Annotated in this window: 51 protein-coding genes and 1 other RNA gene (2 of these 52 cut by a window edge); 18 read left to right on the top strand and 34 right to left on the bottom strand. The window is 56.7% G+C overall.

All coding sequences use genetic code 11. The features are described 5' to 3' along the window. Positions 1 to 1014: the 3' portion of a permease gene (locus ACJTMZ_RS15570; RefSeq protein WP_023295492.1), read on the top strand. The gene continues 24 nt to the left of window position 1, outside the view; the window shows 1014 of its 1038 coding nt (coding positions 25-1038); the start codon falls outside the window, past its left edge; the stop codon is at positions 1012 to 1014. A gap of 49 nt (positions 1015 to 1063) precedes the next feature. Here ACJTMZ_RS15570 and dolP read toward each other — a convergent pair whose 3' ends face one another. The 4 genes from dolP to ACJTMZ_RS15550 are packed head-to-tail and all read right to left on the bottom strand — an operon-like array spanning position 1064 to position 4752. Continuing rightward, positions 1064 to 1639, bottom strand: a complete 576-nt coding sequence (gene dolP, locus ACJTMZ_RS15565) for a division/outer membrane stress-associated lipid-binding lipoprotein (RefSeq protein ID WP_006812102.1) — start codon at positions 1637 to 1639, stop codon at positions 1064 to 1066. Positions 1640 to 1648: 9 nt separating this feature from the next. Next, a complete protein-coding gene (diaA, locus tag ACJTMZ_RS15560) occupies positions 1649 to 2239 on the bottom strand; it encodes a DnaA initiator-associating protein DiaA (RefSeq protein WP_003861754.1) in 591 nt (196 codons plus the stop codon). Between the two features lie 21 nt (positions 2240 to 2260). Next, positions 2261 to 2656, bottom strand: coding sequence for a YraN family protein (locus ACJTMZ_RS15555; protein WP_017382447.1), 396 nt, complete (start codon positions 2654 to 2656; stop codon positions 2261 to 2263). Continuing rightward, entirely contained in the window at positions 2614 to 4752 is a 2139-nt protein-coding gene (locus tag ACJTMZ_RS15550) for a penicillin-binding protein activator (RefSeq protein WP_045907595.1), read from the bottom strand. Before ACJTMZ_RS15550 ends, ACJTMZ_RS15555 begins: the two co-directional genes overlap by 43 nt. Before the next feature lie 61 nt (positions 4753 to 4813). Between ACJTMZ_RS15550 and rsmI the strand changes: the two genes are divergently transcribed. Then, a complete protein-coding gene (rsmI, locus tag ACJTMZ_RS15545) occupies positions 4814 to 5677 on the top strand; it encodes a 16S rRNA (cytidine(1402)-2'-O)-methyltransferase (protein WP_000809144.1) in 864 nt (287 codons plus the stop codon). 67 nt (positions 5678 to 5744) lie between these two features. Here rsmI and ACJTMZ_RS15540 read toward each other — a convergent pair whose 3' ends face one another. From ACJTMZ_RS15540 to kbaZ, 11 genes are all read right to left on the bottom strand, one after another. Beyond that, positions 5745 to 7634 (bottom strand): enterotoxin, encoded by a 1890-nt coding sequence (locus ACJTMZ_RS15540; protein WP_163278605.1) that lies wholly within the window; start codon positions 7632 to 7634, stop codon positions 5745 to 5747. Positions 7635 to 7650: 16 nt separating this feature from the next. Next, entirely contained in the window at positions 7651 to 8823 is a 1173-nt protein-coding gene (locus ACJTMZ_RS15535; RefSeq protein WP_032672046.1) for a MalY/PatB family protein, read from the bottom strand. Between the two features lie 12 nt (positions 8824 to 8835). After that, on the bottom strand, positions 8836 to 10407 hold the full coding sequence (gene malX, locus ACJTMZ_RS15530) for a maltose/glucose-specific PTS transporter subunit IIBC (protein ID WP_017382443.1): 1572 nt from the start codon (positions 10405 to 10407) through the stop codon (positions 8836 to 8838). 117 nt (positions 10408 to 10524) lie between these two features. Beyond that, on the bottom strand, positions 10525 to 11397 hold the full coding sequence (gene kbaY, locus ACJTMZ_RS15525; RefSeq protein ID WP_032104419.1) for a tagatose-bisphosphate aldolase subunit KbaY: 873 nt from the start codon (positions 11395 to 11397) through the stop codon (positions 10525 to 10527). Between the two features lie 12 nt (positions 11398 to 11409). Continuing rightward, positions 11410 to 12555: an SIS domain-containing protein gene (locus ACJTMZ_RS15520; RefSeq protein WP_015571960.1), complete on the bottom strand. Its 1146-nt coding sequence runs from the start codon at positions 12553 to 12555 to the stop codon at positions 11410 to 11412. Positions 12556 to 12801: 246 nt separating this feature from the next. Continuing rightward, positions 12802 to 13935 carry an N-acetylglucosamine-6-phosphate deacetylase gene (gene nagA / locus ACJTMZ_RS15515; RefSeq protein ID WP_062938083.1) on the bottom strand — a complete coding sequence of 378 codons (1134 nt, stop codon included), beginning with the start codon at positions 13933 to 13935 and terminating at the stop codon, positions 12802 to 12804. Then, positions 13932 to 14366, bottom strand: coding sequence for a PTS galactosamine/N-acetylgalactosamine transporter subunit IIA (gene agaF / locus ACJTMZ_RS15510; protein ID WP_017382441.1), 435 nt, complete (start codon positions 14364 to 14366; stop codon positions 13932 to 13934). The genes nagA and agaF overlap by 4 nt, the downstream gene beginning before the upstream one ends. A 17-nt stretch (positions 14367 to 14383) precedes the next feature. Then, positions 14384 to 15262, bottom strand: coding sequence for a PTS N-acetylgalactosamine transporter subunit IID (agaE, locus tag ACJTMZ_RS15505; RefSeq protein ID WP_017693933.1), 879 nt, complete (start codon positions 15260 to 15262; stop codon positions 14384 to 14386). After that, complete coding sequence (agaW, locus tag ACJTMZ_RS15500) at positions 15252 to 16031, bottom strand: PTS N-acetylgalactosamine transporter subunit IIC (protein WP_003861730.1); 780 nt, start codon at positions 16029 to 16031, stop codon at positions 15252 to 15254. Before agaW ends, agaE begins: the two co-directional genes overlap by 11 nt. A gap of 10 nt (positions 16032 to 16041) precedes the next feature. Continuing rightward, positions 16042 to 16515: a PTS N-acetylgalactosamine transporter subunit IIB gene (gene agaV / locus ACJTMZ_RS15495; protein WP_003861728.1), complete on the bottom strand. Its 474-nt coding sequence runs from the start codon at positions 16513 to 16515 to the stop codon at positions 16042 to 16044. A gap of 19 nt (positions 16516 to 16534) precedes the next feature. Continuing rightward, positions 16535 to 17842: a tagatose-bisphosphate aldolase subunit KbaZ gene (gene kbaZ, locus ACJTMZ_RS15490; protein ID WP_214596103.1), complete on the bottom strand. Its 1308-nt coding sequence runs from the start codon at positions 17840 to 17842 to the stop codon at positions 16535 to 16537. Between the two features lie 239 nt (positions 17843 to 18081). Between kbaZ and ACJTMZ_RS15485 the strand changes: the two genes are divergently transcribed. Continuing rightward, a complete protein-coding gene (locus ACJTMZ_RS15485; protein ID WP_017693937.1) occupies positions 18082 to 18885 on the top strand; it encodes a DeoR family transcriptional regulator in 804 nt (267 codons plus the stop codon). 161 nt (positions 18886 to 19046) lie between these two features. Here ACJTMZ_RS15485 and garD read toward each other — a convergent pair whose 3' ends face one another. After that, positions 19047 to 20618: a galactarate dehydratase gene (gene garD / locus ACJTMZ_RS15480; RefSeq protein ID WP_017382436.1), complete on the bottom strand. Its 1572-nt coding sequence runs from the start codon at positions 20616 to 20618 to the stop codon at positions 19047 to 19049. A 367-nt stretch (positions 20619 to 20985) separates the two neighbouring features. Between garD and garL the strand changes: the two genes are divergently transcribed. The 11 genes from garL (at position 20986) to ACJTMZ_RS15425 (ending at position 34780) form a co-directional block, all read left to right on the top strand. After that, the gene (garL, locus tag ACJTMZ_RS15475; protein ID WP_003862676.1) at positions 20986 to 21756 is read left to right on the top strand and encodes a 2-dehydro-3-deoxyglucarate aldolase; all 771 of its coding nucleotides are present in this window, start codon (positions 20986 to 20988) and stop codon (positions 21754 to 21756) included. 21 nt (positions 21757 to 21777) lie between these two features. Further along, a complete protein-coding gene (gene garR, locus ACJTMZ_RS15470; protein WP_017382435.1) occupies positions 21778 to 22668 on the top strand; it encodes a 2-hydroxy-3-oxopropionate reductase in 891 nt (296 codons plus the stop codon). A gap of 56 nt (positions 22669 to 22724) precedes the next feature. Continuing rightward, complete coding sequence (garK, locus tag ACJTMZ_RS15465) at positions 22725 to 23870, top strand: glycerate 2-kinase (protein ID WP_015571955.1); 1146 nt, start codon at positions 22725 to 22727, stop codon at positions 23868 to 23870. A 32-nt stretch (positions 23871 to 23902) separates the two neighbouring features. Then, positions 23903 to 24279, top strand: an RNA gene (gene rnpB, locus ACJTMZ_RS15460) — RNase P RNA component class A. 672 nt (positions 24280 to 24951) lie between these two features. After that, on the top strand, positions 24952 to 25872 hold the full coding sequence (gene tdcA / locus ACJTMZ_RS15455) for a transcriptional regulator TdcA (protein ID WP_006812085.1): 921 nt from the start codon (positions 24952 to 24954) through the stop codon (positions 25870 to 25872). Between the two features lie 96 nt (positions 25873 to 25968). After that, entirely contained in the window at positions 25969 to 26958 is a 990-nt protein-coding gene (gene tdcB, locus ACJTMZ_RS15450; protein ID WP_023304478.1) for a bifunctional threonine ammonia-lyase/L-serine ammonia-lyase TdcB, read from the top strand. A gap of 10 nt (positions 26959 to 26968) precedes the next feature. Continuing rightward, entirely contained in the window at positions 26969 to 28300 is a 1332-nt protein-coding gene (gene tdcC / locus ACJTMZ_RS15445) for a threonine/serine transporter TdcC (protein ID WP_006812083.1), read from the top strand. Positions 28301 to 28330: 30 nt separating this feature from the next. Then, entirely contained in the window at positions 28331 to 29539 is a 1209-nt protein-coding gene (tdcD, locus tag ACJTMZ_RS15440; protein WP_045344033.1) for a propionate kinase, read from the top strand. 15 nt (positions 29540 to 29554) lie between these two features. Continuing rightward, on the top strand, positions 29555 to 31849 hold the full coding sequence (pflB, locus tag ACJTMZ_RS15435; RefSeq protein ID WP_047057413.1) for a formate C-acetyltransferase: 2295 nt from the start codon (positions 29555 to 29557) through the stop codon (positions 31847 to 31849). A gap of 274 nt (positions 31850 to 32123) precedes the next feature. After that, on the top strand, positions 32124 to 33455 hold the full coding sequence (locus tag ACJTMZ_RS15430) for an amino acid permease (protein ID WP_017693942.1): 1332 nt from the start codon (positions 32124 to 32126) through the stop codon (positions 33453 to 33455). Positions 33456 to 33475: 20 nt separating this feature from the next. Beyond that, positions 33476 to 34780, top strand: coding sequence for a serine dehydratase subunit alpha family protein (locus ACJTMZ_RS15425; protein WP_192969758.1), 1305 nt, complete (start codon positions 33476 to 33478; stop codon positions 34778 to 34780). A gap of 80 nt (positions 34781 to 34860) precedes the next feature. Here ACJTMZ_RS15425 and ACJTMZ_RS15420 read toward each other — a convergent pair whose 3' ends face one another. Next, the gene (locus tag ACJTMZ_RS15420; protein ID WP_017382430.1) at positions 34861 to 35562 is read right to left on the bottom strand and encodes a pirin family protein; all 702 of its coding nucleotides are present in this window, start codon (positions 35560 to 35562) and stop codon (positions 34861 to 34863) included. A gap of 104 nt (positions 35563 to 35666) precedes the next feature. On the opposite strand from ACJTMZ_RS15420, the gene yhaJ reads away from it, so the two are divergent. Further along, positions 35667 to 36569 carry a DNA-binding transcriptional regulator YhaJ gene (gene yhaJ / locus ACJTMZ_RS15415; RefSeq protein ID WP_003862655.1) on the top strand — a complete coding sequence of 301 codons (903 nt, stop codon included), beginning with the start codon at positions 35667 to 35669 and terminating at the stop codon, positions 36567 to 36569. A 38-nt stretch (positions 36570 to 36607) separates the two neighbouring features. Here the strand turns inward: yhaJ and ACJTMZ_RS15410 are convergent, their stop codons facing one another. From ACJTMZ_RS15410 to ACJTMZ_RS15360, 11 genes are all read right to left on the bottom strand, one after another. Beyond that, positions 36608 to 36973 carry a DUF805 domain-containing protein gene (locus ACJTMZ_RS15410; protein ID WP_015571946.1) on the bottom strand — a complete coding sequence of 122 codons (366 nt, stop codon included), beginning with the start codon at positions 36971 to 36973 and terminating at the stop codon, positions 36608 to 36610. Between the two features lie 106 nt (positions 36974 to 37079). After that, a complete protein-coding gene (locus ACJTMZ_RS15405) occupies positions 37080 to 38066 on the bottom strand; it encodes a glutathione S-transferase family protein (RefSeq protein ID WP_039269693.1) in 987 nt (328 codons plus the stop codon). A 72-nt stretch (positions 38067 to 38138) separates the two neighbouring features. Beyond that, the gene (locus tag ACJTMZ_RS15400) at positions 38139 to 38531 is read right to left on the bottom strand and encodes a DoxX family protein (protein WP_006812075.1); all 393 of its coding nucleotides are present in this window, start codon (positions 38529 to 38531) and stop codon (positions 38139 to 38141) included. A gap of 247 nt (positions 38532 to 38778) precedes the next feature. Next, on the bottom strand, positions 38779 to 39075 hold the full coding sequence (locus tag ACJTMZ_RS15395; RefSeq protein ID WP_003862649.1) for a YqjK-like family protein: 297 nt from the start codon (positions 39073 to 39075) through the stop codon (positions 38779 to 38781). Continuing rightward, positions 39072 to 39470, bottom strand: a complete 399-nt coding sequence (locus ACJTMZ_RS15390) for a phage holin family protein (RefSeq protein WP_003862647.1) — start codon at positions 39468 to 39470, stop codon at positions 39072 to 39074. The genes ACJTMZ_RS15395 and ACJTMZ_RS15390 overlap by 4 nt, the downstream gene beginning before the upstream one ends. A gap of 2 nt (positions 39471 to 39472) precedes the next feature. After that, positions 39473 to 39778 carry a YqjD family protein gene (locus tag ACJTMZ_RS15385; protein WP_003862645.1) on the bottom strand — a complete coding sequence of 102 codons (306 nt, stop codon included), beginning with the start codon at positions 39776 to 39778 and terminating at the stop codon, positions 39473 to 39475. A gap of 29 nt (positions 39779 to 39807) precedes the next feature. Next, on the bottom strand, positions 39808 to 40176 hold the full coding sequence (locus tag ACJTMZ_RS15380; RefSeq protein ID WP_017382428.1) for a DUF1090 domain-containing protein: 369 nt from the start codon (positions 40174 to 40176) through the stop codon (positions 39808 to 39810). A gap of 143 nt (positions 40177 to 40319) precedes the next feature. Continuing rightward, positions 40320 to 40703, bottom strand: a complete 384-nt coding sequence (gene mzrA, locus ACJTMZ_RS15375; RefSeq protein ID WP_003862640.1) for an EnvZ/OmpR regulon moderator MzrA — start codon at positions 40701 to 40703, stop codon at positions 40320 to 40322. A gap of 2 nt (positions 40704 to 40705) precedes the next feature. Continuing rightward, positions 40706 to 41368 carry a DedA family general envelope maintenance protein YqjA gene (yqjA, locus tag ACJTMZ_RS15370; protein ID WP_003862638.1) on the bottom strand — a complete coding sequence of 221 codons (663 nt, stop codon included), beginning with the start codon at positions 41366 to 41368 and terminating at the stop codon, positions 40706 to 40708. 341 nt (positions 41369 to 41709) lie between these two features. Beyond that, positions 41710 to 42486 carry a transcriptional regulator ExuR gene (exuR, locus tag ACJTMZ_RS15365; protein WP_003862635.1) on the bottom strand — a complete coding sequence of 259 codons (777 nt, stop codon included), beginning with the start codon at positions 42484 to 42486 and terminating at the stop codon, positions 41710 to 41712. A 189-nt stretch (positions 42487 to 42675) separates the two neighbouring features. Beyond that, entirely contained in the window at positions 42676 to 43974 is a 1299-nt protein-coding gene (locus ACJTMZ_RS15360) for an MFS transporter (protein WP_015571942.1), read from the bottom strand. Between the two features lie 475 nt (positions 43975 to 44449). On the opposite strand from ACJTMZ_RS15360, the gene uxaC reads away from it, so the two are divergent. Both uxaC and ACJTMZ_RS15350 read left to right on the top strand, forming a co-directional pair. Next, positions 44450 to 45862 (top strand): glucuronate isomerase, encoded by a 1413-nt coding sequence (gene uxaC, locus ACJTMZ_RS15355; RefSeq protein ID WP_252010980.1) that lies wholly within the window; start codon positions 44450 to 44452, stop codon positions 45860 to 45862. 17 nt (positions 45863 to 45879) lie between these two features. Next, positions 45880 to 47367 carry a UxaA family hydrolase gene (locus ACJTMZ_RS15350; RefSeq protein WP_032104138.1) on the top strand — a complete coding sequence of 496 codons (1488 nt, stop codon included), beginning with the start codon at positions 45880 to 45882 and terminating at the stop codon, positions 47365 to 47367. A gap of 86 nt (positions 47368 to 47453) precedes the next feature. On the opposite strand, the gene sstT is transcribed toward ACJTMZ_RS15350, so the two are convergent. From sstT to ACJTMZ_RS15330, 4 genes are all read right to left on the bottom strand, one after another. Further along, positions 47454 to 48695 carry a serine/threonine transporter SstT gene (sstT, locus tag ACJTMZ_RS15345; RefSeq protein ID WP_033487676.1) on the bottom strand — a complete coding sequence of 414 codons (1242 nt, stop codon included), beginning with the start codon at positions 48693 to 48695 and terminating at the stop codon, positions 47454 to 47456. Positions 48696 to 48970: 275 nt separating this feature from the next. Continuing rightward, positions 48971 to 49936, bottom strand: coding sequence for a TerC family protein (locus tag ACJTMZ_RS15340; protein WP_017382424.1), 966 nt, complete (start codon positions 49934 to 49936; stop codon positions 48971 to 48973). Positions 49937 to 50187: 251 nt separating this feature from the next. Then, on the bottom strand, positions 50188 to 51186 hold the full coding sequence (locus ACJTMZ_RS15335) for a Gfo/Idh/MocA family protein (protein ID WP_003862623.1): 999 nt from the start codon (positions 51184 to 51186) through the stop codon (positions 50188 to 50190). Positions 51187 to 51256: 70 nt separating this feature from the next. Next, the gene (locus ACJTMZ_RS15330; RefSeq protein WP_003862622.1) at positions 51257 to 51760 is read right to left on the bottom strand and encodes a YgjP-like metallopeptidase domain-containing protein; all 504 of its coding nucleotides are present in this window, start codon (positions 51758 to 51760) and stop codon (positions 51257 to 51259) included. Positions 51761 to 51843: 83 nt separating this feature from the next. Between ACJTMZ_RS15330 and rlmG the strand changes: the two genes are divergently transcribed. Continuing rightward, entirely contained in the window at positions 51844 to 52980 is a 1137-nt protein-coding gene (gene rlmG, locus ACJTMZ_RS15325; protein WP_032104140.1) for a 23S rRNA (guanine(1835)-N(2))-methyltransferase RlmG, read from the top strand. Positions 52981 to 53083: 103 nt separating this feature from the next. Here the strand turns inward: rlmG and ACJTMZ_RS15320 are convergent, their stop codons facing one another. Both ACJTMZ_RS15320 and lsrK read right to left on the bottom strand, forming a co-directional pair. After that, complete coding sequence (locus tag ACJTMZ_RS15320) at positions 53084 to 55105, bottom strand: FAD-dependent oxidoreductase (protein ID WP_252010979.1); 2022 nt, start codon at positions 55103 to 55105, stop codon at positions 53084 to 53086. 178 nt (positions 55106 to 55283) lie between these two features. Continuing rightward, a protein-coding gene (gene lsrK / locus ACJTMZ_RS15315; RefSeq protein WP_032649620.1) for an autoinducer-2 kinase crosses the window boundary here: on the bottom strand, positions 55284 to 56820 show its 3' portion. Its footprint extends 59 nt past the window's final position; the window shows 1537 of its 1596 coding nt (coding positions 60-1596); its start codon lies beyond the right edge, outside the window — the gene reads right to left on this strand; its stop codon occupies positions 55284 to 55286.

Genomic DNA, 56820 nt, shown 5'->3' with positions numbered 1-56820 from the left:
GCGGCAACACCTGTTCAGTGGTGGAAGCCCGCACTCTTCTTTCTCGTGGTCATCATTGGCCTCTGGTATGTGAAATGGCAGCCGTACTACGGTAAAGCCTTCACCGCCGCCGACACCCACAGCATCGGTAAATCGATTCTGGCGCAGGCCGATTCCAGCCCGCTACGCGCGGCGTGGGATTACGCCATGGTCTATTTTCTTGCCGTCTGGAAAGCGGCGGTATTGGGCGTATTGCTGGGCTCGCTGATTCAGGTACTTATCCCGCGTAACTGGCTGGTGAAAACCCTGGGACAGCCGCGCTTGCAGGGCACGCTACTGGGGACGATTTTCTCCCTGCCGGGCATGATGTGCTCCTGCTGCGCCGCACCGGTGGCGGCGGGTATGCGCCGACAGCGTGTGTCGATGGGCGGCGCGCTTGCCTTCTGGATGGGTAACCCCCTGCTGAACCCGGCAACGCTGGTGTTTATGGGCTTCGTTCTCGGCTGGCATTTCGCGTTTATCCGTCTGGCGGCTGGCCTGCTGACGGTGGTGCTTGTCGCTACGCTGGTGCAGCACCTGGTGAAAGACAACGAGGCCGGGCCTGCCTCCGTTGAGCTGGACGTCAGCGAGCCGCAGGGCAGTTTCTTTGCTCGCTGGGGCAAAGCGCTGTGGCAGCTTTTCTGGAGCACCATTCCGGTCTATATCCTGGCCGTACTGGTGCTGGGGGCGGCGCGCGTCTGGCTGTTCCCGCATGCGGATGGCGCTATCGACAACACGCTGATGTGGGTGATTGCGATGGCGGTGGCCGGGTGCCTGTTCGTGATCCCAACCGCGGCGGAGATCCCGATTATTCAGACCATGATGATGGCTGGTATGGGGACCGCACCGGCGCTGGCGCTGCTCATCACGCTGCCGGCGGTGAGCCTGCCGTCGCTTATCATGCTGCGTAAGTCATTCCCGGCGAAAGCGCTGTGGCTGACTGCGGGGCTGGTGGCGTTGAGCGGAGTGATTGTGGGGAGTATGGCGCTTGTGTGAAAAAAGCCCGGTGGCGCTAGCGCTTACCGGGCCTGTAGTCAGGTGGTAATTACTTAATGTAAGTAAAGGCGGTGGTGACGTGTTTCACGCCGCTCACCCGGCTGGCGATATCCGCCGCCGCTTTCCCTTCACGTTCCGTCACCAGACCCAGCAGGAACACTTCGCCGTTCTCCGTGGTCACTTTCACGTTTGAGGATTTCACCTGGTCGGTACCCAGCAGCTGGGAACGCACTTTGGTGGTGATCCAGGTATCAGATGACGCGGTGCCGAGACCAATCGGCTGGCCCTGGCGGATCTCGTTAAACACTTCCGCCGTGCCTTCCACACCCATCGCAATCTGTTTGGCGCGCGAGGCGAGTTCAGGATTTGGCGCCTGGCCTGCCAGCAGCACTTTGCCCTGATAAGCCGTCACGTTGATGCGTGCTTCCTTCTTGATCTGCTCGTCTTTCGACAGCGCACTGTTTACGCGCAGCTCAAGCGTACCGTCATCCACCTGCGTCCCAACGGTGCGCGGATCGGTCGCTGCTTTGGTGCCGACCGCTGCGGTGCCGACTACAGCGGCAGCGATGCATCCCTGAAGCAGTAATGCAGACATCACGACTGCAAGGGCCGATAAAACCTTCATGAGAACTCCTTAATCATCCTGGTGAGGGAAAAGCGTGTTATCGATCAGATCGCATAAGCAGTTCACCGTGAGCATATGCATCTCCTGGATGCGGGCGCTACGGTGCGAAGGAATGCGGATCTCCACATCCTGCGGCCCCAGCAGGCCGGCCAGCTCTCCGCCGTCGTAACCGGTCAGGGCGACAATCGTCATATCCCGGGTCACTGCCGCTTCAACCGCTTTAACGATATCCCGGCTGTTACCGCGCGTGGAGATCGCCAGCAGCACGTCTCCGGCATGGCCTAAGGCGCGCACCTGCTTGGCGTAGATTTCGTCATGCAGACGATCGTTGGCAATCGCAGTTAAGACCACGTTATCGGTGTTTAGTGCAATGGCAGGTAAACTCGGGCGCTCGGTTTCGAAGCGATTGATCATGCTGGCAGCAAAATGCTGTGCGTTGGCGGCGGACGTGCCATTGCCACAACAGAGGATTTTGTTGCCGTTGAGCAGCGACTGAACCAGCGTCATCGCTGCACGCGAGATCGCGTCCGGAAGGGCTTCCGCCGCGGCAATCTGCGTTTGAATGCTTTCTGTGAAGCACACTTTAATTCGTTCGAGCACGGTATCCCTTTAAAATCTTATTTATGCGTCTTCGCCAAACGCGTTTTTAAGCCAGTCGATCGCATTTCCGGTGAAGGCTACCACATCGAAACGGCAATCCACAGTATCAAAACTCCCATTATGGCGGGCAAGCCACAAGTGGGCAGTCTGTAATAATTTTTGTTGTTTGGCGAGCGTCACGCTGGCGGCAGCACCGCCAAAACGGGACGACTGTCGGAAGCGAACTTCAACAAACACGATGGTCTGACCGTCTTTCATGATCAGGTCAATCTCGCCGCCGCGCCCGCGAACGTTGGCGGCGACAAAGCGCAGTCCTTTGCCTTCAAGCCAGCGACGCGCCTTTAACTCCCACGCGTCGCCGGTCTGTTTACGGCTTAACTGGCCGGGACAATCTGCCCCTGCTGGTATTTGAGCCATGATAACTTCCTGTTAATCACACAATCCTGATCGGCGGTCAGATCGCCGGTATTCCCGTTAAGCTCGAAGCCCGGTACCTGACGCATCTGGGTGAAGTGGTTTGCCAGCGCCCAGGCATCGACGCCCATCGCGTACAGACGCGCCAGGGAATAGTCATTGCGCACCGCGCCCAGCGCCTGCTGCATCAACTGCGGGTTGCTGCCTGCCAGCATGGGGATCTCGCTGTATTGCAGTCCTTCCATTTCCAGACGGAAATCCGGGCCTGCGGTACCCTGTGCGCTGCGTGAGCTGGCGTAGAGCGTTGCACCGCTCTGGCTGCCGTTACGCATGGCGATCATCGGTTTGATAAAGGCGATCTCTTCCGGCGTAGCGACGATGTACGCCGAATCCACTTTACCGCCGCCGCTGATTTGCGCGTCGGTAGGTGGTGCCGGGATCGTCAGACCGCCGATGGTGACGCTCTGCTGCTGCGGCAGGCTGGCGGATACCGGGCTACCGTTGAGGGCAATACCTGCCCCGCCGTTCACGCCCGCTCTCAGTTCGGAAGCTGAGCCAAATTTCTGCTGCAACACCACGCCACCGCCAAGGGTCTGCCACTCTTGCGCAAACGCGTTGGCAACGCGATCGCCCAGCGTGCTGCGTGGGATCAGCAGCAGCGGCGCCTGCTTGCCCTGCTCGTGAATATGGCGGGCCGCATCGCGGGCTTCATCCTCCGGAGAGAGGGCGAAGTAACAGATATTGGCGCGGTTCTGAACCTGCTCAGGCTGGTTAAGCGCCAGCACGTTCAGCGTGGTGTTGCTCTTCATCAGCGCTTCCACGTTGTTTTTCAACAGCGGGCCGACAACGATGCTGGCCCCGTCCTGCTGAACCTGCGCCAGCACCTGGTCAAGCGGCTGGGCGCTGGTGTCGTAGATTTTCAACTCTGCACCAGGATTAGCGCTGGTGGTGGCCACAGCCTGCGGCTGGGTTGCTGGCTGCTGTTCCGGCTGCGCGGTTTGCGGCTGAGGTTGTTCTGCCGTCGCGGGCGCCGGTGTTTCAGCCGGGGCCTGTGTTGCCGCAGGCTCTGGGGTAGCAGGCTGCGTCGTTGGGGCGGTAACCGGATTCTGCATGGTGCCCTGCGCAGGGGTTTGCGCGGTGGTCAGGTCGCTGGTTTCGGCGGCGGACGGGCTGACAACGTCATTCACATTCGCCGCCTGTGCAGCCTGCGCCGGAACCGCGCTGCCGCTGACGGCGGTGGTGCCGTTTTTCGCGGCTTCAAAACCTTGCTGAATGGCGCGACCAAACACCGCAGCCTGACCGTTTAACGGCAGCAGCAGGGCGATTTTGCTGGTGGAGGCGGGCTTAAAGTTTTGCACGTTCACCAGCTGCGTTGGCAGCATTTTCGCTCCCGGGTTTTGCGGGTAACGCTTTTGCCAGTCGGTAATGCCGGCTTTCAGCATGTTCGGATCGCTGCGGTTGTTGAACCACATCTGTTGCAGATCCAGCCAGCCTTGCAGGACATTTTCATCGGCGTTGATTACCAGCGCCTTGGCCTGATCCTGGGTCATGGAGGCGAGCGCCTGCCAGGTTGCGTCAATATTTTTTTGCTTGTCTGCACCCGCGAGCAGAGGCTCCTGGGCAATCAGCGCGCGGAGTAGCGTCAGGGAAGGGCGACCCTGCTCAGCGGTGATACCGGCCTGCCAGAAACGGGCCTGCTGGTTTTTATCCAGCGTGCTGAGATCGATGGTGCCGAGGATCTTCTTCGCGCCGTCGTAATCTTTTTGCGCGACCTTCAGTTCTGCCGACAGCAGCGTCTGCTCATGGCGCTGAGTGTCGTTAAGATCCTGCGGCAGCTGGCTGAACAGCTCGGCGGCCTGCTGGGTTTTCCCTTCTTTCAGCAGTGCACGAATGGCGAGTAATTGCCAGTTGATCCTGGTATCATTTGTACTCTGCGACATTTGTTGCAGATAAAAGCCAGAATCAGCCTGAGCGGATCCCTGCATATGAGCAGTGCTCTGGTCAGGTGCCTGGGTGCCGCAGCCGGTAAAGATCAGGGCTGCCAGCAGGAGGGGCACGCTGTGCGCGGCTTTTTTTCGAAGAAACGTTAACGGTACCATACTGTATCCAGTGATTTTTTTACGCAATGCTCAATATTAAATCGGCAATACGGACGAAACAATGAAACAACACGAAACGGCAGATAATTCTCAAGGCCAGCTTTATATTGTACCTACTCCTATCGGGAATTTGTCTGATATTACCCAACGTGCGCTCACCGTATTGCAAGCTGTTGATTTAATTGCGGCTGAAGACACCCGTCATACCGGTTTACTGTTACAACACTTTGCCATCAACGCCCGTTTGTTTGCCCTGCACGATCACAATGAGCAACAAAAAGCCGAAACGCTGGTGGCGAAGCTTAAAGAAGGGCAGAACATCGCGCTGGTCTCCGATGCGGGAACGCCGCTGATCAACGATCCGGGCTACCATCTGGTACGCACCTGCCGGGAAGCTGGCATCCGCGTTGTGCCGCTGCCGGGGCCGTGCGCGGCGATTGCGGCGTTAAGCGCTGCGGGTCTGCCGTCCGATCGTTTCTGCTACGAAGGTTTCCTGCCAGCTAAATCCAAAGGTCGCCGCGATGTATTAAAGGATCTGGAAGCCGAACCGCGTACGTTGATCTTCTACGAATCCACTCACCGTCTGCTGGAAAGCCTGGAGGATATGGTGACCGTCTGGGGCGAAGGGCGCTACGTGGTGCTGGCGCGCGAGCTGACCAAAACGTGGGAAACCATTCACGGTGCGCCGGTCGGCGAACTGCTGGCGTGGGTGAAAGAAGACGAAAACCGCCGCAAGGGCGAAATGGTGCTGATTGTCGAAGGCCACAAAGCGCAGGAAGACGCTCTGCCTGCCGATGCGCTGCGTACGCTGGCCCTGCTACAGGCTGAACTTCCTCTGAAAAAAGCGGCGGCGCTGGCGGCGGAGATCCACGGCGTGAAGAAAAATGCGCTGTATAAATATGCGCTGGAGCAGCAGGGGGAGTAAGACCCTGCCGCCTGTTTTGCCGGGTGGCGGCTTCGCCTTACCCGGCCTACACCGTGTCAAAGCCTCACTATTTCCCCGGCATCGCCTCAAACACCAGCGTTTCCAGCGGTTGCAGCGTAATCACCACAGCGTTTTTATACTCCTCTGGTACGGTCGAATTACTGCCGTACACGGCTTTCAGGGTAAACTGCGAACGCTCTCCTGCCGGGATCTCAAAATCTTTGGTTAAATCCAGGAAGTAACGTTGCGGCTTATCCGATGGGTTGCGTAAGCCAAAAATCGCTTTGTCTTTACTCCATGAGGCCCAGCCGTAAACCTCAAGCAAAGTTGGGTCACCGCCAATCCAGTGAGTATCCACCAGCACGCTGGCATTCTCACGCGACCATTTCGCCGCCTGCGCCAGGGTATCCCACTTCGCCTTATTCAGCATGGACGGCGTAATGTACAGCTCCTGAAGCTGAGTTCCGGTTGCGAAGTAGCTCCAGACCTGATCGGCAAAATCGCTGTCTGTTTGCACTTTCTCGAGTCCATAGTAAGCGTTCTCTGCGCTGACGATCCCGTGGTACATCAGTGAGTTAAGCGGGAACAGCGGACCTTTACGCACGATGGATCGCCAGGTTTCGGCATCGCGGTAGGTCATCCACTGCTGCACTGGCGTGCCGGGGCCGTACAGGTTGATATCATCGCCCTGACGCCAGATTGAATCAGCATAGAACAGCCAGGACGGGCTGGCGTCGGTGCCGGTGGTCAGGTTGATAAACAGGTTCGGATTTGCGCTGCGCATGTTGTGCAGCAGGGCAATGGACGCGTCAAAATCCGATGCAAATGGGCTGCCCTTGATATGCGAATTGGCGTTACCCATTCCGTCGAGCTTGAACGAGGTAATATGCTCGTTTTTGATCAGCTTGATGATCTGATCGTTAAAGTTTTTAAAATAGTTCGGCCCTGACAGCGCCAGCTTGCCGTCTACGGTTTCGAAACCATACTCTTTTGCATGCGAGACGCGAATATCGCGCGGCTTGTTGTATCCGCCCCACGGAGAAAGCCACAGCCCAACCGAGCTATGCAGGCTGTCGGCTTTTTCCCTGACTTTGCCAAAACCGTTGCTGAATGCCGGGCCAAACAGCCAGCGTCCGGTGCGATCGTCCCAGCCATCGTCCAGCAGGAACGCGTCCAGCGCCACCCCGCGTCCGGCAATAAATTCTTTATTCCATTCGTCCATCCGCCCAATGACATCCTGCTCGGAGTAAGGGGTAAAGAAGCCGATGTCCATCCAGCTGTTGTAGTGCAGGTAAGGCTTATAAGGCCGTGGACGCACGGCATCGATAAACTGGTTTACGCTGCGGCGCAGCTGATTAGTTTCCGGGAAAGTGCCGAACCAGGTGGTAAAACTAACCGGTGTCTCAGGCAGAATTGGCGTTTTCAGCTCCACGTTGAGGTTCGTGGTGGCTTCATAAGCGTAAGTATTCACAATCGGTTTGTCTGGCAGGATGAAGAACGAGTCGGCCACGATTGGCGAGCTGTTAATCGCCCCGTCAACGTAAGGTGCCTGAGACTGCTTCTTCGTCGGGAAGAAGGTAATTTTCGCTACGTCCCGGGGCTGCCCGACGGCGGCGATGGTGTAGCCGATGCTGGCGTATTTTCCCTTCACCAGGTTCAGTTTCACCGTTACGTTAAAATCCGGATGCGTAAAGTCGATGACTATCGCATTGTCCTGCTTTTCGACGTGCCTGATTTTGAAATCAGCGGTGTGGATTTTTGTTTCATCCGGTAGCGTCAGAAAGAACAACTCCTGGGGCGTGAGCGGATGGTTAGCTTTGCTGTCCGTTACCACTACCGTTGCATTTGCATCATCAAACGAAAGGGCAATATTGTCGTTACTGAGCGCGTAGTTTGCTGCCGCCGCACCATGAGAAACACAGAGAGTCAGCAGCGAGAGAGTGAGCATTTTTTTCATCGGGGTAAGATCCTTATCAGTAATGCTTCAGCATTCGGTTGATGGACTGTTCCAGCCAGTAGCGCTGGGTGCCGAAGTTAATACGCAGGTAGTTTTCGCCGTTTTGTACGTAGTGGCTGCCATCTTCAATGACCACGCCAGCCTGTTTTGCGAAATGTTGAGTTAGCGCCGTCGCACTGCGATCGTCCGCACTGACGTCTATCCAGGCGAGATACGACGACTCCGGGTTCATCATCTTCCATGCAGGAAAATGGGTCTGGATGGCATCCGCAAGGTAGCGGGCATTGCCGCGCAGATAACCATTCAGCGCGTCGAGCCATGGCAGACCTTGCTGATAAGCCAGAATAATTCCCCACACGCCGAAGATATTGGGCGAGGTAATGGAGTTCTTCTCCAGCTGCTGGCGGAAACGCTGGCGCAGCGAATCGTCTGGAATCATTGAGTAGGATGTTTTTAGCCCGCCAAGGTTGAAGGCTTTATTGGGGGAGGTCAGCACAATCAGGTTGTCCTGGGCGGCACAGCCCGAAGTCAGACAACTGACGAATGTACCGTCCAGAATGTGCTCGGCGTGAACCTCATCAACCACCAGAATCGTGCCGTAGCGCTTACAGAGATCGGACACCTGACGTATCTCATCCGCGCGCCAGATTCGGCCCGAAGGGTTATGCGGCGAGCAGAAGAACCACAGTTTTGGACGGTGAGTTTTGAGCTGAACTTCAATCAGATTAAAATCCAGCTGATAGCGGTTTTCCTTCACGCTCAGCGGATTTGCAAGCACCCGCACGCCCTGTCGCTGTGTCGCCATCGCAAACGGGTCATACACTGGGGTATTCATCATCACGCAGTCCCCGGGTTTGCAGAACGCCTGAACCGTATAGTGCAGCGTGGAAACGGTGCCGTAGGTCAGGGTGATCCATGACTTATGCACCTCAACCTGATGACGGGTGCGCTGGAAGGCGATGACCGCATCGTAGAATTCGTCGAAGCACCAGGTGTAACCGAAGGTGCCATGCTCCACGATGCGCTGGAAGCCTTCAATCACGGCGGGTGGCGAGGTGAAATCCATATCTGCTATCCACAGCGGGATAAATCCCTCCGGGACATCACCGAAACGCGAGCACACAAACGCATGATCCCATTTACGGCATTTATCGCTTTTACGCTCAATGATTCTGTCGAAATCAAACACAACGTCCCCCTGTTAAATTAAGGCTTCAATGCCGGATTTGACGCTCTGCACCTGCGGGCCGATGATCACCTGAACGCTGTGGGCATCAAGCACCACTACTGACAAGGCGCCCGCGGCCTTCAGCGCCTGCTGGTCGATAAGCCCCATATCTTTTACCACCAGACGTAAGCGGGTGATGCAGTTGTCGAGCGACTCAATATTCTCTTTACCGCCAAGCGCGCGAAGAATAAGCCCATGATCGTATTTCGATTTTCCACGTGCCCGGGTATTGGCTTCCACCGCCTGGAGCGCACCCTGCGCGTCAACCTCACGGCCCGGCGTTTTAATATCGTGCCTGAGGATGTACCAGCGGAAGACGAAGAAGTAGATAGCAAACCAGGCAATACCCACCGGGAACAGCAGATACCATTTGGTCGACATCCCCTGCATGACGCCGAAGATCAGCAGATCCAGAATGCCGCCGTCGGTGTTGCCGATGGTGACGCCGAGCAGCGCCATCACCATCAGCGCCAGGCCAGACATAACGATATGAAACGCGTAAAGCACAGGGGCAATAAACAGGAACAGGAACTCAATCGGCTCTGAAATACCCGTGACAACTGAAACCAGCACGCCTGAAAGCAGCAGCCCTTTAATCACCGGACGGTTTTCCGGGCGCGCGGTGCGGTAGATAGCGTAAGCCACGGCAGGCAGGCCGAAGATAAATGTCGGCATAAACCCTTGCGATAAAAATGCCGTAACGTGCGGGCTAAACGGCAGGCCAGCTTTCAGCTCGGCGTAGAAAATGTTCAGCGCACCGGCCACTTCCTGGCCGTTAACCATCTCAATGCCGCCCGCCGGGGTGAAGCGCACCATCGCCAGCAGGATGTGGTGCAGGCCAAAAGGTTTGAGCAGCAGTACGCCTACGCCATACAGGAACGGCCCAAAGACGCTGGTGCTCTGGATGATATGACCAATCCCGGCAATGCCCATTGCCACATATTCCCACAGCAGGGGGATAAACAAGCCGACCAGCGACAGGGTGAGGGCGGTAATGATGGGCACAAAACGAATGCCGCTAAAGAAGGCAAACGCGTCGTGCAGTACCGTGTCCTGGAAACGTTCGTGCAGGAAGTAGGTGATCACCCCTACCACAATGCCGCCGAGCACGCCCATCTCCAGCGTTTGAATGCCAAGCACAATGGATTGTCCCACCTGTCTCATGGTGGCGGCATCCGCAAGCTGGTGGGTGGCGGTCAGGTAGTAGTTGATGCTCATGTTCATCAGCATGTAGCCAACGAATCCGGCAAAAGCGCCAACCGCTTTATTACGTCTGGCAAGGCCCATCGGGATCGCCATGGCAAACATCAGCGGCAGATAGGTAAAAGCAAAGCCGCCGACCATGGCGATAAAACCAAAGGTGAGCTGCGTTAACTCGCCGCCCAGAAAGGGAAAACTTTTGATGGTGGAAGGGCTGGTGACAGAACTACCGATACCTAACAACAACCCCATAAAGGCCAACAGTGAGACCGGGAACATAAACGTCTTTCCCAGGCTCTGGAAAAACTCCCACGCTTTCGATTTAAACGACTTTTCCTGTGTCATGTAGGGACTCCTCGGTTTTTTAGGATAATGGAAGGCGCTGTCCGGCTTAAGGACGCGCCTTCATATTTGCGAGGCTTATAGTTATTTTTTTAGGTACTAACGTTATGCGCGATGGGTTCAGGCTTCAGCCGCAAGCAGCAGCCGGTTCGCCGAGCCGCAAACGGTGATTTTGCTTCTGACCACCTCTTTCATGGCATCCATGCCGACGCGCATGTAGAAGCGCGGATCGTTGCCCTGTGGGTTCTCGGCAAACCAGGCTTTGACTGCGTCAGAGAAGGCGATTTTCAGCTCTGTTGCGACGTTAACTTTGCAGACGCCCAGCTCAATGGTGCGGCGCACATCCTCATCCGGCACATCACTCGCACCGTGCAGCACCAGCGGCACTGTCACTACCTCGCGGATCTCGGCCAGCCGCTGGAAGTCGATTTTTGGGCGTTTGGTATAAAGACCGTGCGCGGTACCGATGGCAACGGCGAGGCTGTCCACGCCTGTCATTTCGACAAAGCGTTTTGCTTCCTGCGGGTCGGTCAGGAACGCGCTTTCGGCGTCGACGCTCATGTCATCTTCCACTCCGCCCAGTCGGCCCAGTTCGGCCTCGACGCTACAGTCGTTGAGGTGGCAGAAATCGACGACCGATTTCACCAGCTTGACGTTCTGTTCGAAGGGGTAATGGCTACCGTCGATCATTGCGCTACGTACGCCGGCATGGACTTTGCGACGAATGTCGTCCAGCGATTCGTGGTGATCGAGGTGTAGCGCCAGCGGCATGTCATAAGTAAGGGAATATGCGCTGCACAAGGCGTAGATCTCTTCCAGCGCAATATGTTTAAACGTCCCCGGCGTACCCGCGAGGATTACCGGCGATCGCATTTCGCTACAGACTTCGAGGATCGCCTGGATCGTCTCGGCGTTATGGATGTTAAAGGCCGGAACGGCATAGCCCTTCGCCTGTGCGTCCTGCAAAAGATATTTGGTAGAAATAATACTCATGAGCCTGTCCTCTTAAGCCTGCCACGGATGAATAACGACGCCCTGGACCACACGGTTAACCGTACCGCTAGCGGATGGCGTATCCGGCGTATTGCCAACGTGCAGAGACTGGGTCAGTGCGAAGACCTGGGCGTACATCAGGAAGCAGAACGCCTGCTCCATATCGTTAAATGAACGGGAAGGCGGCAGCAGGATATGCGGGCCAGCTTCAATGACCGGATCCGTTTCGGCTGCAATGGCTACCACGCGCATGGCCTGACGATCGCGTCGCAATTCGGCGAGCAGATCCCGATCGTACTGACGCGTATACGGATGGCTGGAGACAAACACGACGACCAGCGTTTCGTTGTCCACCAGCGACTTAGGCCCATGACGGAAACCTGTTGGCGAATCGTAGAATGCCGCCAGCTTGCCGGCGGTCAGCTCCAGCACCTTCAGCGCAGACTCCCGTGCGGCGCCCTGTAATCCACCGCTGCCCAGATAAACAATGCGTTTCCACGGTTCGTTACCAAAGACGCCGGGACTGAAATCGCCAAGCGATGTGAGGATCGCCTGACAGCGATCGGACACGTCGCGGAACGTTTTGCTGTTGATCGTTTCCGGTGCGAATACCGCCAGGCAGCTCGCCATCATGGTGGTGATGCTGCTTGTCATCGCGAACCCGCGATCGTGCGTTTCGGCTGGCATGAGCAGAGCGCAGGCGTTATCGCTGTCGACGGCATTCTGGTACAGGCTGCCTGCTTCATTACAGGTGATCGACAGGTGGTAGCACTCCGGTACAAACTGATTCGCCAGCTCAACGGCGGCGACGCTCTCCGGGCTATTGCCAGAACGGGCGAAAGAGACCAGCAGCAGCGGGTGCGAAGGGCTGAAATAATCCATCGGGTTGGTGACCAGATCGGTCGTAGGTATCGCGGTGATGTTTTTCCCCGTGTGGCTGGCAAGCCATGGCGCAATGATGTCGCCGATAAAAGCAGACGTACCCGCGCCGGTCAGAACGATCCGCAGATCGGGCTTGCGCAACAGTGGCGTCAGAAAACTGTCGATCGACGCGCGCAGATTATCAATATTGTTGAGCGAGCGAAGCCAGCTGGCTGGCTGCTGGCGGATCTCTTTTTCGGTCCAGGTGCCGGTGGTGGCGATAGTGGTTTGTGGCATAACTCAGTCCTTAGTCGTGTGAATTCCACATCAGACGCTGGCAAATGTGTCGCTATCTTTCGTTTCGTTTCACTTGTTCACTTTAGCAGTTAAATAAAATTTATAGAAAAGAAATCGAAAGTTCAATGGCGAAAAAGAAATAAAACGAAAAGTGTGATCGCGAAAGGAAAGGCGAAAATCAAGGAAAGGAAAAGAAAGGCCTTACGATCGTCTTCCGTAAGGCCAACAGGGCACACTGTGAAGGGGCTACAGGGAAAGAGCCTGACCCTGGATCCAGATCTGCCGGAGGTGTAAACCCGCATCCAGCGCAAGAACATTGGCGCGTTTGCCTGGCGCTAACGTTCCCAGCAGGTGATCCATACCGAGCAGACGAGCAGGATGCAGCGAGGCCATATGGATTGCGTTTTCTGGGGCGATCCCCGTATGCTCCACCATATTTCGCACGGCGGCATCCAGCGCGAGCGTGCTGCCCGCCAGCCCGCCTGAGGCCGTGCGGACAACGCCGCCCTGCATCTCGACATTTTCACCACACAACGTATAGCGCCCATCAGGCATACCCGCCGCCTGCATGGCATCGGTAATCAGCACCGTACGATCCTTCGCGCAGCAACAACATAGCCGCATGGCTCCAGGATGAACGTGATGCCCGTCGGCAATAAGCTCCAGCCACGCGCGTGGGTCCGTAAGCCCGGCGCCAACCATGCCGGGCTCCCGGTGGTGTAACCCCGTCATGCCGTTGTAGCAGTGCACCAGCCCGGCTGCGCCTGCATCAAATGCGGCCAGGGTTTGCGCGTATGTAGCGGCGCTGTGGCCCAGCATGACGCGTATCCCTTTTTGCTTGAGGTGATGGATCGCCTTCAGGGCATCCACTTTTTCCGGAGCAAGCGCCACCACCCGCAGCGTGTTCTGCGAAACCGCAATCAGCTCATCAAGTTCCGCGAGATCCAGTTCGCGAAACAGTTCTGGCGGGTGCGCCCCTTTGTTCTGCGGTGTAAAGTACGGGCCTTCCAGATAGCTGCCCAGGATCTGCGCGCCGGTGCCACCGGCATGACAGCGCCGGGCAATGCGCCGTAACGCACCATGGATCGCCTCCAGCGGAGCGGTGACGGTGGTAGGCAGAAACGCCCCCACGCCTTCACGCGCTTTGTGCACGGCTAACCGGTCCAGCACGTCGGGCGCATCATCCATCACATCCACACCCGCGCCGCCGTGGACGTGGATATCAATGTATGCCGGGCAAAGCAGGTCTGCCTCGCGGGTATTAACCCCTGCCGGAATCGGCTCGATGGCGGTGATGACGCCTCTATCCATACGCAGCTGATGGTCATCCAGCCAGCCCTGCCCGGTAAGCAGACGACGCGCGCGCAGCAGCTGGCTCATATCCCTTCCTCGGCGGGCGCTTCCTCGCGACAGCGTGCAAGTTCATCCACCAGGCTGGTCAGGCCGCGATGGCCGCACTCCAGCGCCTGCAAACGAAAGGCTTCACTGCTTAATCCGTCGCGCTCCAGAACCATCTCCAGCAAAAGCTGGAGATTGGTGCCGGTGATCACTTCGCTGCCGGGGCGCTGCATCGCGAGGGTAGAGGCCACACGAAACGGCGTACCGCCGAGAAGATCGGTGAGAAACACAATATCGTGCTCTGCATCCAGTTCATTCACTGCCTGCTCAAGCTGCGCGGTCAGCCGCGCAGTGGTGGAGCTTTCCGGAAAATCGATGGCGATAAACTGCGGCTGTTCGCCGAGGATTTGCTTCATCGCCTGTTCCAGCCCGCTGGCAAAACCGCCGTGACCCGTCAAAATAATGCCTAACATCGCAACCTCTTTGCTTATTACAGGAAGTGACAGAATTTACCGACAACGCCCAGCACCACGGTGATACCAATCAGGCGCAGCGGGCTCCAGCCACGGCGTACCAGCCAGAACATGGTCAGGGTGTAGACCAGCGGCAGAAAGGCGGGCATCAGTTTGTCGATCACATCGGTTTGCAGTTTGACGACTGCATCCCCGGCTTTAATCTCGAGTGTGGTATTCAGGCGCACATAGGTTGCCACCAGCGCACCAATCACTGTCATCCCGACAATGGACGCAGCATGACCAACCTTTTTGGTGTTGGCCTTGATCAGCGGGATCGCGGCGACCCCCATTCGGTAGGCATAGTGCGCCAGACCAAAACGCAGGCCGAGATGCACCACGTTAAACAGCACGATAAAGACCACCGCGCCAAGAATGGATCCCTGTAGCGCCAGGCTGGCGCCAATCCCCCCGCAGATGGGCAGCAGGGTCAGCCAGAACATGGCGTCACCAATGCCACCGAGCGGTGCGCCGACGGCAATTTTAGTGCTCTGGATGCTGTTCACATCCTGCTTGGAACGCTCCATTGCCAGAATAATGCCGATGACGAAGGTCACCAGGAACGGGTGGGTGTTAAAGAAACCCATATGGCCTTTCATGGCGCGCGCCAGGTCCCGCTTATTGGTGTGGATCTTTTTCAGCGCGGGCAGTAGCCCATACAGCCAGCCGGAGGCCTGCATACGCTCGTAGTTAAACGAGGCCTGTAGCAGCATGGAACGCCAGGCGACACGGTTAATATCCTTTTTCGTTAGCTCAGCGCCAATACTCTGGTCTTCGTAGACGTTTTCATTCACGCCGGTCAGCAGTGTCTCTTCACTTTCAGACACGCCCGGCAGGGTGGTGTGATTAGATGCCATCTTCAAATTCCTCTTTCTGGGCCGCAGGCGCCGTGGGTTCAGGCGATTTGCGCAGCAGGTCGATCAGCGCCATCGCCAGCGCAGCCGCGGCAATCGCCAGCACCGGGAGTTTCAGCCAGGCCGCGGCGACAAAGCCGATAATGAAGTAAGGGATGTAAACGTTTTTCATCATGATCTTCAGCAGCACGGCGAAGCCGATCGCTGGCATGATGCCGCCCGCGACGCCGAGACCGTCGATCAGACGTTCCGGCAGCACGTCAATGGCGGTTTTCGCATGTTCAGCCCCGAAGTAGATGGGCAGAAACGCGCACAGGAAGTAGAAGACGCCGAGCGCCAGCAGTGCCAGATAGTTGACCCGTTCAATACCACGGGTGTCTGCGTTAGCCGCCATGCGATCGCAACGGGACATCACGCCGGACATCACCGAGAAGAGGAAGGTGATCCCCATCTGAACCGCCACGGCAAACGGCACGGCGACCCCAACGGCGACATCCGGCTTCACGCCTGTAGTAATGGCAAATGTGGTGCCAACGATGGTGCCGATAATCACGTTTGGCGGCTGCGCGCCCGCCAGCGGCGCGAGTCCCATCCAGACCAGTTCTAACGTACCGCCGGTCAGAATTCCGGTGTGCAAATCGCCCAGAATCAGGCCAACCAGTGGCCCGAGCACCACCGGACGGTGCATGTGTGTTAAGCCGTTAAACATATCCAGGCCCGCTATAAAGGCGAGAAGCCCCAGCGCGAAAGCCTGCAACAGACTGATTTCCATTGTGAATCCCTCAGAGCAGTTTAAAGAGATCCAAAGCAGTCTCTGTTGGAACGCCCTGAACGAAGCATTCCACTCCGGCCGCCTTCAGGCCGTTAAACGCGGCGATATCGTTCGCGTCTACAGATACCGTTTTGGCAATTTGCTGTTTGCCACTGGCGTAATGCATATTTCCGACGTTAATACGGGTGATGGGCACGCCGCCCTCGACCAGCGTTAAAAAATCAGCCGGTGTTTTACAGACCAGCAGAATTTTCTGCCGGTCGGCGGCGCGATGAATGTTGTCGATCACTTTTTGCAGGGACCAGAAACGCACGGCGATGCCTTCCGCCAGCACCATCTCCATCAGGTTTTGCTGAACCGGATCGTCTGCAACCTCGTCATTTGCCACCAGCACCAGGTTCGCCCCCGCAAACCCCACCCACTGTACGCCCACCTGACCGTGGATCAGGCGTTCATCAATGCGGCATAAGACAATGTTTGGCATAGCGTTTTCCTCTTTTTAATTATGCGTGTTGAGTCGTTACGCCTTCGCAGGCGGCATGGTACTGCTGGAGTATGTCCTGAATGTGGTCGAGGATGAGTTCCCGTGGTGTGGACCTGAGAGCGCCATCGCGAACTTTGCTGTACTGCAACGGCAGATACTGGCTGATCAGCGGCAGCGGGATCGGTTCATCCGCCAGGTTGCGTACCAGCCGCTCAAAGGCGTCGTCAATCTGGCTGTCTGGCCAGTAATAGCGCACGCGGTCGGAATAGCTGTAACCGCGCGCCAGGCGACGGGCATTGCCGTCGCCGTGATAGTGGCTTTGCCAGTATTCCGGGCGATCGAGCATCACGTTTTCCAGGACGTGACGCAGCCCTGAGCAGGCTTTTGCCGGCAGCAGCTCTTCTTCAATTGCTGCCAGTGAGAACAGCGCTTCGCGCAGCGCGAAGGTTAGCGCAGGGCCGACTTTCAGAATGGCGAAGTGATCTTTCACCAACTGGCGCAGCGCCTGCGGCGTCTGGTAATCGGTAGAGTGTGCTTCAAATACAAGCGTGTCGTAGGCTTCAACCATCTCGCTCAGCGCGACGGCTTTATGCGGTTGATAGTCACAAACCTGCGCATGGTCGAACTCAACGCCAGGCTGAACCACCAGGCCAATAATGCGCGGCCAGATGTCGCTTAACCCTTCCTTCTCGAATGCGTGGCGGTGTGCCTCAAGCGTGGCGCGTGCCGCCTCTGGCGTGGTGACCTCAAGCTCGGTCAGCGTCTCGTGTGCCCCACCGGGAACCGGAACTTCCGTGCCGATAACGTAGACCAGATCGGCTACGCCAAATTGCTCGAGACAGGTGGTTTCGGCAATTTTAGCCAGCCGAGCGGCACGCCCGGCAACGATTGCATCGGTTAACGGAACCGGGTCGTCTTCGCAGGACATGCTGCAATCGAGGTGAATTTTTTTAAATCCGGCCGCCACGTAGCTTCTGATCAGATCGTCGGCGTTCGCCATCGCCTGCGAAGCCGGCAGGTTTTGCCAGCGGTTTGGACCTAAATGATCGCCGCCAAGGATCAGCAGCGAGGTGGGGAAACCAAGAGATCCCGCCAGCTTGCAGACAAACCCATAAAAATCGGCGGGCGTCATACCGGTATAACCGCCAAACTGATCCACCTGGTTTGAGGTGGCTTCTATCAGCAGGGGCGTCTGTTGTGAATGGGCGTAACGTAGTGCAGCTTCAAGTACCAGTGGATGTGCGGAACAGACGGCATAAATCCCGTTTGTATTCCCCCGTTTATGTTGTTCCACCATTTCTGTCAGATGTTTCACTTTCCTCTCCATTTCGGATGGTGTTGGTATTCATCTTTCGTTTTGTTTCATTTGATACTGCATTATGGTGAGGTAAAAATAAAACGAAAGATAATAGTTTTCCGATCTGTTTCACAAAAGAAACATAATGAAAGGTTTCAGCGGCGGTTAAGCTTGCGTCCGCACACCATACAGGGCTTGCATTCCCTCAAAAGAAAGGCGTTAATAAGCAAAACGAAATGAAACGAAAGTGTATTTACTAAGGAGCTCGTATGAGCAGCACCGATTCATCCGCAGAGAAGCGCATCACCGGCACCAGTGAAAGGCGAGAGCAGATCATTCAGCGGTTGCGGGCGCAGGGAAGCGTGCAGGTTAACGATCTTTCTCTTTTATTCGGCGTGTCGACGGTGACGATCCGTAACGATCTGGCCTTTCTGGAAAAGCAGGGGATTGCCGTTCGCGCTTACGGCGGCGCGCTGATTTGCGAAGGCAATGCCCCCGGCGTGGAGCCGTCCGTTGAGGACAAAAGTTCCCTTAATACGGCAGTGAAGCGCAGCATCGCGCAGGCGGCGGCTGAACTGGTGAAGCCGGGTCACCGCATTATTCTGGACTCCGGCACCACAACCTTTGAAATTGCCCGCATGCTGCGCCAGCACACCGATGTCATTGCCATGACCAACGGGATGAACGTGGCAAACGCGCTGCTGGAAGCGGAGGGCGTAGAGCTGCTGATGACCGGCGGGCACTTGCGCCGTCAGTCGCAGTCCTTCTATGGCGATCAGGCGGAGCAGTCCTTACAGAATTACCATTTTGACCTGCTGTTCCTGGGCGTCGATGCCATCGATCTCGACCGGGGGGTGAGTACGCACAACGAGGATGAAGCCCGTCTGAACCGCAAAATGTGCGAGGTGGCGGAGCGTATTATCGTTGTCACTGACTCCAGCAAGTTTAACCGTTCAAGCCTGCATAAAATCATTGATACCCAGCGGATCGACATGATTATCGTTGATGAAGGCATTCCGGCGGAAAGCCTGGAAGGGTTACGCAAAAGCGGGATCGATGTGGTGCTGGTCTAAAGGGGCTTTTCCCCTCACCCCAGCCCTCTCCCTCAAGGGAGAGGGGGCCGTCTGTGCAGGCATTATTTTGTGGGGAACCCTCAGCCCCATAGGGGGGAGGGGACTGCTCGGTGCGGTTTTTTACCCTCTGCCCGGTGGGGAGAGGGCAGGGTGAGGGGCCATCAGGTCACCGGCGCCGGGTTAAACACCGCCAGCGAGTTATGCAATCCCCATTGATCGGAGAAGGTTTTCTTCCGCCCGCTTGCCACATCCAGAATGAAGTGGAACAGCTTCCAGCCCACCTCTTCAATACTCTCTTCCCCGGTGGCGATGGTGCCCGCGTTGATATCCATTAAGTCATACCAGCGGTTTGCCAGCTCGGTGCGGGTCGCCATTTTGATCACCGGTACCGCCATCAGGCCGTACGGCGTGCCGCGCCCGGTGGTAAAGACCTGTACCGTAATGCCGGATGCTACCTGCTGGGTACCGCACACGAAATCACTGGCAGGCGTTGCCGCGTAGATCAGACCGCGTTTGGTTGGTCGCTGGCCAGGGGAGAGCACTTCCACAATCGCGCTCTGGCCGGATTTGGCTATCGACCCGAGGGCCTTTTCCACCACGTTGGCCAGGCCGCCTTTCTTGTTACCTGGAGACGGGTTGGCGCTGCGGTCGGTTTTGCCCATGTCGAGATAGTTATCGTACCAGGCCATCTCCTCCAGCAGGCGTTTGCCCACCTCTTCGTTGACGGCGCGCGGCGTGAGCAGGTGGATAGCATCACGTACTTCGGTGACTTCGGAGAACATCACCGTGGCGCCGCAGCGCACGAACAGATCGGAGGCATAACCTACCGCCGGGTTAGCGGTGACGCCGGAAAACGCATCGCTGCCGCCACACTGTGTCCCAACGACCAGTTCAGAGGCCGGGCAGGTTTCACGCTGGCGTTTGTTCAGCTTCTCCAGATGGCGCTCTGCCACCTGTAAAATGTCGTCGACCATCGATCTGAAGCCGACATGGTGTTCATCCTGAAGACGCACAACACTGGCATCGTCAACCGGAATGGCTTTCACATCTTCCGTACCCTGCAACAGGCGTTCTGGCTGCAATTTTTCACAGCCGAGACCAATCACCATGACCTCACCGCCAAAGTTTGGGTTAAGGGCGATATTGTGAATCGTGCGGATCGGCACGACCGCTGCGGGCGCGTTGATCGCCACGCCGCAGCCGTACAGGTGGTTAAGACCCACCACGCCGTCAACGTTGGGGTATTTCGGCAACAGATCGCGCTCAATAATTTTCACCACATAATCCACTACGCCCGCCACGCAATGCACGCTGGTGGTGATGCCAAGCAGGTTTTTGGTTCCCACGCTGCCATCCGCGTTGCGGTAACCCTCGAAGGTATAACCCTCCAGCGGAGGCAACGGCTCAGGGACGCGGGTAGCCAGCGGCAACGACTCCAGCGGCGGGGCGGTGGGCAGCTCAACCAGCGACTCCTCAATCCAGCTACCCTGCGGGATAGCGCGCACCGCATAGCCGATGACTTCGCCGTAGCGCACGATTTCGCCCTGCGCCGGGATATCGACCAGTGCGACTTTATGCCCCTGCGGAATGTGCTCAATCAGCTCCAGGCCATCCGGAAAGCGGGTGCCAGCTTTTAAGCCATTGTCGTTGACAATAATCGCCACGTTATCGGTATCGTGCACTTTTATATAGAACGCCGTCGGCGACGCCTGTCGAATTTCAATATCGGCCATTGTTCACTCTTCTCCAGCAAAATATCTGATACTAAATATAGCCAGATGGTTAATTGTTTCTTATTGAGGAAATAAAGAATGCCAGGAGAGGAAAGGTGAGAATGTGATCGCGATCGCTCCCGAACCACTAATCGTTGATTCTGTGCATCAGCGCCCACTGTGTTGGGCATATGCTCAAAATAGCGTGCCACTCCCGTTGGATAATTGAGCATTGAGACAATGTGCTGCCGGGTGGTGACGATTATACTGAATGACGATTTTATAACGCCAAAATTCAGTCAGGAAAATAAATATAACGCTGACGCTGAGTCGGAATAAATAAGAAAAGCTACTGGCTAAAACTGCGGAATTAAAAAAGGTATAAGTAATGAGTAACGACATCTTCCCGAATAAATTTAAAGCGGCCCTCGCGGCGCACCAGATTCAGATTGGCTGCTGGTCTGCGCTGGCCAACCCCATCAGCACCGAAGTGCTGGGCCTGGCCGGGTTCGACTGGCTGGTGCTGGACGGCGAACATGCGCCAAACGATATCAACACGTTTATTCCGCAGCTGATGGCGCTGAAAGGCAGCCACAGCGCGCCGGTGGTGCGTGTGCCCACCAACGAGCCGGTGATCATCAAGCGTCTGCTGGATATCGGCTTCTACAACTTCCTGATCCCGTTTGTTGAAACGGAAGAAGAAGCAGTGCTGGCCGTGGCGGCGACCCGCTATCCACCGGAAGGGATCCGCGGCGTGTCCGTCTCGCACCGCGCCAACATGTTTGGCACCGTGCCGGACTATTTCGCCCAGTCCAACAAGAACATCACCATTCTGGTTCAGATCGAGAGCCAGCAGGGGGTCGATAACGTCGACGCCATTGCCGCGACGGAGGGGGTAGACGGCATTTTCGTCGGCCCGAGCGATCTGGCGGCCGCCTTTGGTCATCTGGGTAACGCCAGCCATCCGGACGTGCAGCGTGCAATTCAGCACATTTTTGCCCGTGCCAAAGCGCACGGTAAACCGTGCGGCATTCTGGCGCCAGTGGAAGCCGATGCCCGCCGCTACCTGGAGTGGGGCGCAACGTTTGTTGCCGTGGGCAGCGATCTCGGCGTATTCCGCGCCGCCACGCAGAAATTAGCGGACGCTTTTAAAAAATAACCATCATTGAGGAAACAGATTATGACGCTGAAAGTGGGTTTTATTGGCCTGGGTATCATGGGCAAACCGATGAGCAAAAACCTCATCAAAGCAGGTTACTCACTGGTGGTTTTAGATCGGAATTCAGACGCGGTGGCAGAGGTGATTGCGGCTGGCGCAGAAACGGCGACAACCGCAAAAGCGATTGCTGAGCAGTGCGACGTAATTATCACCATGCTGCCAAACTCCCCGCACGTGAAAGAGGTGGCGCTGGGTGAGAACGGCATTATCGACGGCGCGAAGCCGGGTCTGGTGGTGATCGACATGAGTTCTATCGCACCGCTGGCAAGCCGCGAAATCAGCGAAGCGCTGAAAGCGAAGGGCGTGGAGATGCTGGATGCGCCGGTCAGCGGCGGCGAACCGAAAGCCATCGACGGCACCCTGTCGGTGATGGTCGGGGGCGATAAAGCCGTGTTCGACAAATACTACGACCTGATGAAAGCCATGGCTGGCTCCGTGGTGCACACCGGTGAAATTGGCGCAGGCAACGTCACCAAGCTGGCAAACCAGGTGATTGTGGCGTTGAACATCGCGGCCATGTCCGAGGCGCTGACGCTGGCCACCAAAGCGGGCGTTAATCCGGATCTGGTCTATCAGGCCATTCGCGGTGGTCTGGCGGGCAGCACCGTGCTGGATGCCAAGGCGCCGATGGTGATGGATCGTAACTTCAGGCCGGGCTTCCGCATCGATCTGCACATTAAGGATCTGGCGAATGCGCTGGATACCTCCCACGGCGTGGGCGCGCAGCTGCCGCTGACTGCCGCCGTCATGGAGATGATGCAGGCGCTGCGTGCGGACGGTCTGGGCACCGCCGATCACAGCGCGTTAGCGTGCTATTACGAAAAACTGGCGAAGGTTGAAATTGCTCGCTAATGACGTCCTGCCCGGTGGCGTTACGCTTACCGGGCCTACGGCTCAGGCATACAACTATGAAAATCGTAATCGCGCCAGACTCTTATAAAGAAAGCCTGTCTGCCACCGAGGTGGCGCAGGCGATAGAAAAAGGATTTCGGGAAATTTTCCCCGATGCTCATTACGTGTCTGTTCCCGTTGCTGACGGCGGAGAAGGTACGGTTGAAGCGATGATCGCTGCGACGCAGGGCACCTGGCAGCAGGCTGTCGTCACCGGCCCGTTAGGGGAAAAGGTGAAGGCCAGCTGGGGGATCTCGGGCGACGGTACCACCGCGTTTATCGAGATGGCCGCCGCCAGCGGCCTGGTGCTTGTTCCTCCCGCGCAGCGTAACCCGCTGGTCACGACGTCGCGCGGGACGGGGGAGCTGATCCTCAGCGCGCTGGATAAAGGCGCGCGCAACATCATTATCGGTATCGGCGGGAGCGCAACCAACGATGGGGGCGCGGGTATGATGCAGGCGCTGGGCGCGAAGTTTACGGATGCGAACGGGACGGAGATCGGCTACGGCGGCGGCAGCCTGATGGCGCTTAACCGGATTGATATTTCCGATCTCGATCCGCGTCTTCAGGGATGCGCAATCCGCGTCGCCTGTGACGTGACGAATCCGCTGGTCGGTGAAAGCGGCGCGTCGCGTATCTTTGGCCCGCAAAAAGGCGCCACGGAGGAGATGATCCTCGAACTCGACGCCAATCTTAGCCACTACGCCGGGGTGATCAAAAAATCGCTGCGCATTGACGTCAACCGGGTTCCGGGGGCTGGCGCCGCGGGCGGCATGGGCGCAGCGCTGATGGCCTTCCTGGGCGCTGAGCTGAAAAGCGGCATCGAGATTGTCACTCAGGCGCTCAATCTTGAAGAACATATTCACGACTGCACGTGGGTGCTGACCGGGGAAGGGCGCATCGACAGCCAGAGCATTAATGGCAAAGTGCCCGTCGGTGTGGCGAGCGTCGCCAAAAAATACCATAAGCCGGTGATCGGGATTGCCGGAAGTCTGACGCAGGATGTGGGTGTGGTGCATCAGTACGGCATCGACGCGGTGTTCAGCGTACTGACCCGCATCGGTTCACTGGAAGAGGCGTTCCAGGGAGCGTATGACAACATTTACCGCGCCTCGCGGAATATCGCGGCCACATTGCAGGTAGGCATGCGTAGCCAGGGGTGACAGCGGCGCGCAAACCCTCTATACTGCGCGCCGAAGCTGACCAGACAGTCGCCGCTTCGTCGTCGTCCCTTTCGGGGGAGACGGGCGGAGGGGAGGAAAGTCCGGGCTCCACAGGGCAGGGTGCCAGGTAACGCCTGGGGGGGAAACCCACGACCAGTGCAACAGAGAGCAAACCGCCGATGGCCCGCGCAAGCGGGATCAGGTAAGGGTGAAAGGGTGCGGTAAGAGCGCACCGCGCGGCTGGTAACAGTCCGTGGCACGGTAAACTCCACCCGGAGCAAGGCCAAATAGGGGTTCACATGGTACGGCCCGTACTGAACCCGGGTAGGCTGCTTGAGCCAGTGAGCGATTGCTGGCCTAGATGAATGACTGTCCACGACAGAACCCGGCTTATCGGTCAGCTTCAACTTCTTACGAAACCCCGCTTCGGCGGGGTTTTTGCTTTCAGAAGGTTGCAGGCCGGGTAAGCGAAGCGCCAAACGACATCAATTCTCAATTTTGCGACGCTAAGCACATTTCACTATTTGCCTGACTGTGTGTTCCTCTCATCTGCTGCGCATGATCGTAATCACAAAATTTAACGCTGTAAAATTAGAAAATTTTAGTGTTGAGAAGATGTTGTAAATGTTTAGTCAGTGATGCCGAATGTTATTCATTTGATAATTTAATATTGAATCTAAAAACATTCTTCTGGTGAATGTGTGATATATCCCACTCTTTAACCGGAAAGTGAATAAATATTCCTGGTAAAGTTGATAAACCACAAAAATGTTTTAAAGGAATAATGGTGTTTTATTAACCTTTAATTGCCTGAAAGATAGCCTTTATTAATATTTTTAAAGCAAAAAAATTCACGCTGGTTATTGCCATAAAATAAATTTATTACCGCGTTTTTTATTGATCAATATCAGCGTAAATGCGTATTTTTATTGTGATAAGCATTTGATTTATAAAGATATAAATAGATTTCTGGTGCGATTGAAAACAGAGCGTCATGGCAAATTGTGAGTAACAGCACATACCCCCTGAAACAATATTGGGTAGAATCCGCTGCGTCATAGGGAAATAAGCGCAGAATATTATGAATACTATTATTCTACCGAAAACACAGCACCTCGTGGTATTTCAGGAAGTCATCAAAAGTGGCTCCATAGGTTCTGCTGCAAGACAACTGGGGCTGACGCAACCTGCCGTCAGCAAAATCATCAGCGACATCGAATCCTACTTTGGGGTGGAAGTGATGGTGCGTAAGAACACCGGCGTAAAACTCACTGCCGCCGGTCAGGTGCTGCTGTCCTACGCTGAGTCGATCACCCGCGAAATGAAAAACATGGTGAGCGAGATCAACAGCCTCAGTTTCAGTACCGTCATGGACGTCTCTTTTGGCTATCCGTCGCTGATTGGCTTCACCTTCCTGTCCGGGATGATCAAAAAATTCAAGGAAGTGTTCCCGAAAGCGCGTGTCTCAATGTATGAAGCGCAGCTCTCTTCATTCCTGCCCGCCATTCGCGATGGCCGGCTGGATTTCGCCATCGGCACGCTGAGCGACGGGATGCAGCTTCAGGATCTTCACGTTGAGCCACTGTTTGAATCCGAGTTTGTGCTGGTGGCGAGTAAATCACGAACGTGCACCGGCCCGACCAGACTGGCATCGCTCACGCACGAGCAGTGGGTGATGCCGCAAACCGATATGGGCTACTACAACGAACTCCTGACCACCCTGCAAGACAACCACATAAGCATTGAAAACATCGTCCAGACCGATTCCGTCGTCACCATCTATAACCTTGTCCTCAATGCCGATTACCTGACGGTGATCCCCCGTGACATGATTGCGCCATTCGGCTCGGACCAGTTTATTGTTCTGCCGGTGGAAGATGAATTACCCGTGGCGCGTTATGCCGCCGTGTGGTCAAAAAATTACAGTATTAAAAAATCGGCGTCAGTATTAGTTGAACTGGCAAAACAATATTCGTCGATGAATATCGAAAAACGACGATAGAAATAATGATGATTTAAAACACCCGGAGCGACGCTTTTTAACGCTCTGATACCCTGACTTTGCCTGAAAACAATGAATTATTATAACGAGGATATTATGCACATTACTTACGATCTCCCGGTGACCATTGAAGATATTCAGGACGCCAGAAAAAGACTGGCGGGAAAGATCTATAAAACCGGTATGCCGCGCTCGAATTATCTGAGCGAACGGTGTAAGGGTGAGATATTCCTGAAATTTGAAAATATGCAGCGTACCGGTTCGTTTAAAATACGTGGGGCGTTTAATAAATTAAGCTCGCTGACCGATGCGGAAAAACGCAAGGGCGTGGTGGCCTGTTCCGCAGGGAACCACGCGCAGGGGGTCTCTCTCTCCTGCGCCATGCTCGGCATCGACGGCAAAGTGGTCATGCCGATGGGCGCGCCGAAATCCAAGGTTGCCGCCACGCGCGACTACTCCGCCGAAGTGGTGCTGCACGGCGAAAACTTTAACGACACCATCGCCAAAGTGAGCGAAATCGTCGAGATGGAAGGGCGCATTTTTATCCCGCCTTACGACGATCCGAAAGTCATTGCCGGCCAGGGCACCATCGGCCTGGAAATCCTCGAAGATTTATATGACGTGGATAACGTGATTGTCCCCATCGGCGGCGGCGGTTTAATTGCCGGTATTGCGACAGCAATTAAATCCATCAACCCAACTATCAATATTATCGGCGTGCAGTCTGAAAATGTGCACGGAATGGCGGCATCGTATCAGGCCGGAGAAATAACCAGTCATCGTGTTACCGGCACATTAGCTGACGGCTGCGACGTGTCTCGCCCAGGTAATTTAACCTTCGAAATTGTTCGTGAATTAGTCGATGACATTGTGCTGGTCAGCGAAGACGAGATTCGCAACAGCATGATCGCGCTTATTCAGCGAAATAAGGTGGTCACGGAAGGTGCCGGTGCGCTGGCGTGCGCGGCGTTATTAAGCGGCAAGCTGGACCACTATATTCAGGGCCGAAAAACCGTCTGCATTATTTCCGGCGGCAATATCGATCTCTCCCGTGTTTCCCAAATTACCGGCTTCGTTGACGCATAAAGGATGACTTATGAGCAACACAGAAAGCATTATCGTTGGCCAGACAAAAACGTCCACCTGGCGTAAATCGGATACCACCTGGACGCTCGGCCTGTTTGGTACCGCCATTGGCGCAGGCGTGCTGTTCTTCCCTATCCGTGCAGGCTTTGGCGGCCTGATCCCTATCCTGCTGATGCTGGTACTCGCGTTCCCGATTGCGTTTTACTGCCACCGCGCGCTGGCGCGTCTGTGTTTGTCCGGCAGTAACGTCTCCGGCAACATCACCGAAACGGTGGAGGAGCATTTTGGTAAGACCGGAGGGGTGGTGATCACCTTCCTCTACTTCTTTGCCATTTGCCCGCTGCTGTGGATTTACGGCGTCACCATTACCAACACCTTTATGACCTTCTGGGAAAACCAGCTCCAGATGCCCGCCCTGAACCGCGGCGTGGTGGCGCTATTCCTGCTGCTGCTGATGGCTTTTGTTATCTGGTTCGGTAAAGACCTGATGGTGAAAGTGATGAGCTACCTTGTGTTCCCGTTCATCGCCAGCCTGGTGTTGATTTCTCTCTCGCTGATCCCGTACTGGAACTCGGCGGTGATCGACCAGGTTAACCTGAGCGATATCGCCTTCACCGGTCATGACGGCATTCTGGTCACGGTGTGGCTGGGGATCTCCATCATGGTCTTCTCCTTCAACTTCTCGCCTATCGTCTCCTCGTTTGTGGTCTCCAAACGCGAAGAGTACGAACCAGAGTTCGGGAAAGAGTTTACCGAGCAGAAATGTTCCAAAATCATTGGTCGCGCCAGCCTGCTGATGGTGGCGGTGGTGATGTTCTTCGCCTTTAGCTGCCTGTTTACGCTCTCTCCGCAGAACATGGCGGACGCCAAAGCGCAGAACATTCCGGTGCTCTCTTACCTGGCGAACCACTTCGCGTCGATGTCAGGCAGTAAATCCACGTTCGCCACGGTGCTGGAATACGGCGCCTCCATCATCGCGCTGGTCGCTATCTTTAAATCCTTCTTCGGCCACTATCTGGGCACGCTGGAGGGGCTAAACGGTCTGATCCTCAAGTTCGGTTACAAGGGCGACAAGAAGAAAGTCTCCGTCGGCAAGCTGAACACCATCAGCATGGTCTTCATCATGGGCTCCACCTGGATTGTGGCCTACGCCAACCCGAACATCCTGGACCTTATTGAAGCCATGGGCGCGCCAATTATCGCCTCTCTGCTGTGCCTGCTGCCGATGTACGCCATCCGCAAGGCGCCTGCGCTGGCGAAATATAAAGGCCGGACCGAGAACATCTTCGTAACCGTGGTCGGACTGCTGACCATTTTGAACATCGTGTACAAACTGTTTTAAACCAAAGCTCAGGAAGAGCGGAGCCATACCATGATTGAGTTTCCGGTAGTACTGGTCATTAACTGCGGATCGTCCTCTGTTAAGTTCTCGGTGCTGGACGCCGCAGGCTGCGATGCCCTGATGACGGGCATTGCGGACGGCATCAACACAGAAAAAGCCTTTATTTCCGTGAATGGGGGTGAGCCGGTCAGACTGGCTCACCAGGACTACGAAGGGGCGCTGGCCGCCATCGCCCTGGAGCTGGAGAAACGCAACCTGATGGGCAGCGTGGCCTTGATTGGTCATCGCATTGCCCACGGCGGCGACCTCTTCAGCGAGTCGACCCTGATCACGGAAGAGGTGATGGCGCAGATCCGCGAGGTCTCCCCGCTGGCGCCGCTGCATAACTACGCCAACCTGAGCGGCGTGGAAGCCGCCGGGCGCCTGTTCCCCGGCGTGCAGCAGGTGGCGGTATTTGATACCAGCTTCCACCAGACCATGGCGCCGCAGGCGTATTTGTACGGCTTGCCGTACCGCTATTTTGAAGAGCTGGGCGTGCGCCGCTACGGTTTCCACGGCACCTCTCACCGCTACGTGTCGGCGCAGGCGCACGCGCTGCTCGGGCTCTCTCCCGATGACAGCGGCCTGGTGATTGCCCATCTCGGCAACGGGGCGTCCATCTGCGCGGTGCGTAACGGCGTAAGCGTGGACACGTCCATGGGGATGACGCCGCTTGAAGGACTGGTGATGGGCACGCGCTGCGGCGACGTGGATTTTGGCGCGATGGCGTGGATTGCCCGGCAGACCGGCCAGTCGTTCGAGGATCTGGAGCGCGTGGTCAACAAAGAGTCCGGGCTGCTGGGGATCTCTGGCATCTCCTCCGATTTGCGCGCGCTGGAGAAAGCCTGGCATGACGGCAACGAGCGGGCGCGGCTGGCAATAAAGACCTTCGTCCACCGGATTGCGCGACATATCGCCGGTCATGCCGCGTCCCTGCACCGTCTGGATGGCGTGGTGTTTACCGGCGGGATCGGTGAGAACTCCGTGCTTATCCGCGCGCTGGTGGTGGAGCATCTTAAGGTGTTTGGCATCATCCTCGACGAGTCCAAAAATGCCCTGCCGGGCAGCGCGGGCGAGCGCGTGATCTCTACCGAGTCGTCCCGCGCGGCCTGCGCGGTGATCCCTACCAATGAAGAAAAAATGATCGCACTGGACGCCCTCCGTCTTGGGAAGGTTACTCCGGCTGCGGCTTACGCCTGATAAAGCGAGAATCTGATGAAAGTAACAATCGATACGGGCGTCGCGCCTTACAGCGACGCATGGGCCGGGTTTCGCGGTGAAGAATGGAAAAACGCCATTAACGTGCGCGATTTTATTCAGCATAACTACACCCCTTATGAAGGCGATGAAGCTTTCCTCGCGCAGGCGACGCCAGCAACGACGGCGCTGTGGCAGAAGGTGATGGTCGGCATTCGTCAGGAGAATGCTACTCACGCTCCGGTGGATTTTGACACCAACATCGCCACTACTATTACCGCGCACGGGCCGGGCTATATTGATCAGGAGCTGGAGACGATCGTTGGCCTGCAAACCGACAAGCCGCTCAAGCGCGCCCTGCATCCGTACGGCGGGATCAACATGATCCGCAGCTCGTTCGAAGCCTACGGTCGCGAGATGGATCCGCAGTTTGAATATCTCTTCACAGATCTGCGCAAAACCCACAACCAGGGCGTGTTTGACGTTTACTCCCCGGAGATGATGCGCTGCCGCAAATCGGGGGTGCTGACCGGTCTGCCGGACGGCTACGGGCGCGGACGCATCATCGGCGACTACCGTCGCGTGGCGCTGTACGGCATCAGCTATCTGGTGCGCGAGCGTGAACTTCAGTTCGCCGATCTCCAGGGGAAACTGGAGCGCGGAGAAGAACTGGAGGCCACGATCCGCCTGCGCGAGGAGCTGGCGGAGCATAAACGTGCGTTGCTCCAGATCCAGCAGATGGCGGCGAACTATGGGTTTGATATTTCACGTCCGGCGATGAATGCGCAGGAAGCGGTGCAGTGGGTCTACTTTGCCTACCTTGCCGCAGTGAAATCCCAGAACGGCGGGGCGATGTCGCTGGGGCGCACGGCCTCGTTCCTCGATATCTACATTGAACGCGACATGCAGGCAGGAAGGCTGAATGAGGTGCAGGCCCAGGAGCTGATCGACCACTTCATCATGAAGATCCGCATGGTACGTTTCCTGCGCACGCCGGAGTTCGACACGCTCTTCTCCGGCGATCCGATCTGGGCCACGGAAGTGATTGGCGGCATGGGGCTGGATGGCCGTACGCTGGTGACCAAAAACAGCTTCCGCTACCTGCATACCCTTCACACCATGGGGCCTGCGCCGGAGCCAAACCTGACGATCCTCTGGTCCGAACAACTGCCGATCGCGTTCAAGAAATACGCCGCGCAGGTGTCGATCGTCACCTCCTCGCTGCAATACGAGAACGACGATCTGATGCGCGCCGACTTCAACAGCGACGACTACGCCATTGCCTGCTGCGTCAGCCCGATGGTGATCGGCAAGCAGATGCAGTTCTTCGGCGCACGCGCCAACCTGGCGAAAACGCTGCTGTACGCAATCAACGGCGGGGTGGATGAGAAGCTGAAGATCCAGGTGGGGCCGAAAACCGAGCCGCTGCTGGATGAGGTACTGGATTACGACACCGTAATGGCGAGCCTCGATCACTTCATGGACTGGCTGGCGGTACAGTACATCAGCGCGCTGAATCTCATTCACTACATGCATGATAAATACAGCTACGAAGCCTCGCTGATGGCGCTGCACGACCGGGACGTCTACCGCACCATGGCCTGCGGCATTGCCGGGCTGTCGGTGGCGGCGGATTCCCTGTCGGCCATCAAATACGCCACGGTAAAACCGGTGCGCGACCACACCGGTCTGGCGGTCGATTTCGTCATCGAAGGCGACTATCCGCAGTACGGCAACAACGACGATCGCGTGGACAGTATCGCCTGCGATCTGGTTGAGCGCTTTATGAAGAAAATCCAGGCGCTGCCGACGTACCGCAACGCGGTACCGACGCAGTCGATCCTGACCATCACCTCCAACGTGGTTTACGGGCAGAAGACCGGCAACACGCCGGACGGACGTCGCGGCGGCACGCCGTTTGCGCCTGGCGCCAACCCGATGCACGGGCGCGACAGAAAAGGGGCGGTGGCGTCGTTAACCTCGGTCGCCAAGCTGCCGTTCACCTATGCCAAAGACGGGATCTCCTACACCTTCTCCATCGTGCCGCAGGCACTGGGCAAGGACGAGCCGGTGCGCAAAACCAACCTTGTCGGGCTGCTGGACGGATACTTCCACCACGAAGCGACCATTGAGGGCGGGCAACACCTGAACGTCAACGTGATGAACCGGGAGATGCTGCTGGATGCCGTCGCCCATCCGGAGAACTATCCGAACCTGACGATCCGCGTTTCAGGTTATGCGGTGCGGTTTAACGCCCTGACGCGCGAGCAGCAGCAGGACGTGATTTCGAGGACGTTTACGCAGGCGATGTAATACAGGCTTCATCTTCAGCCTCCTCAAATGGGGAGGCTTTTAATTTTGTGAACGTCGTCAATTTTAGAAAACTTACTCTCCTTTCTGCTATCCCGAAGTAATATTATTCTCTCGCTTTAGAAAATCCCTATAAAAGTTGTGACTTTTTTCTCCCGCGCTCCGGATATGATCTTCCCATATCAATAACTCACACCTGCACCCTCTGACTCGCAATCGCTGGCGATCGGAACCTTATAAAAACAACCAGTTACCCTACAAAATAAGCGAGTGCCCAATGAATATGGCAACAAACAGCAGTGTGATTGTGAGTGATTCCCCTGCGGCAAGGCGGGCGGGAATGAGCGAAAGCGAATGGCGAGAGGCGATCAAATTCGACAGCACCGATACGGGCTGGGTCATCATGAGTATCGGGATGGCTATCGGCGCGGGCATCGTTTTTCTTCCTGTGCAGGTCGGGTTAATGGGGCTGTGGGTGTTTTTACTCTCGTCGATAATTGGTTATCCGGCTATGTACCTGTTCCAGCGCCTGTTTATTAATACGCTGGCGGAATCACCGGAATGCAAAGATTACCCGAGCGTCATTAGCGGTTATTTAGGTAAAAACTGGGGCATCTTATTGGGTGCGCTTTATTTCGTGATGCTGGTGATCTGGATGTTTGTCTATTCCACGGCTATCACCAACGACAGCGCATCCTACCTACACACCTTCGGCGTAACCGACGGTTTGCTGTCGGAAAATCCGTTCTACGGCTTATTCCTGATCTGCATTCTGGTCGCCATTTCGTCGCGCGGTGAAAAACTGCTGTTTAAAGTCTCCAGCCTGATGGTGCTGACCAAATTATTTGTGGTGGCGGCGCTGGGGCTTTCGATGATTGGCCTCTGGCATTTAGCCAACGTCGGTATGCTGCCGCCGATGGGCCTGCTGATTAAAAACGCCATTATTACGCTGCCTTTCACCTTAACCTCCATTCTGTTTATTCAGACATTAAGCCCGATGGTGATTTCCTATCGTTCACGGGAAAAATCCGTTGAGGTGGCGCGTCATAAAGCGCTGCGGGCAATGAATATCGCTTTTGGCGTGCTGTTTGTGACGGTCTTTTTCTACGCGGTCTCCTTTACGCTGGCGATGGGGCACGACGAGGCGGTAAAAGCCTACGAGCAGAATATTTCCGCCCTGGCAATCGCAGCACAGTTCATCAGCGGTGACGGTGCGGGCTGGGTCAAAATCGTCAGCGTGATCCTCAACATTTTTGCCGTGATGACCGCGTTCTTTGGCGTCTATCTCGGCTTTCGTGAGGCGACGCAGGGCATCGTGATGAACATCCTGCGCCGCAAAATGCCGGCGGAGAAAATCAATGAAAGCACCGTCCAGCGCGGGATTATGCTGTTCGCTATCCTGCTGGCCTGGAGCGCGATTGTGTTAAACGCGCCGGTGCTGAGCTTCACCTCCATCTGTAGCCCTATTTTCGGGATGGTGGGCTGCTTAATTCCGGCGTGGCTGGTCTACAAAGTGCCCGCACTTCATAAATATAAAGGCGTATCGCTGGTGATTATTGTGATTACCGGGCTGCTGCTTTGTGTTTCTCCTTTCCTCGCCTTCTCATGAGGCTAAATAAGGTCGTAACGATGTCTGAGCAAATTAATCCTTTATGGAACCATTTTATTCGCGCTGTGCAGGAAGAGGTAAAGCCTGCGCTGGGCTGTACCGAACCCGTCTCGCTGGCGCTGGCGTGCGCGATGGCTGCCGGACAGCTTGACGGTGAGGTGACGCGTATCGAGGCGTGGGTATCGCCGAACCTGATGAAAAACGGGCTTGGCGTAACGGTGCCCGGCACCGGTATGGTCGGTTTACCCATCGCGGCCGCGCTGGGGGCGACAGGCGGTAATGCACACGCCGGGCTGGAGGTGTTGAAAGACGCATCGGCCGAGGCGCTAACGCGCGCCAAAGCACTGCTGAACGCGGGTCTGGTGCAGGTGAAATTGCAGGAGCCGTGCGAGGAGATCCTCTATTCACGCGCCTGCGTTTACGTCGGTGAATCCTCGGCGACGGTGACCATCGCTGGCGGGCACACTCGCGTGGTGGAGGTAGTTTGTCAGGGCGAAACGCGCTTCAGGCTTGACGATCGTCAGAGCCAGAACAACGACGATCCGCTGGCGGTACTCTCGACCACCACGCTGTCGCAGATCCTTGAGTTTGTAGAGCAGGTGCCGATCGACGCGATCCGCTTTATCCTCGATGCGGGGCGGCTGAACGATGCGCTCTCCCGCGAAGGTTTGCGTGGCAACTGGGGGCTGCATATTGGCGCGACGCTCAATAAACAGCGCGCACGCGGCTGGATGGCGCAGGATCTGGGTTCAGACATTATTATCCGCACCAGCGCAGCCTCGGATGCCCGCATGGGAGGCGCGACGCTGCCGGCGATGAGCAACTCGGGTTCCGGGAATCAGGGCATCACCGCCACCATGCCGGTAGTGGTGGTGGCTGAGCACGTTCAGGCCGATGACGAACGGCTGGCGCGGGCGCTGATGCTCTCGCATCTGTCGGCTATCTATATCCATTACCAGCTTCCGCGCTTGTCCGCGTTGTGCGCGGCGACAACGGCCGGAATGGGGGCAGCGGCGGGGATGGCGTGGCTGATGGGCGGATCTTACCAGACCATTGCCATGGCGATCGGCAGTATGATCGGCGACGTGAGCGGGATGATCTGCGATGGGGCCTCTAACAGCTGCGCAATGAAGGTCTCGACCAGCGTCACCAGCGCCTGGAAAGCCGTGATGATGGCGCTGGATGATACTGCGGTGACGGGTAACGAGGGGATTGTGGCGCACGACGTGGAACAGTCTATCTCTAACCTGTGCGCCCTGGCGTGCCGCTCAATGCAGGCGACGGACCGGCAGATCATTGAAATTATGGCGAGTAAGGTGTTGTGATTTAATCCAACCCGTTACCCCTCACCCTAACCCTCTCCCATAGGGAGAGGGAACCGATCGAGCGAGGGGGCGTGTTGATCTTAAACCGGCAAATCAATCAGCAGCGCGCGCAGCGGCGTATCGGCAACCAGGGTGATATTCGCTTCGTCACGAATAAACGCCCCGTCACCGCAGGTGAGCGCTTCTTTCTCTTCCGTATGCGTGACCGCATGCACCGTTCCGTGAATGGACTGCAAATAGGCACGCGGGCCATGAAGCTGGAAGCTCGCCTGTTCACCTTTTTTCAGTTCGATATGGTGCAACCACACCTGCTGGCGCAACTGCAAGCTGCCTTTGCTGCCGTCTGGCGAGGCAATCAGCTGCTGTTTACCGCCCTTCAGATCGATTTTTTGCACCAGCGGATTTTCCCGCTCCGGACAGGCATCCAGCCACAGCTGCATGCGGGTCAGCGTTTTATCTTTGCTGAGGTTATGCTCGCTGTAGCTAATACCTGGCTGCGTGGAAATTAACAGCGCCTCGCCAGCCTTCGCCTGGACATGATTGCCCTCGCTATCGCGGTATTCTGCCTCGCCTTCCAGGATCAGGTTCAGGATATCGACTTTAGGGTACGTGCGCGGCTGGAAGGACGCGCCCGGGGCGAGCACTTCCTGATTCAATACGCGCAGTGAAGCGTAACCGAGGAGTTTAGGGTCAAAGTAGTGTCCAAAGGAAAAGGTGTAGCGGGCCTGCAACCAACCGAAATCGGCTTGTCCGCACTGTTTCGCTGTTCTTGTCGTAATCATAAACTTGACCTCTCTTTACACTAAATCAATGGTAAAGGTATGGACGCTGCATTGTTAGCCAGATATTCTGCCTGGTATGTTCAAATTTCCTGAATGAGAACGAGATGGCTAAAGAGAGAGCATTGACGCTTGAGGCGCTTCGCGTCATGGACGCGATTGACAGGCGCGGCAGTTTTGCCGCGGCGGCAGATGAACTGGGGCGCGTTCCGTCTGCCCTGAGCTACACCATGCAAAAGCTGGAAGAGGAGCTGGACGTGGTGCTCTTCGATCGTTCCGGTCATCGAACAAAATTCACTAACGTTGGCCGAATGCTGCTGGAGCGCGGTCGTGTGCTGCTGGAAGCGGCGGATAAGCTGACGACCGATGCCGAAGCGCTGGCGCGCGGCTGGGAAACCCATCTGACGTTAGTGACCGAAGCGCTGGTGCCCACCGAGGCGCTCTTCCCGCTGGTGGACAGACTGGCCGCGAAAGCCAATACCCAGCTGTCGATCATCACCGAGGTGCTGGCCGGGGCGTGGGAGCGTCTTGAGACGGGCAGGGCGGATATCGTCATTGCGCCGGACATGCATTTCCGCTCATCGTCAGAAATCAATTCGCGCAAACTGTACAGCGTGATGAACGTCTACGTCGCCGCCCCGGATCACCCGATCCATCAGGAGCCGGAGCCGCTCTCTGAGGTCACGCGCGTGAAATACCGCGGCGTGGCGGTCGCGGATACCGCCCGAGAGCGCCCGGTGTTAACGGTACAGTTGCTGGATAAACAGCCGCGACTGACGGTAACGTCGCTGGAAGACAAACGGCAGGCGCTCCTGGCGGGGCTGGGCGTGGCGACGATGCCGTACCCGTTTGTCGAAAAGGACATTGCAGAAGGGCGGCTGCGCGTCGTCAGCCCGGAATACACCAGCGAAGTGGATATCATTATGGCGTGGCGTCGTGACAGCATGGGCGAAGCCAAATCATGGTGTTTGCGTGAAATTCCCAAGCTCTTTGCCCACCACAACAAATAAGCGTAGGCCCGGTAAGCGTAAGCGCCACCGGGCAGAATTTACGCGCTTGCCTTAGGATCCGGACCAAAGCGGTTTTCGCCCGGCGTTCCGCTCTGACAGTTGAAAATCAAAATCACGATCCAGCCGATAAGCGGGATCAACAGCAACAGCAGCCACCACGCCGAACGATCGGTGTCGTGAAGACGACGAAACAGTACGGCCCATGAAGGCAGCAGAACTAACACACCATAAATGGTGGTGAGAATGCCTTCACCCCCCTCGCGTTCCCAGCCGAGGATCTTGTCCACAATGCCCAGCACCATAATCAGGACGAAGTTCACCAGAACGAACATCCAGTACTCTTTGCGGCGGGCGCGGCCACCAAATCCAACGTAGTTGCGCAGTACCTTTAAATACCAGTCCATTTTTCCTTGCCTCTTAATCAGTCAATCACTTGTTTTCTAAGCGATCGAGGTAAGGATAGATGTATGCTGTGAATTAAAAAAGGGAATCAATTGATTCCCTAAATAATTATCCGAAACGCACGTCGCGCCCGTGCGGTTCATCCAGGTCCTGCCACGGGCCAATGGAGATAATGCCCGTTGGGTTGATGGTCTTATGACTGCGGAAATAGTGGGTGCGAATATGGTCAAAGTTGACCGTCTCCGCAATCCCCGGCATCTGATAGATGTCGCGCAGGAAACCGTGCAGGTTCAGGTAATCACTGATGCGATGCTTGTCGCACTTGAAGTGAGTGACATACACCGGATCAAAGCGGATCAGCGTCGTCCACAGGCGGATGTCTGCTTCGGTGAGGCGATCGCCCGTTAAATAACGATGCTGGCCGAGGATCTGCTCCAGGCGCTCCAGGGATCCAAACACGTTGCCGACCGCTTCGTCGTACGCTTCCTGACTGGTGGCAAAGCCCGCTTTGTAGACGCCGTTGTTAACGTTGTCGTAGATCCAGCCGTTCAGCTCGTCAATTTTCTCGCGCAGCTCAACCGGGTAGTAATCCCCGGCGCGGGCACCGTGCGCGTCAAACGCGGTATTGAACATGCGAATGATTTCAGCGGATTCATTGCTGACGATCGTCTGGTTTTTCTTGTCCCACAGCACAGGCACCGTTACGCGTCCGGTGTAGTGCGGATCGGCGCGCAGATAGAGCTGATACAGGAAATCGTGATGATAAAGCTCATCACCCGTCGCGGCCGGGAAGCCACTGTCGAACGTCCAGCCGTTTTCCAGCATCAGCGGGTTGACCACCGAAACCGGAATTAACGATTCGAGACCTTTAAGTTTGCGCACAATCAGCGTGCGGTGCGCCCACGGACAGGCGAGAGAAACATACAGATGATAACGATCTTTTTCCGCCGCAAAGCCCCCTTCGCCACTCGGGCCGGGTGCGCCGTCGGCGGTCAGCCAGTTACGGAAGGCCGAAACAGAGCGCTTAAAGCGTCCACCGGTGGATTTGGTGTCATACCAGACATCCTGCCAGACGCCGTCTACGAGTTGTCCCATTTTTTACTCCTCCGTCAGATAGCAAAAGCGAGGAGATGTCTCCTCGCTTTGAATGTAATCAGTATAGCCTGCTTACCACTTCTTATTCAGAAGACGGTCGATGCTGTAGGCGCCCGGACCCGTGATAGCCAGCAGCAGGAAGCCGCCCGCGATGGTCAGGTTTTTCATGAACATCAGGGAGTTCACGCCTTCCGCAAAGTTGCTGTGGAAGATGAACGCGGTCAGCAGGGTAAAGCCTGCGGTGAACAGCGCCGTGGTGCGGGTCAGGAAACCGAACAGCACTGCCAGGCCGCCGCCGAACTCAAGCAGAATGGTCAGTGGCAGCAGGAACCCCGGCACGCCCATCGCTTCCATATACTGCTGAGTACCCGCATAGCCGGTAATTTTGCCCCAGCCTGCGGTGATGAACAGAACAGGCATCAGAATACGCGCTACCAGTACACCAACATCTTCTAATTTTTTCATTTTACTCTCCAGGAAACCACATCAGCGGCTAAACGTTATTTGCTTGCAAATTCGGGTAGATACCGCGTCTTTGCTGTCGATGGAGAGGAGTGTAAACGGGGCGGATGGCAAATGTTAGCAAGGAAAACTGTTAATCTTCTTCAAAGATATTGAGTAAGGGAGGGGGTTTTGCCGGGTGGCGGCTACGCCTTACCCGGCCTACACGCAATCGTAGGCCGGGTAAGCGCAGCGTCACCCGGCAAGAAGGCTAGCGCAACTGCTGTTGTCGCAGCGTGGTTTTCACCAGACGCCAGGCGCTCCAGGCGCCAAAGCCGCGGCGTGCCCAGCGGATCAGCATGTTAGGATGCCGAACCGACCAGATCGCCATCACGCTGCTACCGACCAGCGCCCATGAGCGCAGGCTCAGGACCGTGTTCCAGCCGCGGTCAAACCGATGCGTGGCTTCAACCCAGTCTCGACGGCTGGCAGACAAATCCAGCCGCTGCTGCTGGATTTGGCTCAACAGATACGCTTTCCGCTTTTGACGTTCGGCTTTGTCGCTCACGACTTATCATCCTCCAGCAGGGCGCGGTCGTTGGCCAGCTCCTGGCGCGTATGGCGCAGGAAGGTCGACGTGCGCGCTTTATGCAGGGTCCAGATACCGCCTATCAGCGCCGCCACCAGCAGAACCACGGTAGTCGCAATCATCGCGTTCAGACGATACTGTGGATCGATAGCCCAGATGATTAACACCATCAGGCTCATCAGACCAAACGCGGCAAAGAGCATCGTAAGCCCAAGCATGAGCAGCATCTGGAAGAGGTTGGCTTTCTCCTCTTCCAGCTCCACTACCGCAAGCCGGACGCGCGTTTCGGCAATCCCGACCAGCGTCGTAAGAATACGCTGGCCGATGCCGAGGACGTTTTTAGCAGGCCCTTGTGCGTGACGTGGATCTTCCATAATCAACGACGCGTCAGCAGGACACCCAGCACCACACCCACTGCGGCGCCAATACCTACACCCGTCCATGGATTATCACGTACATATTCGTCTGCGCGCGCTGCCGCTTCGCGGGTTTGTTTCGCCAGCGCATCACCGGTTTCGCCCAGACGGTAACGGCTCTCTTTCAGTGCCTGCTCCGCTTTGCTGCGCAGTTTACTTACTTCTTCTTTCGATTTATCCGCAGAAGAGTTCAGCACCTCTTCCAGGGTGTCCGCCAGGGATTTCAGTTCAGCGCGCAGATTTTCTGAAGTTGTATCTTTTGACATGATTCTCTCCTGTTGAGATTTCCGTTAACTCAATAATCGCGAGCTTCCAGCGCTTTCAGTTCGTCCTGCGCCTCTTGCAACTTCCTCTCGCGCTTGGCAATTTTTTCCGCATCACCTTTCTCTTTCGCTTCCTGTAGGTCTTGACGGCGCTCGGCTATCTCGTCCTTCTGTTCAGCGATTTTTTCCTGATGATCGGCACGCAGCTTGCTGTCCGTACAGTTGTCTTTCACTTCGCTCAACGCTTTTTTCAGCCCGTCGATCCGGTGCTGATTGTTATGCTTTTCGGCATAACTGATTTCGCGTTGGATATCCTGTTCTTTCTCCTGACAAAGAGACATAGCGAAGGAAGCTGTGCTTAAAGAAAAAAGGGCCAGAGCCAGAGTGATGCGGTATTTCATTATAGAAACCTTCCATTGTGTTACGGCGTAAGCCGTGTTCCAGAACTATGCGGAGAACATCTGAGGGGTGCTCCGCGTACTTAAGCATAGTAAGTAAACGGGAGTTTCACCAAAGTAGGTGAAAATATTCGGAATCTTAGTCGTTAACCAAATCGATGCGACGTGTCGCGTAACCGTGACATCCAGGAGGCTACGTGGCTGTCATCATCCTGTTGCGCAATGATGTAACCCTGCGGCAGCGTGCGGTCCAGCACGGCTTTCGCCGCGGCGCTTTGCGCACTTGAGTCAAATTTTATCAGCAGTACATCGTCTTGCGGCGTGATGCTCTTAAAGCGGATCCCGTTTGCGTCCAGATGATGCCAGATGGAAAAACCATCCGGCACGCTGGTTCCCTGGCTCACAGGACGGATAGCCAGCGTCGACTCCTGATGCTGTAGCGCAGACCACAGCAGGATAAGAGCGCTGAACATCATCAGCGCGACGATAGCGTAAGAGAAGCGGCGCAGCGCGAGCGGGGAGATAACCATCGTTAACCCCTGGCTCCGTATTTCTTCTTCCACAGTACGACCAGGGACCCGACCAGGCCAAACACCAGCAGAACGACGGGCAGCAGCATCAGGCAAGACATCAGCTGATCTTCATATTTCATAAAGACCGGCGTTTTACCCAGCGCGTAGCCGAGCGTGGTCAGGATCAGCACCCACAGCAAGCCGCTCATCCAGTTAAAGAACTGGAAGCGCGTACTGCTCAGGCCGGACAAGCCCGCAATGGTGGGCAGCAGGGTGCGTACGAATGCGATAAAGCGGCCGATCAGTAAGGCGGAAAGCCCATGCTTATGGAAAAGGTGGTGCGCTCGCTGGTGGTAATGGGCCGGAAGGTGCGAAAGCCAGTTCTGAACGATTCGCGTGTTACCCAGCCATCGCCCCTGAATGTAACTCACCCAGCAGCCCAGGCTGGCGGCAATGGTCAAAAGCAGGACCGTTTGCGGGAAAGCCATCGCCCCTTTTGCACAGAGCACCCCGACCAGCACCAGCAGGCTGTCGCCGGGTAAAAAGGCAGCAGGCAGCAGACCGTTCTCAAGGAACAGGATCATAAATAACACAAAGTAGAGCATGCCAATCATGGACGGGTTGGCCAGCGTTTCGAAATCCTGAGCCCAGAGGGCGTTCAGTAGTTGGGTCAAAAGTTCCATTCAGTGTTCCTGGAAATCGGTTAACGTCACGCCTGTCATTCGGGAAAACAGCACGGCGACATTGTTATGATTTCATTATGGTCGCTCGCGGACACATTGATGTGTGGCCAACACTGTTCCCTGTTAATTGGCTGGTTAGCAAGCACTAACTTACAAAATAACGAAGTGAATCCAATTGTAACAAAGCCCGACGTTCTGCGTCACAGAATTTGAGGGGAAACACGATTTTGGCGTAAGCCACGGAGGGGAGCGAGAAATTTTACAAAGGCTGACACTATAGAGGTTTTCTTACCCTGTCTGGCCGGAAGGCGCGGCGGTGCGCCTGCCAGAAGTTCGGGGGATTATTTTGCGAGATTGGTCGCGGTATCGAGGTGAACGACCGGATTATCGGCAAAAAGATAGCGGTCAGCGTTAAATTCAAAGTCATCACTTGTTTCATTAAACAGCATCTGTTTGGTGTTCTCCAGGTGCTGCCACATTGCCAGTTTCGCCGCATGCGGATCTTTACGAATCAGGGCCTTAAGAATCTGGTCGTGGTCGTCACACCAGTTATCTACCGTGCGGGAATCAATGTGATCGTGCAATTTCTTCCAGTACGGGTTGTGAACGCGCTGAGTCCACATTTTTTCAACGATTGCCGCCAGCGCCGTGTTTTGAGTCGCAAGGGCGACCTGGACGTGGAATTGCAGGTCCCATTCGGAATCGCGGAAACATTTTTCTTTACGCGCGTGATCCTGGATTTCCATCAGCTTCATGATGTCCTGCTTGGTCACCTGCGTCGCAGCAAATTCCGCAATATTGCTTTCAATCAGCTGGCGAGCCTGGAGAAGCTCAAACGGACCGTAGCTGGCAAACTCCAGACTTTCGTCCGGGGTGGGGGAGTGTTTCGCCTGGCTGGAAATCACATGAATGCCGGAACCTTTGCGTACCTCAACATACCCTTCCACTTCCAGCATGATGATGGCTTCGCGGACCACCGTACGGCTGACGCTTTTTTCATCCGCAATGAAACGCTCAGCGGGAAGTTTATCACCGACAAGATAGACCCCTTGCTCGATGCGATCTTTCAGCTCGGCGGCAAGTTGTTGATATAAACGACGTGATTCGGTGATTTCCATATGCGCTCCAGGCAGGGTACGGCGAATGATTTGTTATACCACTTTTGCGTGCCACTCTCCAGATTTCGCCATGAAAAAAGCCGCCCGGAGGCGGCTTTTGAGAAGATTTAGCCGGGTGGCGCTTCGCTTGCGCGGGCCTATGGGTTTTGTAGGCCGGGTAAGGCGTAGCCGCCACCCGGCACTACAACGCTAACTCTGCGTCGCCGGTCCCCCAAGGGACTCTTTCGCCAGTTCATCGGCGGATTTGCTCTTCAGCACCGTCCAGATAACCACCGCACCCATCAGGTCGAAGATAGCCAGTACCGCGAACAGCGGGCTAAAGCCAATGGTATCTGCCAGCGCGCCGACCACCAGCGCAAACAGGGTACTTGCGGTCCAGGCGGCCATCCCGGTCAGGCCGTTGGCGGTAGCGACTTCGTTACGACCAAACACGTCGGACGAGAGCGTAATAAGCGCACCGGAAAGAGACTGGTGAGCAAAGCCCCCGATACACAGCAGGGCGATAGCCACGTAAGGGCTGGTGAACAGGCCGATCATGCCCGGGCCGATCATCAGCAAGGCGCCCATGGTGACCACCATCTTACGGGACACAATCAGGTTCACGCCAAACCAGCGCTGGAACAGCGGTGGCAGGTAGCCGCCGACGATACAGCCCAGGTCTGCAAACAGCATTGGCATCCAGGCGAACATCGCGATCTCTTTCAGGTTAAAGCCGTAAACTTTAAACATGAACAGCGGGATCCAGGCGTTAAACGTACCCCAGGCCGGTTCTGCCAGGAAGCGTGGCAGGGCGATACCCCAGAACTGACGGGTGCCCAGGATCTGCCAGACGGACATCTTTTTGCCGTTGTCGGTCTGATGCTGAGATTCCTGACCATTAATAATGTAGTCACGTTCTTCGTCAGACAGCTTTTTCTGATCGCGCGGGTGTTTATAGAAGATCAGCCACGCCATGGCCCAGGCAAAGCTCAGCACACCGGAGATGATGAACGCCATCTGCCAGCTGTGCATCACAATCGCCCACACCACCAGTGGCGGAGCAATCATCGCCCCGATGGAGGAGCCCACGTTGAAGTAACCGACAGCGATTGAACGCTCTTTTGCCGGGAACCATTCAGAGCTGGCTTTCAGTCCCGCGGGGATCATCGCTGCTTCGGCAGCACCTACCGCACCACGCGCCAGCGCCAGTCCGCCCCAGCTGCCGGCCAGCGCGGTCGCCCCACAGAAGACGGCCCAGGCTACAGCGAAGAAGGCATAACCAATTTTTGTACCCAGAATATCAAGAACATAACCTGCAACAGGCTGCATTACGGTGTAAGCGGCAGAGTAAGCCGCAATGATGTAAGAGTATTGCTGCGTGGAGATATGTAACTCTTCCATCAACGTTGGCGCCGCTGCTGCCACGGTGTTACGTGTCAGGTAGCCCAGCACGGTGCCGAGCGTCACCAGTGCGATCATGTACCAACGTAACCCTTTAATTTTACGCATGTAAAACCTCATCGTTATGTTATTTCCGTGTCGGGACACGGCAACAACTCAACCGTTGCCGGGAGTTGTTCTGTAACGGGAGGGGCGTAACCGGGAACCTGTCCCGGAACGGCCCGAACCTTGCCATAAGTAATCGTGCTAAGTCGGCTTCCGTACCGTTAAATCCGATGTATCAAACACCGGTAATGCATTCCGTCGGCTTATAGTTTGCGACGGCGAAAAGATAACTTGTCATACAACTTTAAAAGGTGAGTGACATCACAAAAGTGTGAATCTTTGTAGGGACATTATGCGGTGCGCGCAAAGCCAGAACTGGCGCGGTCTGCGAGAGGGTTTACCCCTTTGAGGGTAATTTATTTGTCGACGTTTATTGATCTAACTCACGAAAAAAACGTCGGACTCTGGAAATTGGTGTGATAACTTTGCAGCATCTGAACATAAGCTTTCTGACGCTCCCGTAATGAGGAAGACGATAATGACACCGTTTATGACCGACGATTTTCTATTAGATACCGAATTTGCTCGCCGCCTGTACCACGACTACGCAAAAGACCAGCCGATTTTCGACTACCACTGCCATTTACCGCCGCAGCAGGTTGCCGAAAATTACCGTTTCAAAAACCTGTATGATATCTGGCTGAAGGGTGACCACTATAAGTGGCGCGCAATGCGCACCAACGGCGTGGCCGAGCGCCTGTGTACCGGCGACGCGACCGATCGCGAGAAGTTTGACGCCTGGGCCGCTACCGTTCCTCACACTATCGGTAACCCGTTATACCACTGGACGCACCTCGAACTGCGTCGTCCGTTTGGTATCACCGGCAAGCTGCTCTCTCCCGCCACGGCGGATGAAATCTGGGATCAGTGCAACGAACTGCTGGCGCAGGATAGCTTCTCGGCGCGCGGCATCATGCAGCAGATGAACGTGAAGATGGTGGGCACCACCGACGATCCGGTCGACTCTCTGGAACATCACGCGGTTGTCGCGAAGGACAGCACGTTTGACATCAAAGTGCTGCCAAGCTGGCGCCCGGATAAAGCCTTCAACATCGAGCTGCCGACCTTTAACGACTACATGGCGAAGCTGGCGGAAGTTTCGGATACCGACATTCGTCGCTTTGGCGATCTGCAAACCGCGCTGGCCAAACGTCTGGATCACTTTGCCGCACACGGCTGTAAAGTGTCTGACCACGCGCTGGACGTAGTGCTGTTCGCGGAATCCAGTGAAGCTGAGCTGGACAGTATTCTGGCGCGTCGTCTCTCCGGCGAAGCCCTGAGCGAGCACGAAGTGGCGCAGTTTAAAACCGCGGTGCTGGTGTTCCTCGGTGCGGAATATGCCCGTCGCGGCTGGGTTCAGCAGTATCACATCGGCGCGCTGCGTAATAACAACCAGCGTCAGTTCAAACTGCTGGGCGCGGACGTAGGCTTTGACTCCATCAACGACCGTCCGATGGCGGAAGAGCTGTCAAAACTGCTGAGCAAACAGAACGAGCAAAACCTGCTGCCAAAAACCATTCTGTACTGCCTGAACCCGCGCGATAACGAAGTGCTGGGCACTATGATCGGCAACTTCCAGGGCGAAGGGATGCCGGGCAAGATGCAGTTCGGTTCCGGCTGGTGGTTTAACGATCAGAAAGACGGCATGGAGCGTCAGATGACGCAGCTGGCGCAGCTCGGCCTGCTGAGCCGCTTCGTTGGCATGCTGACCGACAGCCGCAGTTTCCTCTCCTATACCCGCCATGAATATTTCCGCCGCATTCTGTGCCAGATGATTGGCCGCTGGGTGCACGCGGGCGAAGCGCCAGCGGATATCCAGCTGCTGGGCGAAATGGTGAGAAACATCTGCTTTAACAATGCGCGTGACTACTTCGCCATTGAACTGAACTAAGGCCGTTTGAGGTTGATATGCAATACATCAAAATCCATTCGCTGGATAACGTTGCCGTCGCGCTGGCCGATTTAGCCGAAGGGACGGAAGTGACCTTCGACAACCAGTCGGTGACGTTACGCCAGGCCATTGGACGTGGACATAAGTTTGCCCTGATCCCCATCGCGAAAGGGGAGAACGTGGTGAAGTACGGTTTGCCCATCGGTCATGCGCTGGCGGATATTGCGCCGGGTGAATACATTCATTCCCACAATACCCGCACCAATCTCAGCGATCTGGACGAGTACAGCTATCAACCTGACTTCCAGGCAGAAGAAGGACAGGCGGCCGATCGTGAGGTGCAGATCTACCGCCGCGTCAGCGGGGAGGTGGGGATCCGCAATGAACTGTGGATCCTCCCGACCGTCGGCTGCGTGAACGGGATCGCGCGTCAAATTCAGACGCGTTTCCTGAAAGAGACCAACAATGCTGAAGGCACCGACGGCGTGCATCTGTTCAGCCATACCTACGGTTGTTCCCAACTGGGCGACGACCACATCAATACCCGCACTATGCTGCAAAATATGGTGCGTCACCCGAACGCGGGGGCGGTGCTGGTGATTGGCCTCGGCTGTGAAAACAATCAGGTCGACGCCTTCCGCGACACGCTGGGCGAGTTCGATCCTGAGCGCGTGCACTTTATGGTGTGTCAGCACCAGGACGACGAAGTGGAAGCGGGCGTTGAACAGCTGCACCAGCTGTATGAGGTGATGCGTCACGACAAGCGCGAGCCGGGCAAGCTGAGCGAACTGAAGTTTGGCCTGGAGTGCGGCGGATCTGACGGGCTTTCCGGCATTACCGCTAACCCGATGCTGGGCCGCTTCTCAGATTACGTGATTGCCAACGGTGGCACGACAGTGCTGACCGAAGTGCCGGAGATGTTCGGCGCAGAGCGCATTCTGATGAGCCACTGCCGCGACGAAGAGACCTTTGAGAAGACCGTCACCATGGTCAACGATTTCAAACAGTACTTCATCGCCCATAACCAGCCGATTTATGAGAACCCGTCGCCAGGTAACAAGGCGGGCGGGATCACCACGCTGGAAGAGAAATCCCTGGGCTGCACCCAGAAAGCGGGCGCCAGCCAGGTAGTGGACGTGCTGCGCTACGGTGAACGGCTGAAAACGCACGGTCTGAACCTGCTGAGCGCACCGGGCAACGATGCGGTCGCCACCAGTGCGCTGGCGGGAGCGGGCTGTCACATGGTGCTGTTCAGTACCGGGCGCGGCACGCCGTACGGCGGATTTGTGCCAACGGTGAAAATCGCCACTAACAGCGAGCTGGCGGCGAAGAAAAAACACTGGATCGACTTTGATGCCGGCCAGCTGATCCACGGCAAAGCGATGCCGCAGCTGCTGAGCGAATTCGTGGACACGATTGTGGAATTTGCCAGCGGCAGGCAGACCTGCAACGAGAAGAACGACTTCCGCGAGCTGGCGATCTTTAAGAGTGGTGTGACGCTATAAGTGCTTTGTCGGGTGGCGCTAGCGCTTACCCGACCTACTAAACCCTGTAGGCCCGGTAAGGCGTAGCCGCCACCGGGCTTTTCTTTTTAACTGCGCAGGGCGTTCTTCGCTAAACGCGCGTCTTCCGCCTGACAGGCCGCTGCGGTAAACAGCACGTCGGTAGAGGAGTTCAGCGCGGTTTCGCAGGAATCCTGCAATACGCCGATAATGAAGCCGACCGCGACAACCTGCATGGCAATCTCGTTCGGAATACCGAACATGTTACAGGCCAGCGGGATCAGCAGCAGCGAGCCGCCCGCCACGCCGGATGCGCCACAGGCACACAGTGATGCAACGACGCTCAGCAGCAGCGCGGTTGGCAGATCCACCGGAATGCCCAGCGTATGCACCGCCGCCAGCGTCAGCACGGTGATGGTGATCGCCGCACCTGCCATGTTCACGGTTGCACCCAGAGGAATCGACACCGAATAGGTATCGCGATCCAGATTCAGCTTCTCCGCCAGCGCCATGTTGACCGGAATGTTTGCCGCCGAGCTGCGGGTGAAGAAGGCATACACGCCGCTTTCACGCAGGCAGGTCAGCACCAGCGGATACGGGTTGCGGCGGATCTGCCAGAACACCAGCAGCGGGTTGATCACCAGCGCCACCAGCAGCATACAGCCGACCAGGACGACCAGCAGCTGCGCGTAGCCCCACAGTGCATCGAAACCGGTGGTTGCCAGCGTGGAGGAGACCAGGCCGAAAATACCGATTGGCGCAAAGCGAATCACCAGCTTCACCATAAAGGTGACAGCGTTGGACATATCGTTCACCAGGTTTTTCGTGGTCTCGTTACCATGACGCAGCGCGAAGCCCAGACCGATCGCCCAGACCAGGATGCCGATGTAGTTCGCGTTCGTCAGCGCGGTGACGGGGTTAGAGACCATGCTCATCAGCAGACCGCGAAGCACTTCCACAATCCCGGACGGCGGGGTGATATCACCGGCCGCGCTGGTCAGGTGCAGCGTGGACGGGAACAGGAAGCTAAACACCACGGCCGTTAAGGCAGCAGAGAAGGTTCCCAGCAGATACAGGAACAGAATAGGGCGAATGTTGGTTTTTTGTCCGTGCTGGTGGTTGGCAATCGACGCCATCACCAGCATCAGCACCAGTACCGGGGCGACGGCCTTCAGTGCGCCAACGAAAAGGGTGCCGAGCAGCCCCGTCGCTTCCGCGGCAGGTTTTGACACCATCGCCAGCAGAATACCCAGTACCAACCCGACCAGAATTTGTTTTACAAGACTGCCCTGCGCCAGGCGCGCGAATAGACCGCGTGATTGTGTGCTCATACGTTATTCCTGAGTGAAATTGCGTTCCATCCTGGATGTGCTCTAAGTCACATTTGTGTCCGGATGTAAGTATTTGTTTGCCTGGTTGAGTATCAGGGAAAGCAGCGAAAGGCGGAAGCGTAAAATGCTGGATTTTACGTGCTGCGTCATGTTTTTTAACTATTGGTTAACGAAAGTGCCGGGTGGCGCTACGCTTACCCGGCCTACATTGCATTTCCCCCTCTCCCTGTGGGAGAGGGTTGGGGTGAGGGCATCAGCCCGCACCGAACGTTGCACTAAGCCTGCTGCTTCTTATCGTGCTGGCGGTTAACCCAGGTATTGATAATCAGCGTCACCAGCAGAATGCCAAACACCACGCCGAGCGAAATGGCGATCGGAATATGGTAGAAATCGACGATCAGCATCTTGATACCGATAAACACCAGAATCACCGACAGACCGTACTTCAGCATTGAGAAGCGCTCTGCCGCACCCGCCAGCAGGAAGTACATCGCACGCAGGCCGAGGATGGCGAACAGGTTTGAGGTCAGCACGATGAACGGGTCGGTAGTGACCGCGAAGATAGCCGGGATACTGTCCACCGCGAAAATCACGTCGCTCAGTTCGACCAGAATCAGCACCAGCAACAGCGGGGTGGCGAACAGCAGGCCGTTCTTACGCACGAAGAAATGCTCGCTCTCGATCTTGTCCGTCATGCGCAGATGACCCCGGATCCACTTCACCAGCGGCTTATCACCGATCCCGGTATCGTCTTCTTTCGCCAGCGCCATTTTTACCCCGGTGAACAGCAGGAACGCGCCAAATACATACAGCAGCCATTCGAACTGGGTAATCAGCCAGCTACCGGCGAAGATCATGATGGTACGCAGGACAATAGCGCCCAGCACGCCGTACACCAGCACGCGACGTTGCAGAGCCGCAGGCACGGCGAAGTAGCTGAACAGCATCAGCCAGACGAAGACGTTATCAACCGCCAGCGCTTTTTCAATCAGATAGCCGGTGAGGAAGGCGAGTGCCTGAGGATCGGCCACCGCGCGGCCTTCGGTTGAGGCCAGATACCACCAGAAGGCGGCGCAGAAGAGGAGTGAGAGGGTAACCCATACCAGCGACCAGACGGCGGCTTGCTTGACGCTCATGCCGTGCTCGCCGCGACGACCCTGCAAAAAGAGGTCGATTGCCAGCATGATGAGCACGACAACCGCGAATCCGCCCCACAGCATTGGAGTGCCGACAGAATGCATACTATTTTCCTTACACATAAAAAACAAAAACGGCCATGGTCAGAAGACGATAGCCGTTAGCTTTTTATGCATAGACCTCGCCTTCCGGCAAGGTCTCACTTACAACCACGAAGGTTGCCCGGCGACCGGATGCGGTTTTGCACGCATCGTAATGACGATCCACCGGCGAAGAAGTTACTCCCCTTTGCAGGTAACAAATTATGTCAGACCATCGGTTTCGTCAATGGTCTGCACGATTTCATTACACAGTTTTACGCGACGGCTTCCACATTCACGCCGTCTGCGGGGAAGATCACGCCAGTCTGTCGGCGGATCTCCGTTTGCAGCTTCGCCGTGGTGCGGCTGATCGCCAGCCCCGGGTGGTTCACTTCGTTGTCTTCTACCAGACGGGCGAAGACCTCTGCCTCATAGAGCATAGTGTTAATATGCTGAGGCTGCGTCAGCTCCTGCGCTTTGCCGCCGCGGGGAACGATGCTTAGCTTCTGGCATTCGGAGATTTTTTCGATCACCAGCGAGCCGTCTTCGCCCTGAATTTCGCTTGGCAGTACGGAGTCACTGACCTTCGAGTGCTGCAACGTCACGCTAAAATCACCGTAATCCAGCACCACAACGCCGTGTGCATCCACGCCGCTTTCCAGCAGGCTGGCGGTGGCGGTTACGCCGTGCGGTTCACCCCACAGGGCGACCGCAGAGGCCAGGCAGTAAAAACCGATATCCATAATCGAGCCATTCGAGAAGGCCGGGTTAAAGGTGTTCGGGTTTTCGCCGTCCAGGTAGCGCTGGTAGCGCGAGGAATACTGGCAGTAGTTGATAAAGGCTTTACGCACTTTGCCAATTTTCGGCAGCGATTGCTGCAACAGCAGGAAGTTCGGCAGGCTGGCGGTTTTGAACGCTTCAAACAGTACCACCTGGTTTTCGCGGGCAAGCGCAATGGCGGCTTCCACTTCCTCAATATTCGAGGCGAGCGGCTTCTCGCAGATCACATGCTTTTTGTGGCTGAGGAACAGCTTCGTTTGCGGGAAGTGCAGAGAATTCGGGCTGGCGATATAGACCGCGTCAATGGCGTCGCTTTGCGCCATCTCATCGAGCGAGGTGAACAGATGTTCAACCAGGTAGTCATTCGCAAAACTCTGCGCCTGCTCAAGGCTGCGGGAATAGACTGCGGTGAGCTTATATTTGCCGGTTTCGTGGGCGGCGTCGACGAACTGGCGCGTGATCCAGTTCGTACCGATGACTGCGAAACGTATCATAAACGTTTACGTACTCCGTAGCAGGGAACCTAAAGCCACTGTAGCACGTCATCATGACATTTCGCGTGCGCTACTGCGCATTACTCTTTAACGATAAATGCGTCAGCCACAAACGGGTATCAAACTCCAGCTGGTGGTACTGCGGCTCCATATGGCAGCACAGGGAGTAGAACGCTTTGTCGTGCTCTTTCTCTTTCAGGTGCGCCAGCTCGTGCACCACGATCATCCGCAGAAAGGCTTCCGGCGCATTGCGAAAGACGGTCGCGACGCGGATCTCCGCTTTGGCCTTCAGCTTGCCGCCCTGTACGCGGGAGATGGCGGTATGCAGGCCGAGCGCGTTTTTCAGCACGTGGATCTTATTGTCGTACATCACCTTGTTGATCGGCGGAGCGCTCTTAAGATACTGGTTTTTCAGATCCTGCGTATACTGCCAGAGGGCTTTGTCAGTCGCGAAATCATGCGTGCCCGGGTAGCGTTTCTCCAGCACCGCACCGAGCTTTCCCGCGGCAATCAGGTCACGAACCTGGGAAAGTAAATGCTCCGGATAGCCCTGGAGATAAGTCAGCTGGTTCATCAAAACCCCAAAATAGTGTGAAAACGGGTATACTCACGCACCCTTTTCAGGGATACGCTAAATTTTACCATTCAGGAGGGCCGATGAGCCACTTAGACAACGGTTTCCGTTCACTCAACCTTAAACGTTTCCCGGAAACGGACGACGTTAACCCGCTTCAGGCGTGGGAAGCGGCGGATGAATATCTGCTGCAACAGTTGGATGGGACTGAAATCAGCGGCCCGGTTCTGATCCTGAATGACGCGTTTGGCGCGCTGGCCTGCGCGCTGGCGGAACATGCGCCTTACAGTATCGGCGATTCTTACTTAAGCGAGCTGGCGACGCGTGAAAACCTGCGTCACAACGATATCGAAGAATCCAGCGTGAAGTTCCTCGACAGCACCGCGGACTACCCGCAGGCGCCGGGCGTGGTGCTGATTAAAGTGCCCAAAACCATGGCGCTGCTGGAGCAGCAGCTTCGCGCGCTGCGTAAGGTCGTGACGCCGGATACGCGTATTATCGCGGGTGCCAAAGCGCGCGATATTCACACCTCGACGCTGGAATTGTTCGAGAAAGTGCTCGGCCCGACCACCACGACGCTTGCCTGGAAAAAAGCGCGCCTGATCAACTGTACCTTCAGCGCACCGGCGCTGGCCGACGCGCCGGAGACGCTGAGCTGGAAACTGGAAGGTACCGACTGGACCATCCACAACCACGCGAACGTTTTCTCCCGCACCGGTCTGGATATCGGCGCACGCTTCTTTATGGAACACCTGCCGGAAAACCTGGAAGGGGAAATCGTTGATCTCGGCTGCGGTAACGGCGTGATTGGCCTGACGCTGCTGGCGAAGAACCCGGAGGCCAGCGTGGTGTTCAGCGACGAATCGCCAATGGCGGTGGCGTCCAGCCGTCTGAACGTGGAAACCAACCTGCCGGAGGCACTGGATCGCTGCGAGTTTATGATCAATAACGCGCTGTCGGGCGTAGAGCCTTTCCGCTTCAACGCGGTATTCTGTAACCCGCCGTTCCACCAGAAGCACGCCCTGACGGATAACGTCGCGTGGGAGATGTTCCACCACGCGCGCCGCTGCCTGAAAATCAACGGCCAGCTGTATATCGTGGCCAACCGCCACCTGGACTACTTCCACAAGCTGAAGAAGATTTTCGGCAACTGCGTCACCATTGCCACCAATAACAAATTCGTGGTGCTGAAATCGGTGAAGCTGGGGCGTCGTCGGTAAGATTGGGTATGTGCGGCCTGATGCCCGGTGGCGCTTCGCTTACCGGGCCTACAATGGCCTCGAGCCCGTAGGCCGGGCAAGCGAAGCGCCGCCCGGCAATGCCCTAGATCGCCAGAGCTAACTTCGTCCCCTGCGCAATTGCCCGCCGCGCATCCAGCTCCATCGCTACATCGCACCCGCCGATCAAATGCACCGTTTTCCCCGCCTCACGCAGCGGATCCGCCAGATCCCGCTTCGGCTCCTGCCCGGCGCACAAAATCACATGATCCACGCGCAGCAGTTGCGGTTCGCCGCCGATCAGCACGTGCAGCCCGTCGTCGTCGATCTTCTGGTAGCTCACCCCCGGGATCATCTTCACCCCGCGCGAGAGCAGGGTGGCGCGGTGGATCCAGCCCGTGGTTTTCCCCAGCCCTTCACCCGGCTTGCTGGCTTTACGCTGGAGCATCACGATCTGACGCGGGCTTTTCGGCAGCTGCGGACCTTCCGGGCGTAAACCACCGGACTGACTGAGGCTGGTATCAATGCCCCATTCCACGCAGAACTCAGCGATGTTCTGGCTGGTGGCTTCGCCCGGCTGGCTTAAATACATCGCGGTATCAAAACCGATCCCGCCGCAGCCGATGATCGCCACCTTCTCGCCAACCGGCGCTTTGTCCCTTAATACATCCAGATAGCTCAATACCTTCGGATGATCGATGCCTTCGATCGCTGGCGTGCGCGGGGCGATCCCACTCGCGAGGATCACCTCGTCGAAACCGATCAGATCCGCCGCGCTGACAAACTGTTTAAGCCGCAGATCGACGCCCGTCACCTCGATCATCCGGCGGTAATAGCGCAGCGTTTCGTAGAACTCCTCTTTGCCGGGGATCTGTCTGGCGATAGTAAACTGCCCGCCGATTTCCGCCAGCGCATCAAACAGCGTCACGCTGTGCCCGCGCGAGGCGGCATTGACTGCAAACGCCAGGCCCGCCGGCCCTGCACCCACCACGGCCAGACGCTTCTTGTTGACCGCAGGAACGATCGGCATTTTGGTTTCATGGCAGGCGCGGGGGTTAACGAGGCAGGAGGTGACCTTGCCGACGAAGATCTGATCCAGACACGCCTGGTTGCAGCCGATGCAGGTATTAATCTCGTCCGCACGGCCGCTTTGCGCTTTGGAGAGCAGTTCGGCATCCGCGAGGAACGGGCGCGCCATCGATACCATATCGGCATCGCCGCGTGAGATCACATCCTCCGCCACCTGCGGATCGTTAATGCGGTTGGTGGTGACCAGTGGAACGGAGACTATGCCTTTCAGCTTGCGCGTTACCCAGCTGAACGCCGCGCGCGGCACCGGCGTAGCGATGGTCGGGATGCGCGCTTCGTGCCAGCCAATCCCGGTGTTGATGATGGTGGCGCCAGCGGCTTCAATCGCCTGCGCCAGCTGCACGGTTTCGTCGAACGTGCCGCCGCCCTCCACCAGGTCGAGCATCGACAGGCGGAAGATGATAATAAAATCCGCACCCGCACGTTCACGCACCGCGCGCACCACCTCCACGGCAAAACGCATCCGGCGGGCATAGTCGCCACCCCATTCGTCGTCGCGCTGGTTGGTGCGTGCGGCGAGGAATTCGTTGATCAGATAGCCTTCCGAGCCCATCACCTCAACGCCGTCGTAGCCCGCTTCCCGCGCCAGCGCCGCGCAGCGGGCAAAATCGTCTATCAGCGCCAGGATCTCGTCGTGGCTGAGGGCATGGGGAGTAAAGCGGTTAATCGGCGCCTGAATAGCCGAGGGGGCAACCAGGTTCGGCTGATAGCTGTAGCGTCCAGTATGCAGAATTTGCAGGGCGATTTTGCCGCCCTCGCGGTGGACCGCGTCGGTCACAATGCGGTGATGCGGCAGCTGTGACGCATCGTTCAACACTGCGCCGCCCTCCATCGTCACGCCGGAAGGGGCAGGGGCTATGCCGCCGGTGACAATCAGCGCCACCCCGTGGCGCGCGCGCTCGACATAGAAGGCTGCCAGACGTTCAGCCCCGTCCGGACGCTCCTCCAGCCCGGTGTGCATCGAGCCCATCAGCACGCGGTTTTTGAGGGTGGTGAACCCCAGATCGAGAGGGGCGAATAACGACGGGTAGCGGCTCATAGTCTCTTCCAGTGTAAAATTATTGTTATGTGGTCGGATGAGTTACTAATTTAGCCAGCGGGGAGTAAAAGGGAAAAGGGGAATGCAGTGAATGTGATGGGATTCAAATATTGGTGTGGCCTGATGCCCTCACCCTAACCCTCTCCCACAGGGAGAGGGGACTTAATCTCCCTCTCCCTTAGGGAGAGGGCCGGGGTGAGGGGGATGCCCGCACCAGCCCCGGCGCCTGCCACATCGACGTGGTCAGCCCGCTGTCCACCAGCCCAAGCTGGTCGGCATACACCGCCTGCCATTTCTGCATCATGCCGTCGTACAGCTCGCGGTGCTGCGGGTTCGGCGTGAACTCGCGGCTCCACTTCACCAGCCGCTCGCCCGTCGAAGCCATATCCGCAAACAACCCCGCGCCAGCACCTGCCGCAATCGCGCAACCCAGCGCCGTTGCTTCCTTCACTTCCGGCACGCGCACCGGCAGCCCGGTAACGTCGCTTAAAATCTGGCTCCACAGGGCGCCTTTGGCCCCGCCTCCCGCAAACACCAGGCTCTCAAACGTCACGCCGGAGAAGTGGGAAATCTGCGCCAGGTTGCAGGCCGAGACGATGGCCGCGTTCTCTTCCAGCGCGCGGAACAGCGTCGCTTTGTTGCACTTTTCCGGGTCGATGGAGAGGTTAATAAACGACGGCGCTGCGTGATACCACTGCTTAAAATGCATCGCGTCGGAGAAGATCGGCATCACGCCGTGGGAGCCCGCCGGGACGCGGCTCGCCATCTCTTCGAGCAGGGAGTAGGTGTCCATTCCCATTCGTTCGGCAATCAGCTTCTCTTCGGCGCAGAAGGCGTCGCGGAACCAGCGCATGGTTAGCCCGGTAAAGAAGCTGATCGACTCCGCCTGCGCCATGCCGGGGATGACGTGCGGGTTTACGCGGATGTTCATCTCAGGGTCGGTGCGCACCTGCGGCAGATTCACCACCTGCTGCCAGAAGGTGCCGCCGAGAACCGCCGTTTGTCCGGCGCGCACCACGCCCAGCCCCAGACAGCCCAGCTGCACGTCGCCGCCGCCCATCACCACCGGTGTGCCTTCGCGCAGGCCGCTCTGCTGCGCGGCCTCTTTGGTGACAGCGCCCAGCACGGTGCCGGTCTCTTTCACCGGGGAGAGGATATCGGCGCGCAGCCCGGCCATGTCGAGCAGCGCCGGACGCCAGTCGCGGGAGAAGAGATCCAGCATGCCGGTGGTGCCCGCATTGGACGGATCGACCGCCAGCTCACCGGAGAGCTTCGCCGCCAGCCAGTCGCTGATCATGGTGATGGTGGCGGCTTTACGATAAATATCCGGACGATGGTGCGCCAGCCACAGCAGGCGCGGCATGGCGCTGAGGGCAAGCGTCTGGCCGGAAACATCATACACTTCGGATTCAAACCGGTAGTCGTGGATCTCTTTGAGTTCAGCCACCTCGCGGCTGGCGCGGGCGTCGACGTTGGCGCAGGCCCAGATAGCCTCGCCGTTGCGGTCGTACAGCACAATCCCTTCGCGCATCGAGCAGCAGGCGACGGACTGAATATCCGCCGCGCTCAGGCGTGCGCGCTCCAGCGCCTGATGAATACACCGGCAGGCCAGCCGCCAGTTGGTGTCGAGGTCGAACTCCATCGAGCCCGGCACGTTCTCCACGCTCAGGTGCTTCCACTCGGCCTGGCCAACGGCAATCTGGTTGCCCTGTAAA

The sequence above is a fragment of the Enterobacter sp. DN genome (assembly GCF_046054285.1).
Classification (GTDB): domain Bacteria; phylum Pseudomonadota; class Gammaproteobacteria; order Enterobacterales; family Enterobacteriaceae; genus Enterobacter; species Enterobacter hormaechei_C.
Note: the sequence above shows the minus strand (reverse complement) of the source record. Positions and strands in the feature narration are given on the sequence as shown.

What these genes read in the sequence shown, in the direction of transcription:
- dolP (WP_006812102.1), bottom strand. Translation starts at nt 1,639, where the DNA reads ATGAAGGTTTTATCGGCCCTTGCAGTCGTGATGTCTGCATTACTGCTT.
- ACJTMZ_RS15555 (WP_017382447.1), bottom strand. Translation starts at nt 2,656, where the DNA reads ATGGCTCAAATACCAGCAGGGGCAGATTGTCCCGGCCAGTTAAGCCGT.
- ACJTMZ_RS15550 (WP_045907595.1), bottom strand. Translation starts at nt 4,752, where the DNA reads ATGGTACCGTTAACGTTTCTTCGAAAAAAAGCCGCGCACAGCGTGCCC.
- rsmI (WP_000809144.1), top strand. Translation starts at nt 4,814, where the DNA reads ATGAAACAACACGAAACGGCAGATAATTCTCAAGGCCAGCTTTATATT.
- ACJTMZ_RS15540 (WP_163278605.1), bottom strand. Translation starts at nt 7,634, where the DNA reads ATGAAAAAAATGCTCACTCTCTCGCTGCTGACTCTCTGTGTTTCTCAT.
- malX (WP_017382443.1), bottom strand. Translation starts at nt 10,407, where the DNA reads ATGACACAGGAAAAGTCGTTTAAATCGAAAGCGTGGGAGTTTTTCCAG.
- kbaY (WP_032104419.1), bottom strand. Translation starts at nt 11,397, where the DNA reads ATGAGTATTATTTCTACCAAATATCTTTTGCAGGACGCACAGGCGAAG.
- ACJTMZ_RS15520 (WP_015571960.1), bottom strand. Translation starts at nt 12,555, where the DNA reads ATGCCACAAACCACTATCGCCACCACCGGCACCTGGACCGAAAAAGAG.
- nagA (WP_062938083.1), bottom strand. Translation starts at nt 13,935, where the DNA reads ATGAGCCAGCTGCTGCGCGCGCGTCGTCTGCTTACCGGGCAGGGCTGG.
- agaF (WP_017382441.1), bottom strand. Translation starts at nt 14,366, where the DNA reads ATGTTAGGCATTATTTTGACGGGTCACGGCGGTTTTGCCAGCGGGCTG.
- agaE (WP_017693933.1), bottom strand. Translation starts at nt 15,262, where the DNA reads ATGGCATCTAATCACACCACCCTGCCGGGCGTGTCTGAAAGTGAAGAG.
- agaW (WP_003861730.1), bottom strand. Translation starts at nt 16,031, where the DNA reads ATGGAAATCAGTCTGTTGCAGGCTTTCGCGCTGGGGCTTCTCGCCTTT.
- agaV (WP_003861728.1), bottom strand. Translation starts at nt 16,515, where the DNA reads ATGCCAAACATTGTCTTATGCCGCATTGATGAACGCCTGATCCACGGT.
- kbaZ (WP_214596103.1), bottom strand. Translation starts at nt 17,842, where the DNA reads ATGGAGAGGAAAGTGAAACATCTGACAGAAATGGTGGAACAACATAAA.
- ACJTMZ_RS15485 (WP_017693937.1), top strand. Translation starts at nt 18,082, where the DNA reads ATGAGCAGCACCGATTCATCCGCAGAGAAGCGCATCACCGGCACCAGT.
- garD (WP_017382436.1), bottom strand. Translation starts at nt 20,618, where the DNA reads ATGGCCGATATTGAAATTCGACAGGCGTCGCCGACGGCGTTCTATATA.
- garL (WP_003862676.1), top strand. Translation starts at nt 20,986, where the DNA reads ATGAGTAACGACATCTTCCCGAATAAATTTAAAGCGGCCCTCGCGGCG.
- garR (WP_017382435.1), top strand. Translation starts at nt 21,778, where the DNA reads ATGACGCTGAAAGTGGGTTTTATTGGCCTGGGTATCATGGGCAAACCG.
- garK (WP_015571955.1), top strand. Translation starts at nt 22,725, where the DNA reads ATGAAAATCGTAATCGCGCCAGACTCTTATAAAGAAAGCCTGTCTGCC.
- tdcA (WP_006812085.1), top strand. Translation starts at nt 24,952, where the DNA reads ATGAATACTATTATTCTACCGAAAACACAGCACCTCGTGGTATTTCAG.
- tdcB (WP_023304478.1), top strand. Translation starts at nt 25,969, where the DNA reads ATGCACATTACTTACGATCTCCCGGTGACCATTGAAGATATTCAGGAC.
- tdcC (WP_006812083.1), top strand. Translation starts at nt 26,969, where the DNA reads ATGAGCAACACAGAAAGCATTATCGTTGGCCAGACAAAAACGTCCACC.
- tdcD (WP_045344033.1), top strand. Translation starts at nt 28,331, where the DNA reads ATGATTGAGTTTCCGGTAGTACTGGTCATTAACTGCGGATCGTCCTCT.
- pflB (WP_047057413.1), top strand. Translation starts at nt 29,555, where the DNA reads ATGAAAGTAACAATCGATACGGGCGTCGCGCCTTACAGCGACGCATGG.
- ACJTMZ_RS15430 (WP_017693942.1), top strand. Translation starts at nt 32,124, where the DNA reads ATGAATATGGCAACAAACAGCAGTGTGATTGTGAGTGATTCCCCTGCG.
- ACJTMZ_RS15425 (WP_192969758.1), top strand. Translation starts at nt 33,476, where the DNA reads ATGTCTGAGCAAATTAATCCTTTATGGAACCATTTTATTCGCGCTGTG.
- ACJTMZ_RS15420 (WP_017382430.1), bottom strand. Translation starts at nt 35,562, where the DNA reads ATGATTACGACAAGAACAGCGAAACAGTGCGGACAAGCCGATTTCGGT.
- yhaJ (WP_003862655.1), top strand. Translation starts at nt 35,667, where the DNA reads ATGGCTAAAGAGAGAGCATTGACGCTTGAGGCGCTTCGCGTCATGGAC.
- ACJTMZ_RS15410 (WP_015571946.1), bottom strand. Translation starts at nt 36,973, where the DNA reads ATGGACTGGTATTTAAAGGTACTGCGCAACTACGTTGGATTTGGTGGC.
- ACJTMZ_RS15405 (WP_039269693.1), bottom strand. Translation starts at nt 38,066, where the DNA reads ATGGGACAACTCGTAGACGGCGTCTGGCAGGATGTCTGGTATGACACC.
- ACJTMZ_RS15400 (WP_006812075.1), bottom strand. Translation starts at nt 38,531, where the DNA reads ATGAAAAAATTAGAAGATGTTGGTGTACTGGTAGCGCGTATTCTGATG.
- ACJTMZ_RS15390 (WP_003862647.1), bottom strand. Translation starts at nt 39,470, where the DNA reads ATGGAAGATCCACGTCACGCACAAGGGCCTGCTAAAAACGTCCTCGGC.
- ACJTMZ_RS15385 (WP_003862645.1), bottom strand. Translation starts at nt 39,778, where the DNA reads ATGTCAAAAGATACAACTTCAGAAAATCTGCGCGCTGAACTGAAATCC.
- ACJTMZ_RS15380 (WP_017382428.1), bottom strand. Translation starts at nt 40,176, where the DNA reads ATGAAATACCGCATCACTCTGGCTCTGGCCCTTTTTTCTTTAAGCACA.
- mzrA (WP_003862640.1), bottom strand. Translation starts at nt 40,703, where the DNA reads ATGGTTATCTCCCCGCTCGCGCTGCGCCGCTTCTCTTACGCTATCGTC.
- yqjA (WP_003862638.1), bottom strand. Translation starts at nt 41,368, where the DNA reads ATGGAACTTTTGACCCAACTACTGAACGCCCTCTGGGCTCAGGATTTC.
- exuR (WP_003862635.1), bottom strand. Translation starts at nt 42,486, where the DNA reads ATGGAAATCACCGAATCACGTCGTTTATATCAACAACTTGCCGCCGAG.
- ACJTMZ_RS15360 (WP_015571942.1), bottom strand. Translation starts at nt 43,974, where the DNA reads ATGCGTAAAATTAAAGGGTTACGTTGGTACATGATCGCACTGGTGACG.
- uxaC (WP_252010980.1), top strand. Translation starts at nt 44,450, where the DNA reads ATGACACCGTTTATGACCGACGATTTTCTATTAGATACCGAATTTGCT.
- ACJTMZ_RS15350 (WP_032104138.1), top strand. Translation starts at nt 45,880, where the DNA reads ATGCAATACATCAAAATCCATTCGCTGGATAACGTTGCCGTCGCGCTG.
- sstT (WP_033487676.1), bottom strand. Translation starts at nt 48,695, where the DNA reads ATGAGCACACAATCACGCGGTCTATTCGCGCGCCTGGCGCAGGGCAGT.
- ACJTMZ_RS15340 (WP_017382424.1), bottom strand. Translation starts at nt 49,936, where the DNA reads ATGCATTCTGTCGGCACTCCAATGCTGTGGGGCGGATTCGCGGTTGTC.
- ACJTMZ_RS15335 (WP_003862623.1), bottom strand. Translation starts at nt 51,186, where the DNA reads ATGATACGTTTCGCAGTCATCGGTACGAACTGGATCACGCGCCAGTTC.
- ACJTMZ_RS15330 (WP_003862622.1), bottom strand. Translation starts at nt 51,760, where the DNA reads ATGAACCAGCTGACTTATCTCCAGGGCTATCCGGAGCATTTACTTTCC.
- rlmG (WP_032104140.1), top strand. Translation starts at nt 51,844, where the DNA reads ATGAGCCACTTAGACAACGGTTTCCGTTCACTCAACCTTAAACGTTTC.
- ACJTMZ_RS15320 (WP_252010979.1), bottom strand. Translation starts at nt 55,105, where the DNA reads ATGAGCCGCTACCCGTCGTTATTCGCCCCTCTCGATCTGGGGTTCACC.